The sequence below is a fragment of the Clostridium sp. MCC344 genome, from assembly GCF_018785365.1.
Lineage (GTDB): Bacteria > Bacillota > Clostridia > Lachnospirales > Lachnospiraceae > Pilosibacter.
This window is the reverse complement of sequence record NZ_WQPQ01000078.1, coordinates 57,672-106,577: the sequence shown is the minus strand read 5'-3', so window position 1 is coordinate 106,577 and position 48,906 is coordinate 57,672. Positions and strand designations below refer to the sequence as shown.

General features: G+C 49.1%; 41 protein-coding genes, 1 pseudogene and 1 other annotated feature (1 of these 43 cut by a window edge). Of the genes and pseudogenes, 17 read left to right on the top strand and 25 right to left on the bottom strand.

The window, feature by feature from the left end; genetic code table 11:
- Nucleotides 1-283, top strand: a 283-nt coding sequence (locus GPK90_RS16460) for a transposase (protein ID WP_215703473.1), incomplete at its 5' end; no start/stop codon positions are given.
- Nucleotides 284-520: 237 nt separating this feature from the next.
- Here GPK90_RS16460 and GPK90_RS16455 read toward each other — a convergent pair.
- The 6 genes and pseudogenes from GPK90_RS16455 to GPK90_RS16430 all read right to left on the bottom strand — a co-directional run bounded on the left by GPK90_RS16455 (nt 521) and on the right by GPK90_RS16430 (nt 7,300).
- A complete protein-coding gene (locus tag GPK90_RS16455) occupies nt 521-1,237 on the bottom strand; it encodes a class C sortase (protein ID WP_215703472.1) in 717 nt (238 codons plus the stop codon).
- Nucleotides 1,218-3,872 (bottom strand): hypothetical protein, encoded by a 2,655-nt coding sequence (locus GPK90_RS16450; protein WP_215703471.1) that lies wholly within the window; start codon nt 3,870-3,872, stop codon nt 1,218-1,220. The genes GPK90_RS16455 and GPK90_RS16450 overlap by 20 nt, the downstream gene beginning before the upstream one ends.
- Nucleotides 3,873-4,122: 250 nt before the next feature.
- Nucleotides 4,123-4,824 (bottom strand): AP2/ERF family transcription factor, encoded by a 702-nt coding sequence (locus GPK90_RS16445; protein WP_215703470.1) that lies wholly within the window; start codon nt 4,822-4,824, stop codon nt 4,123-4,125.
- Nucleotides 4,825-5,129: 305 nt separating this feature from the next.
- Complete coding sequence (locus GPK90_RS16440; RefSeq protein WP_215703469.1) at nt 5,130-6,029, bottom strand: tyrosine-type recombinase/integrase; 900 nt, start codon at nt 6,027-6,029, stop codon at nt 5,130-5,132.
- Nucleotides 6,030-6,204: 175 nt separating this feature from the next.
- Nucleotides 6,205-6,588: pseudogene (locus tag GPK90_RS16435) on the bottom strand (LysR family transcriptional regulator substrate-binding protein); the annotation flags it as partial.
- 103 nt (nt 6,589-6,691) lie between these two features.
- A complete protein-coding gene (locus tag GPK90_RS16430; RefSeq protein ID WP_215703468.1) occupies nt 6,692-7,300 on the bottom strand; it encodes a sortase in 609 nt (202 codons plus the stop codon).
- Nucleotides 7,301-7,548: 248 nt separating this feature from the next.
- On the opposite strand from GPK90_RS16430, the gene GPK90_RS16425 reads away from it, so the two are divergent.
- The 5 genes from GPK90_RS16425 (at nt 7,549) to GPK90_RS16405 (ending at nt 13,937) form a co-directional block, all read left to right on the top strand.
- Nucleotides 7,549-8,718, top strand: coding sequence for a BMP family ABC transporter substrate-binding protein (locus GPK90_RS16425; protein ID WP_178592376.1), 1,170 nt, complete (start codon nt 7,549-7,551; stop codon nt 8,716-8,718).
- Between the two features lie 225 nt (nt 8,719-8,943).
- Complete coding sequence (locus GPK90_RS16420) at nt 8,944-10,479, top strand: ABC transporter ATP-binding protein (RefSeq protein ID WP_215703467.1); 1,536 nt, start codon at nt 8,944-8,946, stop codon at nt 10,477-10,479.
- The gene (locus GPK90_RS16415) at nt 10,476-11,564 is read left to right on the top strand and encodes an ABC transporter permease (RefSeq protein WP_215703466.1); all 1,089 of its coding nucleotides are present in this window, start codon (nt 10,476-10,478) and stop codon (nt 11,562-11,564) included. The genes GPK90_RS16420 and GPK90_RS16415 overlap by 4 nt, the downstream gene beginning before the upstream one ends.
- Nucleotides 11,561-12,475 carry an ABC transporter permease gene (locus tag GPK90_RS16410; RefSeq protein ID WP_252197549.1) on the top strand — a complete coding sequence of 305 codons (915 nt, stop codon included), beginning with the start codon at nt 11,561-11,563 and terminating at the stop codon, nt 12,473-12,475. The genes GPK90_RS16415 and GPK90_RS16410 overlap by 4 nt, the downstream gene beginning before the upstream one ends.
- Nucleotides 12,476-12,536: 61 nt before the next feature.
- On the top strand, nt 12,537-13,937 hold the full coding sequence (locus GPK90_RS16405; protein ID WP_215703465.1) for an ADP-ribosylglycohydrolase family protein: 1,401 nt from the start codon (nt 12,537-12,539) through the stop codon (nt 13,935-13,937).
- A gap of 279 nt (nt 13,938-14,216) precedes the next feature.
- Here the strand turns inward: GPK90_RS16405 and GPK90_RS16400 are convergent, their stop codons facing one another.
- Both GPK90_RS16400 and GPK90_RS16395 read right to left on the bottom strand, forming a co-directional pair.
- Complete coding sequence (locus tag GPK90_RS16400) at nt 14,217-15,032, bottom strand: Cof-type HAD-IIB family hydrolase (protein ID WP_215703464.1); 816 nt, start codon at nt 15,030-15,032, stop codon at nt 14,217-14,219.
- Between the two features lie 94 nt (nt 15,033-15,126).
- Nucleotides 15,127-16,452 carry a glycosyltransferase gene (locus GPK90_RS16395; protein ID WP_015553026.1) on the bottom strand — a complete coding sequence of 442 codons (1,326 nt, stop codon included), beginning with the start codon at nt 16,450-16,452 and terminating at the stop codon, nt 15,127-15,129.
- Between the two features lie 163 nt (nt 16,453-16,615).
- Nucleotides 16,616-16,876 (top strand) — a binding site (T-box leader).
- A gap of 98 nt (nt 16,877-16,974) precedes the next feature.
- Between GPK90_RS16395 and GPK90_RS16390 the strand changes: the two genes are divergently transcribed.
- From GPK90_RS16390 to GPK90_RS16380, 3 genes are all read left to right on the top strand, one after another.
- The gene (locus GPK90_RS16390; protein WP_215703463.1) at nt 16,975-18,054 is read left to right on the top strand and encodes a TRAP transporter substrate-binding protein; all 1,080 of its coding nucleotides are present in this window, start codon (nt 16,975-16,977) and stop codon (nt 18,052-18,054) included.
- A 265-nt stretch (nt 18,055-18,319) separates the two neighbouring features.
- Entirely contained in the window at nt 18,320-18,808 is a 489-nt protein-coding gene (locus GPK90_RS16385; protein ID WP_118651365.1) for a TRAP transporter small permease, read from the top strand.
- Nucleotide 18,809: 1 nt separating this feature from the next.
- Nucleotides 18,810-20,069: a TRAP transporter large permease gene (locus GPK90_RS16380; protein ID WP_118531140.1), complete on the top strand. Its 1,260-nt coding sequence runs from the start codon at nt 18,810-18,812 to the stop codon at nt 20,067-20,069.
- Between the two features lie 151 nt (nt 20,070-20,220).
- On the opposite strand, the gene spoVG is transcribed toward GPK90_RS16380, so the two are convergent.
- The 3 genes from spoVG to GPK90_RS16365 form a co-directional block, all read right to left on the bottom strand.
- Nucleotides 20,221-20,496, bottom strand: a complete 276-nt coding sequence (spoVG, locus tag GPK90_RS16375; protein WP_015553023.1) for a septation regulator SpoVG — start codon at nt 20,494-20,496, stop codon at nt 20,221-20,223.
- Nucleotides 20,497-20,624: 128 nt separating this feature from the next.
- Complete coding sequence (gene glgD / locus GPK90_RS16370; protein ID WP_215703462.1) at nt 20,625-21,746, bottom strand: glucose-1-phosphate adenylyltransferase subunit GlgD; 1,122 nt, start codon at nt 21,744-21,746, stop codon at nt 20,625-20,627.
- Entirely contained in the window at nt 21,743-23,017 is a 1,275-nt protein-coding gene (locus tag GPK90_RS16365; protein WP_021905186.1) for a glucose-1-phosphate adenylyltransferase, read from the bottom strand. The genes glgD and GPK90_RS16365 overlap by 4 nt, the downstream gene beginning before the upstream one ends.
- A gap of 348 nt (nt 23,018-23,365) precedes the next feature.
- On the opposite strand from GPK90_RS16365, the gene yfcC reads away from it, so the two are divergent.
- From yfcC to fucO, 3 genes are all read left to right on the top strand, one after another.
- Nucleotides 23,366-24,877, top strand: coding sequence for a putative basic amino acid antiporter YfcC (gene yfcC, locus GPK90_RS16360; protein ID WP_015553020.1), 1,512 nt, complete (start codon nt 23,366-23,368; stop codon nt 24,875-24,877).
- Between the two features lie 274 nt (nt 24,878-25,151).
- Nucleotides 25,152-25,733, top strand: coding sequence for a TetR/AcrR family transcriptional regulator (locus GPK90_RS16355; RefSeq protein ID WP_215703461.1), 582 nt, complete (start codon nt 25,152-25,154; stop codon nt 25,731-25,733).
- 177 nt (nt 25,734-25,910) lie between these two features.
- Entirely contained in the window at nt 25,911-27,059 is a 1,149-nt protein-coding gene (fucO, locus tag GPK90_RS16350; RefSeq protein ID WP_215703460.1) for a lactaldehyde reductase, read from the top strand.
- A 90-nt stretch (nt 27,060-27,149) separates the two neighbouring features.
- On the opposite strand, the gene GPK90_RS16345 is transcribed toward fucO, so the two are convergent.
- Both GPK90_RS16345 and GPK90_RS16340 read right to left on the bottom strand, forming a co-directional pair.
- Nucleotides 27,150-28,460: an amidohydrolase gene (locus GPK90_RS16345; RefSeq protein ID WP_021905182.1), complete on the bottom strand. Its 1,311-nt coding sequence runs from the start codon at nt 28,458-28,460 to the stop codon at nt 27,150-27,152.
- A 97-nt stretch (nt 28,461-28,557) separates the two neighbouring features.
- Complete coding sequence (locus GPK90_RS16340) at nt 28,558-29,466, bottom strand: LysR family transcriptional regulator (protein ID WP_215703459.1); 909 nt, start codon at nt 29,464-29,466, stop codon at nt 28,558-28,560.
- A gap of 241 nt (nt 29,467-29,707) precedes the next feature.
- Here GPK90_RS16340 and GPK90_RS16335 point away from each other — a divergent pair, with 241 nt between their 5' ends.
- From GPK90_RS16335 to GPK90_RS16315, 5 genes are all read left to right on the top strand, one after another.
- On the top strand, nt 29,708-31,012 hold the full coding sequence (locus GPK90_RS16335) for an SLC13 family permease (RefSeq protein ID WP_215703458.1): 1,305 nt from the start codon (nt 29,708-29,710) through the stop codon (nt 31,010-31,012).
- A gap of 28 nt (nt 31,013-31,040) precedes the next feature.
- Entirely contained in the window at nt 31,041-31,880 is an 840-nt protein-coding gene (locus GPK90_RS16330; protein WP_215703457.1) for an MBL fold metallo-hydrolase, read from the top strand.
- A gap of 319 nt (nt 31,881-32,199) precedes the next feature.
- Complete coding sequence (gene asnS / locus GPK90_RS16325) at nt 32,200-33,591, top strand: asparagine--tRNA ligase (protein WP_118321889.1); 1,392 nt, start codon at nt 32,200-32,202, stop codon at nt 33,589-33,591.
- A 114-nt stretch (nt 33,592-33,705) separates the two neighbouring features.
- On the top strand, nt 33,706-34,782 hold the full coding sequence (locus tag GPK90_RS16320; protein ID WP_215703456.1) for a DNA repair exonuclease: 1,077 nt from the start codon (nt 33,706-33,708) through the stop codon (nt 34,780-34,782).
- A complete protein-coding gene (locus GPK90_RS16315) occupies nt 34,779-36,623 on the top strand; it encodes an ATP-binding protein (protein ID WP_215703455.1) in 1,845 nt (614 codons plus the stop codon). The genes GPK90_RS16320 and GPK90_RS16315 overlap by 4 nt, the downstream gene beginning before the upstream one ends.
- 149 nt (nt 36,624-36,772) lie before the next feature.
- Here the strand turns inward: GPK90_RS16315 and GPK90_RS16310 are convergent, their stop codons facing one another.
- The 12 genes from GPK90_RS16310 to GPK90_RS16255 form a co-directional block, all read right to left on the bottom strand.
- Nucleotides 36,773-38,311 carry a nitrite/sulfite reductase gene (locus GPK90_RS16310; protein WP_215703454.1) on the bottom strand — a complete coding sequence of 513 codons (1,539 nt, stop codon included), beginning with the start codon at nt 38,309-38,311 and terminating at the stop codon, nt 36,773-36,775.
- Nucleotides 38,312-38,397: 86 nt separating this feature from the next.
- Entirely contained in the window at nt 38,398-38,892 is a 495-nt protein-coding gene (trmL, locus tag GPK90_RS16305; protein ID WP_118297287.1) for a tRNA (uridine(34)/cytosine(34)/5-carboxymethylaminomethyluridine(34)-2'-O)-methyltransferase TrmL, read from the bottom strand.
- Nucleotides 38,893-39,041: 149 nt separating this feature from the next.
- Nucleotides 39,042-40,214, bottom strand: coding sequence for an aminotransferase class I/II-fold pyridoxal phosphate-dependent enzyme (locus tag GPK90_RS16300; RefSeq protein WP_118533421.1), 1,173 nt, complete (start codon nt 40,212-40,214; stop codon nt 39,042-39,044).
- A complete protein-coding gene (locus tag GPK90_RS16295) occupies nt 40,211-40,693 on the bottom strand; it encodes an Lrp/AsnC family transcriptional regulator (protein WP_118533419.1) in 483 nt (160 codons plus the stop codon). The genes GPK90_RS16300 and GPK90_RS16295 overlap by 4 nt, the downstream gene beginning before the upstream one ends.
- A gap of 169 nt (nt 40,694-40,862) precedes the next feature.
- Complete coding sequence (locus tag GPK90_RS16290) at nt 40,863-41,444, bottom strand: AIR synthase-related protein (RefSeq protein WP_118297290.1); 582 nt, start codon at nt 41,442-41,444, stop codon at nt 40,863-40,865.
- Nucleotides 41,445-41,469: 25 nt separating this feature from the next.
- Nucleotides 41,470-42,990, bottom strand: coding sequence for a VanW family protein (locus GPK90_RS16285; RefSeq protein ID WP_215703453.1), 1,521 nt, complete (start codon nt 42,988-42,990; stop codon nt 41,470-41,472).
- A gap of 276 nt (nt 42,991-43,266) precedes the next feature.
- Complete coding sequence (locus GPK90_RS16280; protein ID WP_346011284.1) at nt 43,267-44,010, bottom strand: exonuclease domain-containing protein; 744 nt, start codon at nt 44,008-44,010, stop codon at nt 43,267-43,269.
- Nucleotides 43,995-45,908, bottom strand: a complete 1,914-nt coding sequence (locus GPK90_RS16275; protein ID WP_215703452.1) for a B12-binding domain-containing radical SAM protein — start codon at nt 45,906-45,908, stop codon at nt 43,995-43,997. Before GPK90_RS16275 ends, GPK90_RS16280 begins: the two co-directional genes overlap by 16 nt.
- An 11-nt stretch (nt 45,909-45,919) precedes the next feature.
- On the bottom strand, nt 45,920-46,408 hold the full coding sequence (locus tag GPK90_RS16270; RefSeq protein WP_118297292.1) for a deoxycytidylate deaminase: 489 nt from the start codon (nt 46,406-46,408) through the stop codon (nt 45,920-45,922).
- Between the two features lie 63 nt (nt 46,409-46,471).
- On the bottom strand, nt 46,472-47,542 hold the full coding sequence (locus tag GPK90_RS16265) for an L-threonylcarbamoyladenylate synthase (RefSeq protein ID WP_118533413.1): 1,071 nt from the start codon (nt 47,540-47,542) through the stop codon (nt 46,472-46,474).
- Between the two features lie 369 nt (nt 47,543-47,911).
- Nucleotides 47,912-48,721: a creatininase family protein gene (locus GPK90_RS16260; protein ID WP_118321883.1), complete on the bottom strand. Its 810-nt coding sequence runs from the start codon at nt 48,719-48,721 to the stop codon at nt 47,912-47,914.
- Between the two features lie 67 nt (nt 48,722-48,788).
- Nucleotides 48,789-48,906 carry the end of an ECF transporter S component gene (locus tag GPK90_RS16255; RefSeq protein ID WP_118533411.1) on the bottom strand. It continues 518 nt past the right edge of the window, so the window shows 118 of its 636 coding nt (coding positions 519-636); its start codon lies beyond the right edge, outside the window — the gene reads right to left on this strand; it ends in the stop codon at nt 48,789-48,791.

Sequence of the window (48,906 nt, the reverse complement as noted above, 5' to 3'; positions counted from 1 at the left end):
GTACCATGCAGACAGGGACAGCTACATCTGCCTCAACGGAAGGGAACTAACTGTCACAAATGAACGCAGAAGTAAAACAATTAGCGGATATGTCAGTGTAAAAACTTATTACAGAAGCCCAGACTGCACTGGTTGTCCTTATAAAACGGAATGTATCAAGGGAAACAACTGCAAAACACCTATGGAAAAGCGCAATAAAGTGCTGATGGTTTCAAAAACAATGAGCCAGAAACTTCAGACCGGAAGAACGGGAAGTTATCTTTTTCCATTAAAAAGGGCATAGATTTTGATAGTTGAAAACAAAACAGCCTGAAATAAGGCATGCCGAAAGGGATGCCTGGGAATGAACTGCGTTTATAAAGAATGGCATCGAAAACGTGACCGATTTCGATGCCATTTGGGCATAAAGCAGGGCTACCGCCCAGCAAAAAATATTTGCTAATGCGACAGCCCCAATGTTTTATACGTTATACCCAAAGTTCAGAAAGAACCTTTTTTGTGAACCGGCGCATTTTTTCCATCATTCTTCCGGTTCTGTTACCCGGTGTCCGCGGACAAGGAGCCTGTGGGTATTTACCCCATACGGAGTACAGGTATAAAGCGTCACAAGGTCTTTTCCGTTCTGGATATAAAGTTCTTCCGTCTCTTCCGGGAGTGTTACGAGGATCTGATCCACCTCATACGTGAATGTCTCGTTTAAGACATCCAGAGTGAACCGATCTCCCACTTCCAGTTTGTCCAGGTCGGTGAACAGTTTCGCCTTCACAAGACCGTTATGGGCAGCCAGCACACAATGGGTATTTTCACCGCCCACCGGCAGGCTTGTCCCATACCAGAAACCGGCGCCCGACTGAAGCGCCCGCTCTTCCGTTCCGTGATAAATGGGAATGTGGACCCTGATCTTCGGAATGTCCACATATCCCATCATACCTGTTCCCCATGGATCCAGAAGGTGGTCAAGCTCCTCCCGTTCCTCTGCGGGAACCAGAAACTGTTCCTCTTTCTTTGCAAGTCTTTCATTGTACTCTCGGGCCGCCTGGATCATTTCTTCGCAGTCGATCCCCTGAAACCGGTCATACGCCTCAATCGCCTTGTTAAACTGATACTGATAGTACCAGTCGCAGATATGCGGGTACAGGAAAATTCCCAGTCCCAGAAGAAATATGACTGCTATGAGGATCCCGCGCCCGGTGAGCCATGAAGGTTTCCTGCCGGAATTACCGGATCCATGCTCCATTTGCGTCTACCTGATACCCATCCGGTGTTGTGGTATTCGCAAGCATTGCGCCAAGTGTTCCCTTGTCGGATGCTGTGTTGAAGTAATACCACTTGCCGTCGATCTCATGCCAGCCGGTGTACATATGTCCTCTTGTGTTGTCGTACTGAGTATGGAGATAATACCAGTTGTTGTTCCGGTATAACCAGCCGTCTTCCATCCAGCCGTCTACGTCAAAGTAGTACCAGTCGGAGCGGCCGTTCCATGTGAGGTATACCCACTCATCATGCGGGAATGTACCGTCATCATAGCAGAACCACCAGCCGTTTAATCTCCAGGTTCCTGTCGCGTCGCGGTAGCCGCCCTTTGCCTGAATTGCCGCATCTGTGTAGTATTCCGGACGGTCAAAGTCGATGGCAAATCCGTAGGTGTAGAAACCGTAGATCGTATCACCGATCTTTAAGTACTCGTTGGACGGAAGTCTTCCGTTGTCCTCTGTGAACTCGCCGCCCTCTAAGATCCAGCGACCGGACTTACCGGCTGCGTTTGTGGCTTTGCCTCTTGTGGAGGTGCCATAGTCATAATCGCTGTCATCACTGTCACTGCCGCTTGATCTCCACTTGTAAGTGATCGTGAAGGTCGTTCCATCTTTTCCTACAACATATCCAACCGGGAACTTATCCCAGGTCTGATCGCTGTAACTGCTGCTCTTTCCCTTGGATGCTGGAATATCCGCAAGCGTGAGCTTCGTTCCAACCTCAAAGGTCTTTGTGAGTTCTGTCTGACCGTTCTCTGTAAATGTTCCGTTTACAACAACGAACTTGATATCAGTATACTGCTTCTCAGGTGTCTCCGGTGTTTTATCCGTACACTTAACTGTAAATGTTACTGGAAGTTTACCTTTCTCAATAAACCATCCATTCTCATCATGTGCAAGGATCAGTGTTACAGATGTCCTTCCCAGCACTGTATGTGGTCCATTCTCCTGATTATAAGCATCTTTATATTCTGTCGCTTTCACGGTAACGATTGCTTTTGCGTTGCTTGCACTGGCGATGTTATAGCTTCCCTTAATCAGTTCGTACTCTGCATCCTGATGTTCTGCATTGCTTCCGGTATGAACAAGCACAACCTCTCCGATAAGGTCTTCCAATTCGTCCTTCGTCGGAAGTTCCGGATCCAGCGGTTCTTCCTCATCCGCACACGCTACTTCGATCGGTGCAATCTTTTCTGGTGCTTTCCATGCCTTATCCTCTGAATCCCAGATCATTTTGAAAGTCAGTCCATCAACATTTACTGGATGCTCTACTCCGCATTCCTCATTAAACATATCCACATAATATTGACTTTCAACGGTTACTTCACTCACCAAGGTTCCGTCTTCTTCAGTAACATTACCGATATTATAACCGCCTGAAATCGGATATGTTTTTGAGATTGGATTATGCTCTGCGTTCGAATTTGTGCATTTTACGATTACATCTACATCTGAAAAATCCTCTTCTGTCGGAGCAACGACAGTTTCTGTTTCACTCTTTACCCAGCGACAGTATTTGCATTTTGCTGTTACTGTACGTGTGTAGGAACCATCTGCCTGCGCAGTCCAGTCTCCATTAGTGATATTATATGCATTTTCTTTGTATCCGTCGGTGTATTTGTCATTTTCGGTATCGATCTCATGGGCGACCATCTTTCCGTCTTTCCACACCGGTTTTCCATCGATCTGTATCACCGAATTTCCCTTGTTATTACTATAATGTTTCCAAAAACCTCCATATGCAAAAAGTTTTGAACATGTATAGCTATCTGTTCCCAGCCCGCTCACTGTATTATCACCGGAAATATTTACATAATACTTATAATTTCCCATATTACTGTCATTGATATTCAGTGCACTTTTATCTTGACTGGTTGACTTTACAGTACAATCGTTATAATTTACGGTAATATCATGTTTGCCTGCACTGGCGTCCGTATATACATTGATAACTTTTCCAGATGCATTAAATGTACAATGATCAAATGTCATTACCGGGGATGAGTATGTCCAAAGCGCATAGTCTCCTTTGGGGCAGTTAAAAATCGTATTCTTAAATTCTGCCATCTTATATCCCCAGTAAAACGTCTTTCCATTAATTGTACAATCCTCAACAATGGTATTATCTGCACGGATGATTCCCAGATAATTAGCGTTTCCGCTCTGGAGTGTCATATTCTTAAATGTGACAGTTCCAGCTCCATCAAAACTGTAATCACCATTATACTCTGTACCAAAATTGGCTGGATCCGGCACTTCTGCTCCGATATTCCACCCTGTCTTATCAGCACCATTTCCGATAAAAGTCAGATCTTTTCCTCTTGTCGTATCTGTGCTATTGATTTTATACAGAGTGTATTTTCCATCTCCAAGCTTGATCTTAGCTCCACTCTCAGCAGTTTCAGCCGCTTTTTTTACAGTCTGGAATGCATTCATTTCACTCTTTCCATCATTACTGTCATTTCCGGTTTTTGCATCGACGTAATAGTCATATGTAGCTGCCGCTTCTCGCTTGATATCCTGCATGTCTGCAAGAGCGCTCCCCGGCACAGACCCAACGACCATACAGGCCGTCATGAGTGCTGCCAGAATACGTTTTTTTATTCCGCGCTTCTTCATCTCTCTTTTTCTCCTTTTTTTCGAATCGTGGATCGTAACTGTATCTCTGTCGAACAGTTACTGTGAGTCAATATTTCAATTGCTGCACACAGGATTCTTCTGCCTCTGTATGCTCACAAAACTCCTCCTTTCCCCCTTGTTCCTTAAAATTTATAAAAATCACTCCCTAAACTGCATTCTATGCAGCAGAGCTGCCCGGTATTCCTGCATTTGGAAGTGTTTTTATCAGTATTGTGATTCCCCTGCGTCCTCAGGAATTTTCTTTGCGGTATTGCGCTAAAAATGGATCATATAACCGCTTTTCCGCATCCAGACGCGCCTGAACTGCCTCCTCATAGGTTGCGAAGCTGCCAAGATTGTAGGACTTTCCCTGAAAGCCAATGGATGCTCTCCATCGGTTGTTTTCTCTTCTGTACACTCCGCGATGACCGGAAGTATTATTGGAAAATGGCTTTCTGCACGCGATCCTCTCCACACAGGTTCCGTCCATAAAATGGATGGCTTTCTTCATATTTACCTTTCTCTGTGCTTCCTGAAGACAGCCACAGCTTCTTGTGACCCCGGAACGGAGATTCTCTTTGCGGCAGATGCATTGTTTTCCACAGTCACACTGACAAAGCCAGTAGTCACTCATCCTGTCCGGACGATCCGTGCGATCACCTTCGGACGATCTGCTTTGCTCCACTGCGCCATCACGTTTTTCTGTCAGCTCCGCTGCCGGTCCCAGAACGACAAGCCTGCCGTACCGCTGTCCGGTGAGATCGAGGCGTTTTTCCTGGAGTCGGATCCGTCTTCTGCATCCACAGCTCTTCGTGTGTCCGTTTTTCAGGTGTGAATCTTGCACGGTGCATGTATTCCCGCAGTCACACCGACACCGCCAATAGGTTTTCGGTTTCCCCGGAATCTTCACTTTTTCAATTACCACGAGACTTCCGTATCGTTCTCCGATCATACATTTTTTCATTCAAAAAAGCCGTTCATGACATAATGTGTATTATGTCATGAACGGCTTGTCTGAAAAGAATTAGCATCGTTTTTACGTAGAATTTACATGGTTTTTACACTTTCTAAAGCCAATCTGAAAGAGTGTCCAGTCTGCGAATCTGCTTCCCGGACTGTATGTTTTTTGAAAATTATGTTAAAAAAACGCAAAAAAACAAAAAACCCGGAATATCCATTGAAAACAAAGGTTTTTCGTGATATTATTTTTATGTATATATATGAAAACAAGGGGGATTCGTTATGACATAATACACATTATGTAACAGACGGATCCTTTATTTTTCCTATTTGTTCCGCGTTGCCTTTCTTTCCTTCCGATATCCCCTCTTCCCTTTGGATCAGTCCCAGCTCTAAATCCTTTGCGCAGGCCTCCTCGCTTGTGATCATCGTATACCGTCTTGTTGTCTCAATGCTGCTGTGCCCAAGATAATCTGCCAGCCGCGCGAGGTCATGTTCCTTTTCGTAAAAGCATCTCGCGAAGAGATGTCTCAGATTATGCGGGAACACTTTGCTTGCTGCCACCTTTGCCTTCTCGCAGAGACTTTTCATCTCCGTCCATATATTTCTCCGGTCCAGCGGTCTCCCGTTCCTTGAGCGGAAAATACTTCCCTCCTTGATCTTCTGTTTTCGACAGTAGTTTTTCAAAAGGATCAGAAGGGACCTTGGGATCAGGATGATCCGAACTTTGCCCTTAAAGTCGATCCGTATCCTTCGCTCCTTTAGAGTCTCCGCTGTCAGATATTTCAATTCTCCGATCCGCATCCCCGTTCCCGCGATGGTCTGAAGGATGCAGAACAGGCGCTCGCGATTCTCCCGTCTCGCGGTCATAAGAAGCCTCTGGTACTCTTCGCGCGTCAGTTCCCTCTCCTCCTCGCGAAAGATCCGTCTCTGCGTTCTGCACACACGTACCCGGAGATCGTCCCGGCCGATCCAGCTCAGATATCCATTTACCGCGATCAGCATGGAATTTACGCTGGACGTCCGGTATTTTTCTACGAGGAGCTTTTTATAGTCTAAGATGATCTCCTTGCTCAGCTCCCGTTCTCCTGAAAATATCAGGAAAGTCCGCACATCCCTCAGATACTTTTCGATCGTATTTTTACTTTTCTCGCATTCTGTTAAATATTTCCCATAATGTTCCAAATCATACTTCATGAACGATTCTTCTCCTGTTCTGTCAGACTCTCTTTACCTGACATGTTTCATAATATGAAGTTTTTCATTATTTCTCATTATGGCATACTTTTCAGAAAATTACTCGTATAATCTGCCTGCAAAAGCTGATTGCAAGATTATTTTTCAAGATTCATGCATTCCACGAATACATTTCTTAATTCCAAAATTCCAGAAATTCCTGTATTTCCGACGAAATTCGACTTTTTCTCCAGGCAAGAAGGACCTCTGTTGTAAAATCGGCATCACAGACCTCACATGCTTTCAGCTTATCAGAAAGTTCCAGCATCGAAGGCGGCAGGATCGCGATCCCCATTCCCCGTTCCGCCATCGTGATCGCGGTCCTTGCATCTTCACAGGCAAGGTAGATATCGCAGACAAGTCCCGCCTCCTCAAACTTCGAGGCGATATATTTCTGAAACCGGTGGGACAGGATCAGGGGCTGTTCCGAGAGCTCCTGCAGATGCAGCGATGTGCGTCCTTTTAAAAGAGGGAACTCCGGAACTGCCATGGCGAGAAGGCGTTCCTCGGCCAGAGTTCTCGTCTCACAGCCCCTTTATACCCGTATACTCTATTTTCTTGATACAATCTCACTGAAAATCCATACTTTCTGCACTATTCGGATTCCCATCGGTCTACATGTTCTATTCCTCAATCTCCCTGCATCTCACCGCAGCCCGCGCCTTCCCCTTATTCGTGCAGGTAAACAGTGTCAGATCCCAGTCCCCGGCTTCCATCTTTTCGATGTCATAGCCGCCAACCGTCTCGATCTCCGCCACTTCATAGGAAAATACATTTCCGTCCGCATCTGTGAATACTACGGAATCGCCTGGATTCAGGCGTTTGATGCCGGAAAAGTGAGTGCGGTAATTATGTCCGGCAATGATCATGTTCTTTAAATACGCGGAGCCACTGTACCGGCAGGGGGCTTTCTTGAGCTTCGCGTCGCTCCACTCGCTGATGACCGGAAGCTTGAGCCCCAGCGCCGGAATCTCGATCATCCCCACACATTCCTGTCCGTTTACCTCCACAGTCGGCATTTCCATCTCCGGATTCTTCTTATATTCCGGCACAAGTTCCTTTTTCTCCGTCTCCAGCCGCTCCGGCAGATCTGCTGTCAGTGACTCCAGCCGGACCACCATCTCCTCTGACTCTGCTCCGGCCCGGTCTGATTCTCTTATATTATAAACAGTAAGAAGAAGAGCCGCCGCGATCAGCAGCAGCCCCGCGCCTGTTAAAATCTTCCCTTTCATAGCCTTACCATCCTGTCTTCCATATTGCATATGCTGTCTGTGTTCCTTTTCACACATTTTCATTATATCATCGGCCATTGTGAGGCACAACTGTCGTCATTGTTATTTTCTTAACGATCTTTCGCTTTTTTTACTATATTCATTGTCTAATTTGCACAAATTTGGTATAGTATACCCATGAAAAAAATCAAATCTGTTCTCCGGTGATCATATTCCCCGGAGAACAAGCCGAAAAACAGGAGGAAAACATGAAAAAGACCATGAAAGCTACCGCATTATTCTTAGCAGCTGGACTGCTGCTCACCGCGTGCGGAGGAAAAACTGATACTGCAGCTACAACTGCTGCCGCTGAAAGCGCAAAAGCTGATGCCGAGACAACTGCTGCCGCTGCTGAGACAGACGCAAAGAAGCCGTCCTTTGTATTCGTATGTACAGGACAGTTAGGTGATAAATCCTTCAACGATTCTGCAAACGCAGGTATGGAAAAGATTGCTTCCGATCTTGGCTGCGAGATAAAGGTTATCGAGATCGGCCGTGACCAGACAAAGTGGGAGCCGACATTCCAGGATCTCGCTGAGGAAGGAAAATACGATGTTATCATTTCCAACGGATCTTCCTCCGCTGAGGTCATCGAGCAGGTTGCGGAAGAATTCCCGGATCAGAAATTCGTTATGTTCGACTCTGATATGGAAGAGGGCAAGTGGCCGAACCTTTACGCGATCAGCTACAAACAGAACGAGGGCAGCTACCTTGCCGGCGTTCTCGCAGCACTTGTAACAGAATCCAAAGACATGCCAAACGCAAATGAAGACAAGAAGATCGGTTTCGTCGGCGGTTCCGAGCACCCGATCATCACTGACTTCCTTGTTGGATACATCGCAGGCGCAAAATCTGTTGACCCGGATATCAAGGTATACGTTTCCTACATCGGTTCCTGGGATGATACCGCAAAGGGTAAAGAGACAGCTATCGCCCAGTACAATCAGGGCGTTGATATTATCTTCCCGGCTGCTGAGCAGGCCGGACTTGGCTGCGTAGAGGCTGCTGCTGAGATGGGCAAATACATCATCGGCGTTGACTCTGATCAGGCAATGCTGTTCTCCGGTTCCGATGAGGCAAAGGCAAACGTGATCCTTTCTTCTGTATTAAAGAATGTCGGCGATTCCCTCGTGAGAATGGCTGAAATGGAAGAAGAGGGAACGGTTCCTTACGGCAAATGTGAATTCCTTGGTTTAAAGGAAAACGGTGCAGGTCTTGCTGACAACGAGTACTTCCAGAAGAACGTTCCGGACGAGATCAAAAAGACGATCGAGGAGAAGAAACAGGAAGTTCTCGACGGAAAGATCGAGATCCCGACAGCGCTCGGCGATGCTGACCAGAACGAAGTTCAGGCTCTTATTGATTCTGTAGCTCCGTAACTTCACCAGTACCTATTATTCAGCCACGACAGATAAAGTTTTGCTCACTGCCGGAAAATGCCGAATGTTCAACCATATCCGGCAGATCCACTCAAAACCTGCTGTGATATTTTATGTAAACCATCTGGGGAATCTTTCCAAGGCCATTGATCTTCCCAGAATATCGAGTACATCAGGGGACTTGTCAACAAGTCCCCTTGGCTTTTATAAGAAAGGAGGATCCGTATGGGCAAAGAGATCCTGAAAATGGAACATATCACAAAGATCTACCCCAACGGTGTCATGGCCAACAGGAATGTCAGCTTTTCTGTCCGGGAAGGTGAGATCCATGCCCTGATGGGTGAGAACGGTGCCGGAAAAAGTACCCTGATGAAGATCCTGTTCGGCGACGAGGACGCCACTGAGGGCGATATCATCTTCGAGGGAAACAAGATCCAGCCAAAAAGTGCCGCTGACACGATCCGTCTCGGAATCGGAATGGTGCATCAGCACTTCATGCTCGTGGATTCTCTGCGGGTATATGAGAACGTGATCCTCGGCATGGAACCGAAAAACGGGATCATGATCGACAAGGAAAAAGCGATCCGGGCGGTGGAGGAAACCGCCAAAAAGTACAACTTAAAGATCGATCCGATGGCTGTCGTCGGAGAACTCTCCGTCAGCCAGAAACAGAAGGTCGAGATCTTAAAAGTCCTGCTCCGCGGGGCGAAGCTCCTGATCTTAGATGAGCCGACCGCAGTTTTGACGCCACAGGAAACAGACGAACTCTTTGAACAGCTTCTTTTACTAAAGAAAAATGATCACACGATCATCTTCATCTCCCACAAGATCCGCGAAGTCATGCAGATCTGCGACAATATCACAGTCCTCCGTGCCGGACGGACAGTGGGATCGATCCCGGTCGCCAACGCGACAGAAGAAGACATCTCCCGCTTCATGGTGGGCCGCGATGTCATCCTGAAAATGAATAAAAAGCAGGCAGAATTCGGTGACACGCTCTTAAAAGTCACTGATCTGACCTATGAAAATAAAGAAGGACGAAAGCTCCTGGACCATGTCTCTTTTTCACTGAAAAAGGGCCAAATCTTAGGTATCGCGGGAGTTGAGGGAAACGGACAGAATGAACTCGCCGAGGCGATCTTCGGTTTCTACTCCGGTGTCAAAGGCAGTATCCTCTTTGACGGGAAAGAAATCCTTGGAAAATCCATCCGCGCGATCCGCGATGACGGAATTTCCTATATCCCCGAGGACCGTATCAAAACCGGAGCGGCCGGGAACATCAGCCTCTGGGGCAACATGATCGCAGACATCATCGACAGCCCGCTGTTAAAAAAACATGGACTTCTCAATTATAAAAATATCCATGAACGGGCAGATAAACTTATCAGCGACTTCGGCGTCCTCTGCCAGAATGACGATCAGCCGATCGGTATGCTGTCCGGCGGAAATATGCAGAAGGTCGTAGTCGCAAGGGAATTTTCCTCTGACCCGAAGCTTCTGATCGCCAACCAGCCGACCCGGGGCATCGATGTGGGTGCCAACGAGTTTATCTGGAAAAAGATCATTGAACAGCGCGATGCCGGAAAGGGCGTTATCCTGATCTCCGCGGACTTAAACGAGATCATGGAGCTCTCCGACAGCATTCTCGTCATGTGCGGCGGACAGGCTGCCGCCTACTTCGAGGACGCGAAAAAAGTAGATGAGTTCGAGCTCGGAAACTACATGCTCGGGCTGAAACATCAGGAGGTATCGGAATCATGAAACAGAAAAAACCTCTATCATCTTATGTAGAAATGCTGCGGACCATGATTGCCATCCTGATCTCCCTGATCATCGTCTTCGCGATCATTCTCCTGATCAGCAGCCAGCCCCTCTCCGCTCTCGGAGACTTTATTTTCGGACCGCTGACCTCCGTCCGCCGTTTCGGAAACGTCATCGAAGGTATGACACCGTTAATGTTTACAGGACTTGCGGTCATCATCCTCTTCAAACCGGGGCTTTTCAATCTGTCCATGGAAGGCGCGTTCTTTATCGGCGCCGTTGCTGCCTGTGCGGCTTCCCTGGGACTCGGACTTTCCGGAAAAACGGCACTGATCGTAGCCATGGCGGCTGCGGCGGTCGCAGGCGGATTTATCTGCTTTATCCCGGGCATCATGAAAGTAAAGACCGGCTCCAATGAGCTTGTAACTTCCCTGATGCTCAATTACACCTGCCTGTACGTCGGGCTCTGGATCATCACCACCTTCTTCTATGATCCGACCCAGAACTCCAACTATTCCTACAAATTTCCGGAAGGATGCGCTTTAAGCAAGATCATCACCGGCACGCGTATCAACTCCGGTACGATCATCGCCCTTGTGACTGTCCTTGTGATCTGGGTCATCGTAAACCGGACACCCTTCGGCTTTAAGGCAAACCTTGTGGGCGAAAACTTCAATATGGCAAACTACGCGGGCATCAACTCCGGCCTCATAATCATCCTGACCCAGATTCTGGGTGGTATGCTGGCGGGACTCGGCGGCGCTGCGGAGCTTTTCGGCATGTACCAGCGCTTCCAGTATTCCGCACTCCCGGGCTATGGCTGGGACGGTGTTCTGATCGCCATCGTCGCCAGACGGAAGGTACAGTATGTCCCGTTCGCAGCACTGTTTTTATCTTACCTGCGGATCGGCGCGGATATCATGTCCAGAAATTCCGATATCCCGTTTGAGATCGTAAACATCATTCAGGCAGTCATGGTCCTTCTGATCTCCGCCACCGCGATCCTCAGCGGATATAAGAAGAAACTCATCATCAAAGAGACAAAAGAATTCGAAGCTGCAGCGAAAAAGGAGGTACAGGCATGAATATCTGGAGTGTGATTCTTTCCCCTGACTTCCTCTTTACCTCGGTCCGTGTGATGACTCCGATCCTGTTCGCGGCCATGGCCTGCATGGTCTTCGTGAAAGGCGGCATCGATCCCATCGGAACTGAGGGAATCATGTTAAGCTGTGCCCTTGCTGGACCTGTCGGCGGTTACTTTACCCACAGCGCTCTGGGCGGCGTGATATTCGCAATGGCAGTCGGCGTGGTGCTGGCTTTCGTGTTTGGTTACTTTACACTGATCCTGAATACAAACCCGGTGCTCGCCGGAATTGCGTTAAATACTTTGTCCGGCGGTCTCACAGTCTTTACGACCTATTATCTGACCGGAAATAAAGGTTCCACCCAGAGTTTAAAGAGTCCGGTGATGCCGGAGATCAAGATTCCGCTTATCAAAGACATCCCGGTTCTCGGTGCCATTATCTCCGGACATAATGTCCTGACTTATCTCGGGCTGATCCTCGTGGTCGTCCTCACAGTCTTTTTCTGGAAGACTACCGTCGGGCTGCGGATCCGCGCTGTCGGTGAGAATGAGAGTGCCGCAAAATCCGTAGGCTTAAACGTCATGAAATATAAGTACATCGCCCTTCTCATCGCCGGCTGTCTCGCCGGGATCGGCGGAGCATACATGTCCATGGGTTATGTTTCCTTCTTCTCAAGAGACATGATCGCCGGACGTGGATGGATCGGAATGGCGGCGGAATCCATGGGTCTCGGTATTCCATGGAAGATCGCCTGCTCGGTACTGATCTTCGGTATGGCAGATTCACTGGCCGTACGGCTTCAGATGTTAAATCTGCCGTCCCAGCTTATTCAGACGATTCCTTACGTGGTTACGATGATCGCGATCGGAATTTATTCGAAGAGAAGTATGTCGAGGAAAAAGAAAAGTTGATGGTCTTATCTGCGACAGAACCGGGAAGGAACATTTACAGTTGAAATGAAGGAGATTCTTTATGAAAGCATGGGAATTTGAACATAAGTTGACGGCGGACGCCGTTCCGCCGGAGCTTCACGACGACAATGAGGCGGACTGGATGGCCTACACGGAAGCCGGCCGCGCCTCCGACAAACAGCTTTTCCACGACTGGGACAATAAGGTTCCGGGATCCAAAGCGCCCTGCGACGTGGTGATCGCCGCGGTGCAGAGCATGCACAACCGTGGATATGATGTGACGGAAGCTGAGAAATTCATGGAGGAAGGCCTGAAGGCGTCCGAGGAAAAGGACGGAGCAGCGATTCAGGTGGCTACCGCGAAGATCTTCCACGCACTGAATGAAGCGCCGAAGGATCCCGCCTCCCCTTACTGGAGCTACAACACCTACCGCACCTTCGCGGATGTAGAAAAAGAGGCTGATTTCGGCCCTGCAGCGCCCTATGACGTCTTTTCCGATGACTTTGCAAAGAAAGTCACCGCAGGATGGATGGGACAGCTCATCGGCGGCTGCCTTGGAACCCAGATCGAAGGTTATACCACGGAACAGATCCGCAAACGCTTCGGCGAGGTCTACGGATATCTCCGCCGTCCGGAGACATACAATGATGATATCACCTACGAGATCGCCTATCTCGACGGATTCATCGAAAAAGGCTATGACATCACGCCTGCCGACGTTGCCTACAAATGGCTGGAGCTGATCTCCGACGGATATTCCGCCGAGAAGACGGCCATCGAAAATCTCCGCCGCGGGCTTCTTCCGCCGGAGAGCGGCACAACAAACAACTACTTTTATGACTGGATCGGAGCGCAGATGCGCACCCCGCTTCACGGAATGTTAGCACCCGGAAACCCGAAACTCGCAGCGAGACTCGCCGCGGACGATTCGATCGTCTCCCACTCCAACAATGGCATGCTGGGCGGGATCTTCAACGCCCTGCTCACCTCCCTCGCTTTCACGGAGGACCATATCCGGACCGTTGTTGAGAAAGCGGTGGACATGATCCCGCATAAGAGCGAATACTACGCAGTCGTAAAGCATGCGCTGGATCTCTGCAAGGAAAATTCTTCCTGGGAGCCGGTATGGACGGCCTGCGAGGAGCGCTACAAAGAGTACAACTGGATCCACGCCTATCCGAACGCAGCCGCCGAAGTTATTGCCCTCTGGTTCGGAAATATGGACTTTAAGGAGACCTGCCACATCATCGCCATGGAAGGTCAGGATGCGGACTGTACTGCAGCCCCGGTACTGAACGCACTGGCGATCATGATCGGTCTGGAGGTCATCGATGACAGCTATATCAAGCCCATCGGGGACAGGATCCTCACGACTATGAGACGGTATCAGGATTTCAAGATCGCTGAGCTTTGTCAGTGGACAACGGAGGCGGTGAGAAATGCGGTGAAGAAACAGAAGTAATACGGTTGAGTTTTTGAAACATCTTCTGTCGCTCGGATATTGGTAAGTCAAGCGGATATTCGCAATCCGCTTCGCTACTTGCTCATAACCGAATAACTGCTCCGCAGTTTATCAGAAGGAGCTTGCACTCCTCCTGATACAAGCAAGTCCCCACCCACTGCTTATTGCTTTTCGCAATTGAAGCAGGGGACTTACTTGATTCGGTTAAAAAACAGGCTCATTTGATTTCTGGATTTATATCAAATGGGTCTGTTTTTTTAATTATTTCTTCAATTTTTCTCAGTCCTTAAATATCTCCTTCAGCCTCTTCAGCAGCCCTTCCTCATCATTCTTCCCGATCACCATCGGTGCCCGTCTCCGCACATTCTCCGGCGCATTTCCCATCGCCGCGCCAAATCCTGCCGCACGCATCATGGAAAGATCACTCTCGCCGTCACCGAAGGCCGCTGCCTCTTCCGGGGAAATTCCGAGTTTTCCACAGAGCGTCTTCAAACCTTCCGACTTTTCCACGCCCGCTGCCGTGATCTCCAGATATTCCGGGTTGGATGCCGCGGACTGAAGATCAGAGAAATCTCTTGCCAGAACCGCCGCCAGCTTTGTCATCACGTCCGGATCTCCCATGAGGAGAAATTTATGAATTCCGCCTTCTGTTTCAAATGTATCTTTAATAGATCCAATTTCAGCCGGAAATCCCACGATTTTCTCTTCCCGCTGCTCTCTCCAATCGTCCCGGTCATCCACGATCCACTTCTCGCCGCCGAAAGTATTGCAGGCAACAGCCGGAAAATCCTTATCCAGCATCGCCTTCAGTTCCAGTGCCCGTTTTAACGGAATCATCTTACTGTAGATCTCATTTCCGTCATCATCAAGGATCAGCCCGCCGCAGAACGCAATGATCGGTGCATGATTCCCCAGCATTCTCTTAATGACCCGCACGCCTTCCGGTGACCGCGCGGAAGTCAGGATAAACGGGATTCCCTTCTTCTCAAGATTCAGGATCATCTCCTTCGTCCCCTCCGTGATCTGTCCGTCCGACGTCAGCAGCGTGCCGTCGATGTCACTGAATACGATTTTGCAAGTTTTTTCTTTTTCCATCTTTATCTCCATATTTTTGATGTTTATCCGTTGTATTTCCACACCAATACGACCGCCTGACGCAGTCCGCAGCTTCTCGCGAATGCGCCTTCTCCTATCCCCGCTGCAAAATACTCCTCTCGTTCTCCCGCACTTTCCGTGCCAGCAGCGTATACTGTCTGATCTCTTCCTCTGTAAAATTTCCAAACTTCGCCTGATAGTAATCGTTCTCCGCCGCCTCAAGATCCGGGATCACAACTTCTGATGCCGGAAGAAGTTCCAGTCGGATCTTTCGTTCTGTTCCCCGCCTTCTCGGAAGCTCCGTTACCTCCACCATCTTTTTCGCGGACAACCGCTGGACCGCCACCGCGAGGTCTCCGCGGCTAAGATCCATAAGATCCGCAAGATTCTTTCTGCTCAGTTCATGGCTTGCATCCTTCAGATATAAAAGCAGGGAAAGTTCCTCCATTGTCATATCATGCTTCAATGCCGCCGACTCCAGATATCTCTCCAGAAGTTTCCGGTCCCGGTATTTATCCACAATGATCCCATCATCGGAGATCACCTCCTGCAGCGCACTGCTCCGCTCCTCTCCGAGCTTCCGGTTTCCGGGGATCGATGCCGGAAAAACAAAGCCGTCCTTCGCTGCGTCCACCAGAAAATGGTACACCTGAAGCCGGTTTTTCTCATAATCCTCTTCGTCCAGCACATGCTTATAAAAGTTGTTGTAGTACTCAAACATCATAAGCTTCATCTTCACAGTCTTCGTGATGCTGATCTTCTGGTTCACCAGCGAACCTTTTGTCTTTACATAATAATACACCGGTGTCCTCAGCGCATAGAATGTCTCTGCATAGCGGACATATTCCAGATTGAACATGAAATCCTCACACCAGCTGATCTCCGCATCCATCCGGATCCCGAAGCGGTTTACGAGATCGCGCCGGTACAGCTTATTCCACAGCACTCCATAGTAATAATCCGCCGGATTCTCCATCATAAACGACGCGAATTCCTCCCGGTCGATCACGCAGTCTGACTCGATGTCCCCTTTTCTGGATACCATATCCCCAACGACACGGTAAAAATCGGAGATCACCATATCACAGCCATGTTCCTCTGCCGCCCGGACCATAAGCTTTGTCGCATCCGGCGTCAGCCAGTCATCACTGTCCACAAACTGGAGATATGTTCCCTTTGCCCTTTCAATTCCCTGATTTCTCGTGTCTGAAACCCCGGAATTTTCTTTGTGGATCACCACCACACGCTCATCCGTCTTCGCATACGCATCACAGATCGAGCCTGACATATCTCTGCTCCCATCATCTACGAGAATCAGTTCAAAATCTCTATATTCCTGTCCGAGAATACTGTCCACACAGCGGTTCAGGAATTTTTCCGCATTGTAGACAGGAACAATTATACTGACGGTCGGTTTCATTCTCCTCCTCCATTCTCTATAATAACCTGTTGGAATATCTCCTATGAAATAAATTTACTATACGATCTATCATATCATATTTTTCTCACAATACGCGATTTATTTTTTTTAATTCTCTTGACTTTTGAAAATCTGTGACTATAATAAAGGTCAGTTTCAAATATTTCCTGCGATGATGGGAACGCTCTTAACGAAGGCCTTTCAGAGAGCAGCTGGCTGGTGAAAAGCTGCAGACACCGCGTTACAGACAATCCTCCCGGAGCTAACCACTGAAAGTGTTCCAAGTAGGCTGGTTCGGTTTACACCCGTTAACGTGTTGCCTGTTTACTTTTCCGCACTAAATGAGCCGGAAAACGACGGGATCGAGAGGCTGTTTTTACAGCAAAAAGAGTGGTACCGCAGAAGTTTCGCTTCTGTCTCTTTAACAGAGACAGGAGCTTTTTTATTCTTCAGATTCTTACTGCGAGGGGCAGTTAAGATATATTGTAAACAACATATTTTTAAATGATTCAGGAGGTCATTATGAAAAAAAGTGCAAAATTATTATCTGCTGTAATGGCAGGCGCTATGGTACTTTCCATGGCTGGATGCGGTTCTTCCAGCAATTCTGCAGAGACAACTGCTGCTGCCGCTGAGACAACAGCCGCTGCTGCTGATTCTTCCGCTGCTGAAAGCAAGGAAGCGACTTCAAACACAGACGCAACCGTAATAAAGCTTGGTACGACCGTAAACGAGCAGGACAGTTTCCAGGTATGTGCTGAGAAATTCGCTGAGCTCGTAAAAGAGCGCACAAACGGCGCCTACGAGATCGAGATCCATCCGAACGGAGCTCTCGGCGACGAGCGTACCATGCTTGAGAGCATGCAGATGGGTACTCTTGATATGGGTATCATCACAAGCGGTCCGTTCGTAAACTTCTCCAGCGCTATGGGTGTTCTCGATATGCCGTTCCTGTTTGCAAACAACGAGGAAGCTTACAAAGTCCTCGACGGTGAGATCGGTAAAGAGCTCCTTGGAACACTTGAGGATGCTGACTTAAAGGGACTTGCTTACGCAGAGCGTGGTTTCCGTAACATCACAAACAGCAAGAAACCGATCACAAACGCAGCAGACGTTGCAGGCTTAAAGCTCCGTGTCATGGAGAACGATGTTTACACAGCAACATTCAAAGCTCTTGGTGTAAACGCAGTTCCGATGGCATGGTCCGACGCTTTAACAGCTCTTCAGCAGGGCACCATCGACGGCGAGGAGAACCCGATCAACGTTATCTACTCCTACAAACTCTGGGAGTCCCAGAAATATGTAACACTTGACCGTCATTCCTACTCCACAGCGATCATCACAATGAGCAATGACCTCTTCAAATCCTTACCGGAAGATGTTCAGACGATCTTCGAGGAATCCGCTCAGGAAGCTGCTGAGTACGAACGTCAGTGGGTTGCTGATCAGGAAGCTGACCAGCTCCAGGAGATCAAGGATCATGGTATGGAAGTCGTAGAAAACCCGGATGTTGACAGCTTCCGTGCTGCTGTTCAGAGCGTATACGATGCATATCCGGATTACGCTGACTACATCACAAGAATCCAGGATGCTTTAAAGTAATCCCGGTTTCTGGATCGTAACTTTTTGTGCTGATATCCGCTGGCACTGCTTTCGCAGTCGGAATTTCAGCATGTGATCTGACCCGGCTGCCCAGGATCTCCTGTGCAGCCGGTCCCATCTTAAACACATTTCATGGTTACTGTTCACGATAAGCATTTTCCACACCTGCAGGACCTGCCGCCGGCGTCCCCTTACAGACGCATGGCTGCGGAAAACGCCTGTCGTGAGCAGTAACCGCTCAGGATTTAAAAAGGAGGAAACACCATTGGCTTTCGTTAAAGGTTTTCATAAACTCAGCGATGTCCTGGACACCTTATGTTCCTACATCATCGTTGTCATGCTCGGCGCCATGGTCATCATCACCGGCGCCCAGATCGTCTGCCGTATGGCATTTACCGCTCTCTCCTGGAGTGAGGAAGCAACCCGTTATCTTTTAGTCTGGTCCTCATTCTTAGGTGCAAGCTGTGTATACAAACACAGCGGCCATATCTCCATCACCTTCATCCAGGATATGGTTCCGGCCGCATTCAGTAAGATCTTAAAACTTCTCGTCCATGTGATCTGCTGCATCCTCTTCGTTGTTGTGATCATCTATGGAATGAAATACTTCGGAAAACAGGGAAATCAGCTGTCCGCAGCGATGCGTCTTCCCATGAAATACATTTACCTCTGCATCCCGGTCGGATGCGGCCTCATGTTCGTCCATGCAGTAGATGCAGTTCTCGGACTCTTATTCGGAAAGGAGGAGGCATAAAATGGCAGCATTATTATTTATTTCCTTTATCGTTCTGCTCCTGATCGGTGTTCCGGTCGCATTCGCGATCGCAGCCGCAGCTCTCCTCGTTCTCTTAAAAGGCGATGTAAAGCTCCTGATCCTCGTGCAGCGTATGTTCGCCAGCACCGATTCCTTCTCCCTGATCGCGGTTCCGTTCTTCATCTTTGCCGGTGATCTTCTCGCAAAAGGTAAGGTTTCCAAGGTGCTCGTTGAGTTTGCTGAGTCTCTGCTCGGTATGTTAAAGGGCGGTCTTTCCATCGTATCCGTCCTTGCAGGTATGTTCTTCGCAGCGATCTCCGGTTCCGGTGCCGCTACAACAGCAGCTGTCGGCGCGACTCTGATCCCGGAGTTAAAGAAACGTGGTTATCGTGAAGACTCCGCGGCTGCCCTGATCGCAGCTGCCGGAACGATTGGTGTCGTTATCCCGCCGTCCGTTCCGATGGTCCTTTACGCCGTTATCTCTGAGGACAGTGTCAACACCCTGTTCCGCAACGGTTTCATCCCGGGTGCTTTGATGGGTGTGATCCTCGTTGCGATCTCCCTCTACCAGGCACGCAAGTTTAACTACCCGAAGGGAAAGCCTTTCTCCGTAGGAAATGTGCTCCGCACCTTCAAGGAAGCGATCTGGGGAATCTTAATGCCGCTCATCATTCTCGGCGGAATCTTCTCCGGTTACTTCACACCGTCTGAGGCGGCTGCCGTAGCGGTTATCTACGCGATCTTCGTCTCCTTCTTTATCTACCGCGACCTTGATTTCAAGGGTCTCGTTGAGATCATGAAGGGAAGTGCAAAGACATCTGCCGTTATCATGATCATCATCGCATGCAGCGGTCCGTTCGGCTGGGTTCTCGCAAACTACAAGATCCCGGAAGCCATCGCAAGCGGAGTATTGGGAATCTCCACAAACAAGTATGTGATCATGTTCCTGATCTCCCTGATCATCCTGCTCGCCGGAGTCTTCATGGAGACCTCCTCCGCGATCATTATTCTTTCCCCGGTGTTCCTGCCGCTTGTCAAGGCCATGGGAATCAGCACCGTACATTTTGGAATCCTGTTCGTAGTTGGTATCGCCATCGGTATGATCACACCGCCGGTTGCCATCAACCTCTTCGTTGCTTCCGGTATCACGGGACTTCCGATCGAACGGATCTCCAAATCTGTTATCCCGTACCTGATCGGACTGATCATCGTATTCTTCATGATCGTATATGTTCCGCTTCTGATCCCGGGACTTATGTAATCGTATAAGAAATCATAATACGCAAAAAAAGTCCGCCAAACCTTTCGATTTGGCGGACTTTCTATTTCCCCATTCACAAGCCGCTCTCTGCAGCTATATCTTTTTGCAGGACCTGCGCCAGGCTGTCACTCCGGACAAGTTTCCCGGAAAACTAAACTGCCTGCGCTTCCTCCAGTGTGGTTGTCTCGTACTTGTCGAGGATCACTCTCTGGATCATGTCCCGTGTTCCGGAATTGATCGGATGGGCGATATCGCGGTATTCGCCGTCAGCAGCTTTTCTGCTCGGCATCGCGATAAACAGGCCTTTCTCCCCTTCAATGACCTTAATATCGTGGATCACAAACTCGTTGTCCAGTGTAATGGACACGATCGCCTTCATCTTTCCCTCTTTCTCAATTCTTCTCACACGTACATCTGTTACCTGCATAATAACCTCCCCCATCTGCGCTCCCCGCAGATTTTATGTAATCACCGGCCAGTCAATATTTGAATGCCTGTCTTTCTGCCTTTGCCGCACCGTCCGGAATATCCCGTCTCCGAACTGCGGCACCCTTTTTACAGGGTATATCTCTCGTTCTTCTCGATGACGATCTTCACATCGTCCGGTTTGCCGATATACGTTGTGTTAGCACGGATCGTGTCGCGGCTCTCAACGATGCAGTTCTCAATAACGGTATTATCCCCAATATACACGTCATTTAAGATCACCGAGTTCTTGATGATACAGTTGTTTCCGATATAGACCTTCTTAAACAGAACTGAATTCTCTACCGTTCCGTTTAAGATACAGCCGCTGGATACTAGGCTGTTCTTCACGGACGCGCCCGGATTGTATTTTGCCGGCGGAAGATCATCCACCTTGGAATAGATATCCGGATACTCCTTAAAGAAGTAGCTGCGCACTTCCGGTTTTAAGAAGTCCATATTGGTCTGATAGTAAGCATCGACGGATGCGATGTTGTTCCAGTATGTATTCAGCTTGTACGCATAGATCCGCTTGAGGCCCTTGTAGCGTACCAGAATGTCCTGTACGAAGTCATATCTGTCCTCGTTCGCGCAGCGCTCGATAAGCTCGATCAGCTGACGGCGGCGGACAACATAGATACCGCAGGAGATCGTATGGGAATCAGCCACCATCGGCTTCTCCTCAAACTCAACGATCCGTCCGTCCGCGTTCGTCTTCACCATACCGAAGCGGGTCACATCCACATCGCCCGGCATGTCCTTGCAGACAACCGTGATATCGGCTTTCTTTTCGATATGATATTCCAGGACCTTATTATAGTCCAGCTTATAGATACCGTCTCCGGCAGCGATCACTACATATGGTTCGTGGCTTCTCTTTAAAAAGTCCAGATTCTGGTAGAGCGCGTCTGCTGTTCCGCGGTACCAGTCGCTGTGCTCCGCCGTGATCGTCGGAGTGAATACATACATTCCGCCCTGTTTTCTTCCGAAATCCCACCATTTGGAAGAGCTTAAATGTTCATTTAAGGAGCGGGAATTATACTGTGTCAGTACGGCAACGCTCTGGATATGAGAGTTGCTCATATTGCTTAACGCAAAATCCACGCTTCGGAAACTGCCCGCGATCGGCATCGCCGCGATCGCTCTCTTATTGGAAAGTTCGCGCATCCGCTTGCTGTTTCCGCCTGCTAAAACAATACCGATTGCTCTCATACGATTCCACCTGCCTTTATAATGTAGCCGCCACTCTCAAGCTCGCCGTTCGGATAATCTTCCGCAGCCGTCGCGCCTGAAATTGCTGTATTCTTGCCGATCTTTACGTTTTCCGGAATTACGGAATGTTCGCCGACCGTAACAAGATCAAACTGGTAAACCTTCTGGTCGTATTTGCTCGGTGCGTATTCGCCGACGCCAAGGTGTGCCCCAGCTCCGACCTTTACGTCCTCGGCAATAATGGACTTTTCGACCACAGCACCTTTTCCGATCACGCTGTCCTGCATGATGATCGAATCCTTGACCACGGCACCCTCCTCGATCACAACTCCGGAACCGATAACGGAATTCGTCACCTCACCGTAGATCTCAGAACCCTCTCCGATGATACATTTTGTGATCTTTGCGTCAGAAGAGATATACTGCGGCGGGATACGGTCGCTCTTTGTGTAGATCTTCCAGTATTCCTCATACAGGTTGAACTCCGGAATAATATCGATGAGCTCCATATTTGCTTCCCAGTAGGAACCGAGGGTTCCGACATCTTTCCAGTAGCCATTGTACTCATATGCAAAGATCCGTTTGCCCTGCTCGAAGCAGTACGGGATCACATGCTTTCCAAAGTCACAGCCCGGCTCTTCCGAAAGCTTGATAAGAGCTTCCTTTAATGCCTTCCAGCTGAAGATATAAATACCCATGGAAGCGAGGTTGCTTCTCGGATTCTTCGGTTTTTCCTCAAATTCCGTGATCCGGTTGTTGTCATCCGTGATCAGGATTCCGAAACGGCTTGCTTCCTCGATCGGTACCGGCATAGCGGCAATCGTGACATCCGCATTATTCGCTTTGTGATATTCCAGCATGACCTCATAATCCATTTTGTAGATGTGGTCACCGGAAAGGATCAGAACGTATTCCGGATTGTAGGACTCCATGTACTCCAGATTCTGGTAGATCGCATTTGCGGTTCCAGTATACCAGTCGCTGCCTTTGCTTCTCTCGTAAGGCGGAAGAACCGTAACGCCGCCGACGTTGCGGTCTAAGTCCCACGGAATACCAATTCCAATGTGCGCGTTTAAACGTAAGGGCTGGTACTGGGTCAATACTCCCACAGTATCAACACCAGAGTTGATGCAGTTGCTGAGCGGGAAATCAATAATTCTGTACTTTCCGCCGAAGGAGACGGCCGGTTTTGCCACTTTCTGTGTTAACACACCGAGACGGCTTCCCTGTCCTCCTGCCAACAGCATCGCTATCATCTCTTTTTTTACCATGATATCACCTCTTGCTGCTCTTTTTGTCCCATACACTAGTTTCTTAGATGGTGACTCTATTATAACATACTTTTTAGAAGATGTGAACAAACTTTTCATCCTTTCAATCCCAATTTTATGTATATTCTGACATTTTTTTCTTTTTGTACGATAAGCAATACAATACCTATGTTTCTGCTTGGTTACATAAGTACCAAAAATGCTGATTCAAAATTGTATAAACCTATTAATATGCAGAATTAAAGGAAAAGAGTAATGACGTATCACAGAATCTATGTTAATATAGTAGATACACTACCTGTGCGGGGGATTTCACAGGCAGAGAATATAATTATGGGGGAATAAGCCATGGAGAAAAAAAAGGGCTTCCAGATGCCGCACACTTACATCATCATTTTTGGTGTCATTCTGTTCGCGGCTCTGCTCACCGTATTTATTCCGTTGGGTAAATACGACACAAAAGAAATCACGTATATGCAGAACGGCGTGGAAAAAACAAGAACCGTTCTGGATCCAGAAAGCTTCCAGTATATTCTGGATGAAAACGGAAATAAGGTGACCAAAGCAGCTCCGATCTTCGGGACCGAAGACTTTGGCGGTCAGGGAATTTTAAACTATGTATTCGAGGGTATGACCGTCGGCGATAAGAATGGTACCGCTGTCGGGATCATCGCCTTCATTCTGGTCGTAGGCGGTGCCTTCGGTATCGTTCTCCGGACAGGAGCGATAGAAAGCGGCATTATGCGGGTCATCGCTTTGACAAACGGACGAGAGATCCTTCTGATCCCGATCCTCGTAGTCCTGTTCTCCCTCGGAGGCGCAGTCTTCGGTATGGGTGAGGAGGCGATCCCGTTCGTTATGATCCTCGTACCGATGTTTATCGCAATGGGATATGACGCAGTTGTCGGAATTATGTGCTCCTACGTATCTACACAGATCGGCTTCGGTTCTTCCTGGCAAAATCCGTTCGGACTGGCTGTTGCCCAGGGTGTTGCCGGTATTCCGGTCATGTCCGGTGCATGGTTCCGTATCCCATTATGGATCTTCTTCACAGGACTTACGATCGTCTTCACAATGCGCTACGCAGTAAAGATCAAGAAAGATCCGCAGCTCTCCGTTGCGTATGAATCTGACGAAGAATACAGAAAAGAATTCGCAAAGAACGGCAAAGAGATGCCGCCGTTCACTCTCGGCCACAAGCTTGTTCTCCTCACGGTCGCTGCCTGCATGGTATGGACGATCTGGGGCGTTGTAAGCGAGGGCTACTATATCCCGGAGATCGCTTCCCAGTTCTTCGTGATGGGTCTTGTTTCCGGTATCATCGGCGTTGTATTCAAGCTGAATGACATGAAAGTAAATGATATCGCAAAATCCTTCGACCACGGTGCTGCCGATCTTTTAGGCGCTGCAATGTGTGTCGGAATGGCACAGGGTATCATCATCATCCTTGGCGGCACAAGCGCAACCGATGGTACAGTCTTAAATACGATCCTTCACAGCATCAGTGACGGAATGCAGAATTTCCCGCCGGTAATCTCCGCATGGTTTATGTATATCTTCCAGTCCGTGTTCAACTTCTTCGTTGTATCCGGTTCCGGACAGGCTGCCCTTACCATGCCGATCATGGCTCCTCTCGCCGATCTTGTCGGTGTCGAGAGACAGGTTGCTGTTGTTGCGTACCAGCTTGGTGATGCCTTCACAAACTTCATCGTTCCGACCTCCGGCTGCCTCTTAGGCGCGCTGGCTGCGGCAAAGCTCGACTGGGGCAAATGGGCAAAATTCCAGATCAAATTCCAGGCTGTCCTGTTTGCATTCGGATCCATCGCTGTGATCCTTGCCGTTGTGATCGGTCTCTCATAAAAACCGGTCTGCCCTCGGTATCAGCCATCTAAAGCTCATTCAGACGTAACACAAACTCCGTATCATCCGCGTGACTCGATCGCGGATAATACGGAGTTTTTTTGAACGCTTCCCGATGAGATCAGATGAAGGACCTAACCGCCTCAAAAAGACTTTCTTCATTGGAAAAATTATGATAAAATTTACTGAATAAAAAAAGAATGTGCCTTTTTATGTAACGGGGAATTTCCTGTTACATAAGAACCGGCCGCGATACCGGAGAAAGGAGCTTTTAATGATCGAATCCAGTACGCCTGCCATGAAGGGGGAAAAAACAAAATACCGTCTCGCCGCAGCCATGAAGGAATGCATGAAGACAACTCCGGTCGATGCGATCACTGTCCGCCAGATCACAGAGCGCTGCGGCGTCACCCGCCAGACCTTTTACCGGAATTTTCTTGATAAATCTGACCTGATCAACTGGTATTTCGACAAGCTCCTCGCCCGCTCCTTTGAACATATGGGGCGCGGGACCACGGTCCTTGACAGTCTGGAGAAAAAATTTACATATATTCAGGAGGAAAAGACGTTTTTTGCCGCCGCCTTCCGCTATGACAGGCAGAATTCCCTGCGGGAGCATGATTTTAAGCTGATCCTCGCCTTTTATGAAAATCTGATCCGGGAAAAAAGCGGCAGACCGGCCAGCCCTGAGATCCATTTTCTTCTGGAAATGTACTGTCAGGGCTCGATCACCATGACCGTAAAGTGGGTTCTCGGCGGCATGGACCTGACCCCGTCCCAGTTTGCCGGGCTTCTCGTCCACGCGATGCCGGCAGCATTGCGGGATCTGTTTCTTGAGCTTCATCTGCTGTCCTGATCTATTGTTATTTTGCACAATTTTTCTATGTCTTTCTTTTGCAATATGTCGATTTTCCTTAAAGTGTTACACTTTGCCTTTTCTGTAACTTTCTTTTTGCTCTTCAAATTTGTTAATATAATAACAAAGGCACAGAAAGCTTTTGAGAGCAAGTATTCATGGAAGGAGTTTTTTATCATGGCAAATCGTATTATGTTAAATCAGACATCTTATCACGGAGCAGGCGCGATTCAGAAGATCGCGAACGAGGCAAAAGCCCACGGCTTTAAAAAGGCGTTCGTATGTTCCGACCCGGATCTCGTAAAATTCAAGGTTACCGCCAAAGTAACCGACATTCTGACCGCAAACGGTCTTGACTACGAGCTCTACTCCGATATTAAAGCAAACCCGACGATCCAGAATGTCCAGCACGGTGTTGAAGCCCTTAAGGCATCCGGCGCTGACTACCTGATCGCCATCGGCGGCGGCTCCTCCATGGATACCTCCAAAGCGATCGGCGTCATCATCGCAAACCCGGAATTTGAGGATGTAAGAAGTCTTGAGGGTGTTGCACCGACGAAAAAACCGTGTGTTCCGATCATCGCCGTTCCGACAACAGCCGGTACTGCTGCCGAGGTTACGATCAACTATGTTATCACCGATATCGAAAGAAAACGTAAATTTGTATGCGTTGACCCACACGACATGCCGATCATTGCGATCGTTGACCCGGATATGATGTCCTCCATGCCGAAGGGACTTACCGCTTCCACAGGTATGGATGCCCTGACCCATGCCATCGAAGGCTACACAACAAAAGCTGCCTGGGAAATGACCGATATGTTCCATCTGAAAGCCATCGAGATCATCTCAAAATCTCTGCGCGGTGCTGTAGCAAACACAAAGGAAGGCCGCGAGGGAATGGCTCTCGGTCAGTATATTGCCGGTATGGGCTTCTCCAACGTTGGTCTTGGTATCGCCCACTCCATGGCACACACACTCGGTGCTGTCTATGATACCCCGCACGGTGTTGCCTGCGCGATGATGCTTCCGATCGTTATGGAATATAATCAGGAATGTACCGGCGAGAAATACCGTGAGATCGCACGTGCAATGGGCGTTGCAAATGTTGATTCCATGTCTCAGGACGAATACCGGAAAGCTGCGGTTGACGCTGTCAAGAAGCTTTCCGCGGATGTCGGAATTCCGTCTACCCTTGAGGCGATCAAAGAGGAAGACCTTCCGTTCCTTGCAGAGTCCGCTCACGCAGATGCCTGCGCGCCGGGCAACCCGAAGGATGCCAGCGTAGAGGACCTGAAAGACCTGTTCCGCAAGATCATGGCGTAAAACGTCTTCTCTCATTTATGAAAAGAGCTCCGGCAAATTGGCCGGAGCTCTTTTTATCTGTCGCTTTTTATCGCATGCACTTCTCACCCATTAGTGCATAATGTCATAAACCACACCGCAGAAGATCTTCACCGCATTCGGAAGAACCTGCTCGTCGATATCGAAGATACGGCTGTGACCCGGACCGGCTTCGTGGGTGAGGACTCGCATGAAGGTCGCCTGTCCGCCCTGTTCCTGGACGCGGTTCATCATGTAGGAGACATCCTCGCTGCCGCCATTTTTGCTGCTCATTTCCTTCGCAACCGGCAGATGGAGATCTTCCTCGCAGACTCTCTTCACCCGCTCCATCAGCGCTTCACTGCTCGTCAGGGAGTTTGCCGCGCCCATAAGCTTCATCTCGCAGGTGCATCCGTGCATTTTTGCCGCGCTCTCAATAATGTTCACTGCGTAATTTTTCATGTACTCGTTGATCTCGGTGGTCTCACCGCGGACCTCGATCTCCATCTTCGCCTCGTCCGCGATAACATTCCGTCCGCTTCCGGCGACAACGGTTCCCACATTTACTCTGGACACGCCGCCGGAGTGACGCGGGATCGCATAAAGGTTTAAGATCGCCGTTCCGACTGCCAGCATGACATTCCGTCCAACCTCCGGTGATCCGCCCGCATGGGCAGATTTTCCGTGGAAGATCACATCATATTTTGTCGTTGCGAGAGAGCCATAGCTTCCCGGAATTACCACTGCCGGATCGTCCTCTTTCTTATTTGTCACATGAGAGCCGATCAGGTAATCCACACCGTCAAGATGCCCGTTATCAACGATGGATTTCGCACCGCGGACACCCTCTTCTGCCGGCTGGAAGATCAGTTTCACGGTTCCATGGAGCTGATCCTTAATAGACATCAGGACTTTCGCCACACCAAGACCGATGGTGGCATGTCCATCATGTCCGCAGGCATGCATGAAGCCTTCATTTACGGAGTTAAATCCCTCTTTCGCCGGTCTGTGGCTCGGATCATGCTCCTCGAATACGCCGAGGGCATCGATATCAAACCGCATGGCAACCGTCGGGCCCTCGCCGCAGCGCAGGATTCCGATCACACCGGTCATTCCTCCCTTTGTGTACTTAACAAACTCCGGATCCGCTCCCTGGGCAACGGCACGCTCATACTGTTCCTCTAACTTTTCCTCAGACGGAACGCCCATTCTGGAATCCTTTTTGCAGACCTGATCTCCGACAAGAACTTCATATCCGAGCTCTGTCAGTTTCCGTGCAATAATGGACGATGTCCTCATCTCAAACCAGCCCGGCTCCGCGTACTTATGAAAGTCACGTCTCTGCGCCGTAAGGTCACCTGCCATCTCGTCGCTCATGGTCTTGATCCGATCGTAAATATTCATTCATTTGCCCTCCCGTGTGATGTTTTTCTCTATTATAATGGGCTCGCAGCCAAAATTCCACAAAAACATTTTATTTTATGGGCGATTGATGTACTTTTTATTTATCTTTCTCCATTTTTCTGTTCTTTTGAACCATATTAAAGTATGTGCGGAAGATGCGAAGAAGCTCTTCCACCATCAGAGTTTTTTTCTTGTAAACAAAATTTATTTCCACATTCTCCAGATTTTCTGCTTCCGGAAGATGATACTGTACAATGTCTGGATCCTTCTCAATAATTTCCGGAGGCAAAAATCCGACTGCAAGCCCCTCTCGCACAAAAGAAGTTATTGTTGTAAGCTGATTCGCATAAAAAATCACATTTGGGATTACATGATATCCAGCGAAGTATTCCAGGATAAAAGTATTCAGCTGAGAGGATTTAAATTGAAAGACCATCGGAATCCCTTCCAGTTTCTTCGGTGATATAATTTGACTATCCAGTTTGAAAAATGTCGATGATGCACATAACGCCAATGAAAGTTTTCCAACAGGGATATATGTGAGAGCCGGATCCCTCATCTTCTCCCGGCAGGAAAAACAGGCCGCATCCAACAGATTATTTTTCAGAAGCTGTGTCATATTTACGATAAAATTTTCCTGCATATTGATCGTCACACCCGGAAGCTGCTCCTGCATATAGGGAAACAATTTCGACAAATGAATGGCTGCAACATTCGGAGCGATTGCAAGGGAAACAGCCTTGTCCATCTGCAGCTTCTCAATACTTGTCCGAAACTCTTCATAATGCTCCACCAGACGTTTCGCCTGTTGATAAGCAATATTTCCTGTTGATGTCAGGAACAGATCATTGTGATGTCTTTCAAAGAGCGAAACGCGGAATTCTTTTTCCAGATCCCGGATTGCCGATGAAACTGCCGGTTGGGACACATGAAACTGCTCTGCGATTCTCGTAATATTCAGTTCTTCCGCAACTGCAACAAAATATACAAGTTGTGTCATCGTCATTGTTTTTATTCTCTCCTGATTTTTTGTTTTCAAATTTTCAGTTTGCGTTTCTCTTTTTATTGTATCATAAGTTTTTTCTTATAGTATAAGAAAATATATTCTTTTATTTATTTTGTTTTGATGCTACGATATTTCCATGATCATTCTGTGCACAATGACGAACCAAAGACCTTATCTCTGGCTGCAGACAGGATCAAGGCGAAAAACAAATGTTTCTACTTTTCATACAGGAGGGAATTGTATGACAACGCAAATTGCTATTGTATTGGGGATCATTGCCCTTATGAGTATTTCATTCTTTTTTGAATTGCTGCCACTTGGCTTCACAGCTTTAATGGTACCTGTTCTTCTTCAGGGAACCGGCATCCTCGACGCGAAGACTGCATGGTCCGGCATGTCCAACACAACAGTTATCACATGGATTGGTCTTTTCATTATCGGCGCTGTTTTTGCAAAAACAAGTTTCACCTACCGCATCCGCGTATTTATTCAGAAAAACACAAAAGGAAGTCCGTTAAAGGTCTTTCTTATGATCATTGCAGGAATCACCGTTATGGGACTTGCAACAACCGCTACTGCTACGATTGCAGCATTAACTCCGATCATCATGGAACTCTGCAAAGATTCCGGACTCAGCGAAAAACGTGTATTCAAATCCGCTGCTGATCTCTGCACCTGGGTCTGTGTACAATGTTTTCCGATCGGAAGTTCCATTACCTACCTGCTTCTTTTTAATCAGTACATTACAGACGCAGGTTCTGAAGTCCAGTACGGTCTTATGGATTTTACATGGATCAAGCTTCCAATGTTCTTCTTCCTGCTTGTTTACTATATCGTCATCTGTAAGAAGTTTGTCGTTGATAAAGAGGCCTCTGCTCGTGCTCAGGAAGCGCTTACAGAAGAAATTGATTACTCGACCAAAACTCCATATACCCCTCTTCAAGAAAAACTGGCTACATTCATTTTCCTTGCAAACGTTGTCCTGATGGTCATTGCCACTGCAACAAAGATCGTTCCGGTATATCTCGTATCCACAACATTCGCAGCTCTGGCTGTCGGCCTAAAATTAATTTCTCAGAAAGACGCATTTAATTCTGTAAGCTGGGGGGTAATCTTTCTTGTTGCCGGAACACTTCCGCTCTCCAACGCAATCACTGCTTCAGGTACCGGTGAATGGATCTCCAATCTGTTCAGCAACGCATTCCCGAACCTAACAAACCCGATCATCCTCGCGACAATCTTCTGCTTTGTTTCTATGTTTATTACACAATTCATGAGCAATGCTGCTGTTATCGCGATCTTCTCCCCGATCGCAGCAACCATGGCGATCAATCTGGGGATTGATCCCCGTCTCCTTGTTGCCGGCGTTGCCTGTGGCTCCATTATCTGCTTTGGAACACCGATGGCTGGAACTGCAGAGGGATATGTATACGGTGTCTGCGATTTTAACATGAAAGATTTTATCAAGATTGGCTGGATTCCTTGTGTAATCATGACAATTGCATTTGCCGTATGGGCACCATTTGTTCTCAATATGATCTACTAAAAAAAATTACTTGAAAGGACTTTAAATTATGATTGAATCTACTGCTGAACGCGCTGCTCGCATGAAGGCGCTCGCTGAAAAAGCTGCTTATTTTACAAGCAATCCATGGATCCTCTACCATGAGCCATTTCAGGTTACTGACAATATTTATTTTGTCGGAAACACCTATGTCTCCACCTATCTGATCGACACCGGCGATGGTCTGATCCTGATCGATCCGGCCTTCAAAGAAAGTGTCTATCTTGTTTTTGACGGAATTCGAAAACTGGGATTTCATCCGGAAGATATCAAACATATTTTTCTTTCCCATGGCCATTTCGATCATGTGGCTGCTACCAGATTTCTTCAGGAATACACGAAAGCAAAGGTGTGGATCAGCGAAAACGATGCATTCTTCTTTACCGAACGTCCCGACCTCATCTGTGGAGAGATCCCGCCGTTTACGATCAGCGAATATTATGATTATTCCAAACCATTTGAAATGGGAAATGTAAAGATCGAGTTTAAGCTTTGTGCAGGACACACCCCTGGAACAACGACTTTTGTGATCCATACCTCCCACCATGGAAAACCAGTGATCGCTGCAATGCACGGAGGACTCGGATTAAATGGCCTTACTTATGAAGAATTGGAAGAAAACCGGCTTCCTGCTCATCTCCAGGCTGATTATGTAAATCAGCTTCGTGAAATGATGAAGCTTCATGTCGATATCGTCATCCCTTCTCATAACCATAATTACGATCTGCTATCCCGCTATAAAAATGATGACGGTAGCGGTGACATTTATCTGGATCCAACAGGATGGCAAACGATGTTGCAGGAAATGTTGGAAAAAGCAAAAAGTGTAATTCCAGATCAATTCTCGTAAATAATCCGGATTTCCTTACACAAATATCATATTGAACGCCAAAGATACTGTATGACCATGTTTTTCCTGTCATGCAGTATCTTTTCGTTTCATTTGATCCAATTCCAGCAGTACCCATCATTCTGATGATGTCTTGTCACAAATTTCCACTCCAAAATTCTTCCCCTACCAGACAATAAAAGCGATAAAAAACCGTCTTATGCCCATTTTTCCTTGAATCCACACACAAAATACGCTATACTAGTAGCAGATTGCATTTAAAAAGAAGAGACTATGTAACACACCGTTACAGGAGATGTATTTAGAAGGAGAAACAATCATGCAGTTGACAACAGTCAAAGAGCTCTTTAAAGAGCGTGAGAAATATTTAGACAAGGAGATCACCGTCGGTGGCTGGATCCGCAGCATCCGTGACTCCAAGGCATTCGGCTTTATCGTATTAAACGATGGTACAAGCTTCGATACCTTACAGATCGTTTACCATGATACAATGGCAAACTTCGCTGAAGTTTCCAAGTTAAACGTCGGCGCTTCCATCATCGTAAAAGGTACTCTCGTTGCAACACCGGAGGCAAAGCAGCCGTTCGAGATCCAGGCGACAGAGGTTGTTGTTGAAGGCGCTTCCAGCGCGGATTACCCGCTCCAGAAAAAGCGTCACACCTTCGAATACCTTCGTACGATCCCGCACCTTCGTGCGCGTACCAACACCTTCCAGGCTGTATTCCGTGTGCGTTCCCTGATCGCCTACGCGATCCACCAGTACTTCCAGGAGCAGGGCTTCGTCTATGTCCACACACCTCTGATCACATCCAGTGACTGTGAAGGCGCAGGCGAGATGTTCCAGGTAACAACTCTCGATCTCGATAACGTCCCGAAGACTGAGGACGGCGCAGTTGATTACAGCGAGGACTTTTTTGGAAAGCATACAAGCCTTACCGTAAGCGGACAGTTAAACGCTGAGACCTACGCAATGGCATTCCGCAATGTTTATACCTTCGGACCGACCTTCCGTGCTGAGAATTCCAACACGACCCGTCATGCTGCCGAGTTCTGGATGATCGAGCCGGAGATGGCATTCGCTGATCTTGATGACAATATGACTGTGGCAGAGGGCATGTTAAAATATGTCATCCGCTACGTTCTTGAGAACGCTCCGTCTGAGATGAACTTCTTCAACCAGTTCGTCGACAAGGGACTTCTCGACCGTTTAAACAACGTATTAAATTCCGAATTCGGCCGTGTTACCTACACAGAGGCTGTCAAGCTCCTCGAAGAGCACAACGACGAGTTCGATTACAAGGTATTCTGGGGCTGCGATCTCCAGACGGAGCATGAGCGCTATCTGACTGAGAAGATCTTCAAGAAACCGGTATTCGTTACCGACTACCCGAAGGAGATCAAGGCGTTCTACATGAAGTTAAATCCGGATGGAAAGACAGTTGCCGCTGTGGACTGCCTCGTTCCGGGTATCGGCGAGATCATCGGCGGAAGCCAGCGTGAGGACGATTACGACAAGCTTCTCGCCCGCATGAATGAGCTCGGATTAAAACCGGAAGACTACGGCTTCTATCTCGACCTCAGAAAATACGGCAGTGTCCGCCACTCCGGTTTCGGTCTCGGCTTCGAGCGCTGCGTGATGTACCTCACAGGAATGGGCAATATCCGTGACGTGATCCCGTTCCCGCGTACCGTTAATAACTGCGAGTTATAAGGAAAAACAGCAGCCCGCCGCGTCCTTTCGATGCATGGCAGCCGCAGGGAGCGCACAGACGATCTGTTGCGCTCCTTTTCGATTTTTCCTGATCTTTTACACTGGGAGGAACCTATGAAATTTATCCACACCGCCGATATCCACTGGGGCATGATCCCGGACAGTGATAAGCCCTGGGGCAAAAAGCGGGAACAGGCGATCCGACTGACATTCCAGGGAATCATTGAGGACGCGAGAGACTCCCGCGCCGATCTCCTTCTGATCTCCGGCGATCTGTTCCACCGCCAGCCGCTGGCCCGCGACTTAAAGGAAGTCAACTATCTGTTCTCTACGATCCCCGGGACCAGAGTTGTCATCATTGCCGGAAACCATGACCGGATCCGGAAGAGTTCCGCACTCCTCAGCTTTACCTGGGCGCCGAACGTGACATTTCTGATGGACGAGGACCTCTCTTCCGTCTATTTTGAGGAGCTGAACACAGAAGTTTACGGATTCAGCTATCACACTGCCGAGATTACCGAGGCAAAGGCCGACAACATCTCTCTTCCGGCATCCCGACGTACCCGGATCCTCATGCTCCATGGCGGTGATGCAAAGCATGTTCCTTTTGACCGGAATGCACTGGCTGCATCCCCGTTCTCCTATATCGCCCTTGGGCATATCCACAAGCCGGAGGTTCTCCTGGAAAACCGCATGGCCTACGCAGGTTCCCCGGAACCGCTCGACATGACGGAGACCGGACCGCACGGATATTTTGTCGGGGAAATCGACACCGCGAGCGGTCATGTGACCTCCCTGCAGTTTAAGGAAGTCTGCCAGGCCCAGTATATCCCGTTAGTGGTCAATGTAACTCCTCAGACGACCAACACCGAGCTCTCCCAGATCATCGCCGACGAGATCCGCAAGCGCGGCGCGGGCAATATCTATCGTTTCCGCATCCGCGGCATGCGGGATCCTGATATCAGTTTTGACCTGGATCTTCTCTCCGGTCAGTGGAATATCATCGAGATCCTGGATGAATCGGAACCGCAGTATGATTTCCACGCATTGTTCGCGGAACATCCGAGCGACATGATCGGCTTTTATATCCAGGCGCTCATGAAGGAAGATATGAGTCCTGTGGAGAAAAAAGCGCTTTATTACGGGATCCACGCCCTGCTTATGACAAAAGACGAAAGGAGTCAGCCATGAGATTACTCGAATTACATATCAACGGGTTCGGAAAATTTCATGACCGGACCATCTCCTTCAACGACGGGATCAACATTATCTACGGAAAGAACGAAGCCGGAAAATCCACGCTCCACACCTTTATCCGCGGCATACTCTTCGGGATCGAGCGCGGGCGGGGACGGGCGGCAAAGAATGACCTGTATACAAAGTACGAACCGTGGGAAAACAGCGGGACCTACGAAGGCTGGCTGAGACTGGAAAAAGATGGGACCATCTACCGCATCGAGCGGCGGTTCCGGAAAGAAAATAAGTCTTTAAAGATCATCAATGAGACGAAAGGTCTTGAAGAAAACGCAAGTCCGGAGTTTATCTCCAGGCTCTTAAACGGGCTCACTGAGACCATGTACAATAACACGATCAGCATCGGCCAGCTGAAGAGCGCCACCGAGGACGGAATGGTGACGGAACTTAAGAATTATATTGCCAACATGAACACCACCGGCAATATTTCCTTAAATATCACAAAAGCCACCGCATTCCTGCGCAACCAGAAACGTTCGCTCGAAGCCGGGCTGATCCCGGAGGCAAGCCGGGAATTCACCTCTCTTCTCGCTGAGATCCGGAATATTGAATCTGAGATCGCCGGCCCGGAATACGAGAACCAGCTCGCCTCCTACCAGAATATGCGGACCCAGGTCAATGGACTGATCGAAAATACCCAGACACAGAAAAAGGATCTGGACGAGAAACTCGCAAACGGAAAGAAAGTCCTCGCAGACAATGGTTTTACAGACCAGGCTTCCGTGGATGCGATGTCCTCCAATGCAGAAAAATTATACAATGAATACAATATGCTGAATATGGAGTGCAGCAAGAAGTCCAGAAAAGTCCTGTCCGCGCTTACGGCCGTTCTCGGGATCGCAGGACTCGGGGCAGCGGCGGCTCTTGGATATTTCAATCTCACCGCATATCTCCCTGTCTGCGGAGCTTCTGTGGCGGCGGCTGTGATCTTTTTTATCATCTCCTTGATCTTCCGTCAGAAAGATAAAGAATATCACAAAATGTGCGACAGCACCTCGGCGGAACTTGGCGCTCTTCTTGCGAGACATCTCGGAGATTCCGCAGTGTCCGAAGATGCCATGAACGCATTCCGCGCGCGGATGGGCGAATTTTCGAAGCTCTGTGATATGGTCTCCCAGTCCGAGACGGCGATCCGGAAATTTCTGGAAGATCTGAGTAATCTCCAGACAAAACAGGCCGGCTGCAGCGAGATGATCGAGAAACAGCAGCGGACCCAGTGGGAGTTGGAAAAAAAGCTGGAACACTTGAGCAACTGCAAAAATAAAGCGAAAGCGTTAAAGCGGACTCTCGCGGAGAATGACCGCATCCACGATGAGATCGTCGCCATCGACCTCGCCCAGGAGACCATGGCAGACCTCTCCTCCACGATTCGGGATTCTTTCGGACTCTATCTGAACAAAGAGGCGTCCCAGTATATCACCGGCATCACCGGCGGGATCTACGACAGCATGAGCATCGACGAGAATCTGAACGTCTTCCTGAACACGAAGACAAAGCTCGTCCCGCTCGAAAACGTCAGCAGCGGAACCATGGACCAGGTCTATCTCGCCCTGCGCCTTGCCGCCGCAAAGCTTCTCACGGGGTCCGGCTCCGAATCCGGAGGTTTTCCGCTGATCTTCGACGACAGCTTTACCCAGTACGATGATGATCGCCTGAAAACAGCTCTCGAATGGCTCGCCTCCGCCTACGGCGGTCAGATCATCATCTTCACCTGCCACCGCCGCGAAGCGCAGATGCTGCGCGCAAGACAGGTGCCGTTTCAGTTGATCGAGATGTAGGATCCTGTCCTGGCCGATCCGTAATTGTTCAGCACCTTCCCGGCTGCGAACAAAAATCCACGTTTTCTGCAAAAAATGTCGGCAGTAGATTAAAACTGCCGACATTTTTATATTTATAGGGATTCCGTCTTTCCACAGCACGCAGTCTTTTACGCGTACTTTTCCACAATCGCCCGGAATTCATCCCCATGACCAGCGATCCAGGTCTCCCAGTTCATGTTAGATGCTGCCGCTGCTTTTCCAAGCTCCACGAGAAGCTTCGGAAGATCACGCTCCAGGATCACGGCTCCGGCCTCGCCGAATTTTGCCGCACCGAGTTTATCACTTCCACCGACGAACATCTTAAACGCAGACTCCGGCTTTCCGTCTACGGTCTTTGCTGCGCCCTGGAAACCGAGCGCCGCCGCCTGATGCGCGGAACAGCTGGACGGACATCCGGAAATACAGATCTTCGGAAGAGCGCCGTCCGGGATTCCTGCCTCTCTGACAGCCGCTACAGCCGCTCTGAGCGCCGCCTGGCTGTCTCTGACGCCCTGCTGGCAGATCGATGCGCCGATACATGCAACACTGTTCTCAAAGGCTGTCTGGGCTCCGTCAGCCGTTGCTGCGAGAACCTTCTTTGCCTCGTCTGCAGTCAGGTTGATGATATAGATCGTCTCATGCGGTGCGATCCGGCACTCTGCATCCGGGATCTCCTTTAAAAGTGCGAGAAGCTCTGCCGGTTTTCCAGTCGGGAGGCATCCTCCGATCGGATGATAAGCGACTGCGTAGAGTCCCGGCTGTTTCTGGGCAATGACGCGCTTATCAGAGATTTCTCCGGAACCTTTTTTCGTAACCGTTTTTTCTTCCACATGGAAGTCCAGACCGCCTTTTTCTTTCATTTTCTGCACGTTCTCAAGAAACGCCGTCTTTAATCCGTCAACTCCCAGTGTCTCCTGCATGAAACGGGTGCGGGCTTTCGCGCGGTTCTCATAATTGCCGTGCTGGCAGAATGTCTCGATCATGGCGCGGATATAGTAAAGGATCTCTGTCGCCTGGACATGTTCATCTACGAGGACTCCCATCTTATAGCCGCCGCCGAGTCCGCCGGCGATCCGGAGTGTAAATGTTCCGTCCGGATTTGCCATGAATCCCATATCACGGAATGCACTGTGTACAGAATCGTCAGCGCCGTTGCAGAACGCCACTTTCAGCTTTCTCGGCATATGGATCTCACCAGCGATGGAGAGCAGATACTCTGCCGCTGCCTCCGCATACGGCTTTACATCGAAAGCTTCCCCTTTCTGTACTCCGGAGAGCGGGCTCATCATGATATTTCTCGGATTGTCTCCGCCGCCGCCCCGGCTGTAGATCTCGGCATCAATTGCTTTTTCCATGAGGACCGGAACCTGCTCCGCCTTTAAATTGTGAAGCTGGACAGTCTCACATGTCGTAAGCTTCATGAGCTCCACACCGTAATCCTTTACCGCCTCTGTAAGGAATTCCAGGCGCTTTTCCGTCAGGTTTCCGCCTGCCATTCTGAGACGCAGCATATGTTTGGAAGGATCCCGCTGCGCATAGCTTCCGAATCCTCCGGAGATTCCCTTGTATGCCTTCCGGTCGATCTCGCCTTTGTCAAATTTTTCAATTGTCTCCACGAAATCATGGATCTGTTCGCGAAACTGTTCTTCCCATTTTTCATTCATCATGATTGTTTTCCTCTTTCCCCTTTTTCCTTTTCCAGGCTGTACGGATCCTTCCGGTGTCTCACCTTCCGGCGGAATCCGCAGAATTTCTACTCTTTCCAGTGCAGATGATGCAGATGTCCTTCCATCGTCATCTTCTCAAACCCGTTCTGTCTGAGCGCCTCATAGAGCACGATCGCCACGGAATTTGAAAGATTTAAGGACCTGATATCTCCCCACATCGGGATCCGGATACAGTTTTCACGGTTCTCCACAAGGATCTCCTCCGGGATCCCGCGGCTCTCCGGTCCGAACATGATATAGGCGTCCGGATCATACGGAACATCCGTGTATACATGTTCGCCTTTGGTGGTCGCCATGTAGATCTTTGCTCCCGGATTCTTCTTTAAGAAATCCTGATAATCACTGTACACCGTCACATCCAGCTTGTCCCAGTAGTCCAGTCCGGCACGGACCAGATGTTTTTCGCTGAGCTTAAATCCCAGCGGCTCGATCAGGTGCAGCTTCGTGTTCGTTGCCACGCAGGTTCGCCCGATATTTCCTGTGTTGGCCGGCATTTCCGGCTCGTATAATACGATGTTCATGTTGTGGTCTCTCCTGTCATATAAAAAGAATGTGCTTCGGCTCATTATTCGCGTAAACAAGAAATTTCCCGGCCCGACCACCTTCATGATCAAGCCGGGGAAGCTCCGTTTTCCATGACTGTCCGGTATCCGCACAGTCACAATTCTTTTTATTTCTCTTCGTTCAGGTGTCTCTTCACGAAACGCTCCATTCTCTCAAGCGCACGTTTCAGATCATTTAAGGAGTACGCATAGGAGATTCTCAGATATCCCTCTCCGCAGTCGCCGAACGCAGTACCCGGAACAACGGCAACCTTCTCCTCCTCAAGAAGCTTTAAAGCAAACTCATCGGAAGTCATACCGAATTTCTTGATGCTCGGGAATACATAGAACGCGCCCTGCGGCTCATAGCAGTCAAATCCCATATCGCGAAGTGCCTTTACAAGGTAACGTCTTCTCTGGTCATATGCCTCACGCATCTCGATCACATCATGGTCACCGTTTCTCAGCGCCTCAACCGCAGCATACTGGCTTGTTGTCGGCGCACACATGATCGCAAACTGGTGGATCTTTAACATCTGTTTCAGGATGATCTCCGGCGCACATGCATAGCCGAGACGCCATCCGGTCATCGCGAAGGATTTCGAGAAACCGTTGATCAGAACGGTACGCTCCTTCATTCCCGGGAATGCGGCGATCGTGCAGTGCTGTCCCTTGTAGGTAAGCTCGGAGTAGATCTCATCGGAGATAACAAACAGGTCTTTCTCCACGCAGACCTTCGCGATCTCCGCCAGATCTTCCGCCTCCATAATGGAACCGGTCGGGTTGTTCGGGAACGGAAGCACCAGGACTTTCGTCTTCGGTGTGATCTTTTCCAGGAGTTTTTCTTTTGTCAGGCGGAACTTGTCCTTCTCCTCAAGCTGGATCGTAACCGGAACACCGTCCGCCAGGATCGTACACGGAGTGTAGGACACATAGCTCGGCTGCGGGATCAGAACTTCGTCTCCCGGATTTAACATCGCGCGAAGCGCGATATCGATCGCTTCACTTCCGCCGACGGTTACCATGACCTCTTTGTTATAGTCATATTCTACGTCAAAACGTCTCTTTAAATAGTTGCAGATCTCGATCTTCAGATCTTTTAAGCCTGCGTTGGATGTATAGAAGGTACGTCCTTTTTCCAGAGAATAAATGCCCTCTTCACGGATATGCCACGGAGTATCAAAATCCGGCTCGCCGACGCCTAAGGAGATTGCATCTTTCATCTCACTTACAATATCAAAGAATTTACGGATCCCGGACGGCGGGATCGTTACGATTTTATCAGATAACGGGTTTCTCACGGTGTAATCATCATCCTTTCATCCCCCGGCTTCTCATACATGATCGTGCCGTGGTCCTTATATTTCTTGAGTACAAAATGGGTCGCTGTGCTGAGGACGGAATCCATCGGGGACAGTTTTTCAGATACAAACTGAGCGACCTCACGCATGGTCTTTCCTTCGATGATCACGGTGAAATCAAACGCACCGGACATCAGATATACGGAATTCACTTCGCTGTACTGGTAAATACGCTCCGCGATCTTGTCAAATCCCATTCCTCTCTGCGGAGTTACTTTCACTTCGATCAATGCGATCACTTTCTCGTTTCCGGTGTTATCCCAGTTGATCATGGTGTGATATCCACAGATAATATTTTCTTTTTCCATGTCCGCGATCTCATTCGCGACGGCTGCTTCACTCTCGCCCAAAAGGGCGGCCAGATCTTTCAGATCAATTCGGCTGTTCTTTTCAATGATCGCCAAAATTTTTTCACGCATGATAAATCCTCCTTGTTACATATCTGTTCAGTACTTTCACCTGAGAAATCTGCCGCCGGCATTCTCTTATGGGCAGCAGTTTCTTACAAAGTCATAGCAGCGATTACAGGTAAATCCATATTCCGACCGGCTGTCCAGGCAGGAAAGCTTTCTCCCAGTCAGATCACTGTCATACACATTCTCCTGTGATCTTATAGATTTCATCCTGTGCCGGGCGTTCCAGAAATCCTGTTGTTCCGATCCCGGTCATCTTTCTCGCGATACCTTTTTCCACTTTTCCGATCACTGCGGACGGGATCCCCGCCTCGCTTAAGATCCTCACGGCATCCCCACCGTTTTCCACCGCCATCAGAAGGCATTCTCCCGATGCGAGCCGGTATGGATTCAGGTCAAAAAGTTCACAGATCTCGATTGTTTCCTGTGCGACCGGGATTTTCCTCAGTTCAAAGGAAATTCCCTGCTCATACGCTCCTGAGATAGTCCAAAGGGCGGCCAGTATGCCGCCCTCCGAAATTTCTTCCCATTCTCCTGCGCCGCAGGCATCGAACATCTCCGGAGTCAGTTCTAACTTTTTATCTGCCTGCTCCCGGATCCGCTTGACAAACCATTCCGGGAATCGGGCCGATATCTCTTTTTCTTTTGCCGACAGAGCCGCCTTCACACCGTTTTTTCCGATCGTCCCTGCGACTACCAGATCCTGTCCCGGTCTGAAGATCCCCGCTCCGTTGGGTTCGCGCTCAATTTTTCTCATGATTCCGGTCTCTCTTCTATGCGGCCTAAGCCGCGTTCTCACCCATTCCAGGGCCATAATTTTCGCCCGGCTGCAGTCCGGCAGTTTCAGCAGGTGCCTGTGTTTCCGGCGCCTCTGTCTCAACCGGTGCCGGCGCCTCTGTCTCGGTCGGCGCTGCCGTCTCAGTTGGCGCTGCCGTCTCGGTCGGTGCCGGTGCTGCTGTCTCAGCAGCTCCCGTTCCTACACGGTAAACTGTTTTTGACGCATTGTATGTGTCAGAGTTCAACAGGGTACGTTCCTGCAGCTGTCCATCCACATATACGCACTTATATAATTTCGACTTTAATCCCGTATGCCCGGATTCCACTTTCACGCGCTTTCCGGCCGGAAGGCTCGGATCCTGGATCTCCTGGGTTGGTGACGGCACAGTCTGAAGTGTCTCTGACTCAAATGCCAGAGTGCGGTTCGACGGTCTCGTCTCTTTTCCGTAGATCGTGAACGTCAGTGTCTTTCCCTGTGTGTATCCCTCGATATAGATCGGGGTATCATAAGGATTCTTCACCTTCAGATCTTTGTAAGTTCCGGCAATCGCCGCATCCATAGACGGTTTTACATAGCTGACCGACATGGAATGATTCTGGCGCTGAACGATCTCCAGCTCCGCGTATAAAGCCGCGTTGTAGAGAGTTGTAGAGATCTGGCAGACACCGCCGCCGATACTGTCAACAGACCGGCCATTCTCATAAGCAGTCGCCGTCTTATATCCGTTTTCCAGTGTGAACGGATGCATACACTCATACCCGGAAAGAACCTCTCCCGGCATCAGCACATGTCCGTTGATCTTTCCCGAACCTACTGCAAGGTTTGTGGATCGGGAAGCACCGCTGGTCGCAAAGCTCGTGGAAAAAGTTCCGAGAACATCCTTGATCGTCGCGAGATCTTCCTCCGTCACCTTCGGCTTATCCACAGTAACGGACGCCTCCACACGGATCGCGCCTGTGTCCTCACTGTTCAGCGCCTCATTAAGGGCCGCTTTCGTTGCGTCCATATCTACTGTCACACCTTCTTTTGAAGGTGTGATCTCAAACTTTCCGTTCTTTCTCGTGATCGTTGCGTCGACAGCATCCGCCACCGCAGAATCACAGTTCGCGGATACGAAAGAAGAGATCTTATCCTGATCCACAGAGAGATCCAGCTCGATCTTCAGCGGATTTACCTCAAGATCTTTCTTTTTCATATACCTTTTTACAAGATTTCCCTTCAGCTCTGTCCCCTGGACCGCTTTCGCCACCTCATCCTGATTATCCCAGGCAACACCAAGCGTCTTCGCATCGGATTTCGCCTCCGCGCCATTTACCACAAGTGTGATATCCTGATTTAGTTTTTCATTTACATAACTTTCGATCTGCTTTTCGGCTTCCGCTTCCGTAAGTCCGGAAAGGCTGACGGCTCCAACGGAGACCCCATCCGGGATCCGCTCATCTGCCAGTGTGGAAACCGGGGCGATCCAGACAAGTCCGGCGCTCAGTAACGCCGTCACACCTGCGATCCACACATTTTTTTTCATTCTTTTTTCCTCGCTGATATCTTTCTGCTGCCTGATATATCCCAGGTCTTTTCTCATCATATTAAAAGATAGAAAGAAGGGAACCGAGAATCATCGGCACTACCATTGCAAGTACGACCAGCACGATCACGATGGTAGAGAAAATCTTTCTTGTTTTTTTGTTATTCATGTTAAACAAACCATTCACCTCTTCTTGCTTTCCATTCCGGTCCGCATCTCACAGCTCTCATCAGCTGTCATGCCGTTTAATAGTCATTCTTCCAGCGTTCCCGAAATCTATCCCTGTTTTTTCGCATTTTCCGGTATTCTTCCATACTGGAAAATGATCTTGTCGATCATCCGGGAGATTTCATTTCCGGACATGTGATCGATCTCGACAGTTATGTCTATTCTATGATATTTTAGTAAATCCTGCAAGTGTTCTTTTTGCCTTTTAGACGCCGTCCGTTCCTTTTTTGCCTTATATTGCAGCATTTTTGCGGTGAAGAGTTCCGGGCGCTCTTTTCCGAACCTTCTTTTTAATTCCTGGTAGAGATCATGGGCGGCATAAGCGTCGGAAAGCGCGCGGTGTGCCGTGTCCTGATGAACGCCAAAATATGCGCAGGCAGCACCCAGATTTTTCTTTTCCGCTCCCGGCATCAGATAGCGGCAGAGCTTCAGCGTATCAACCCCATATTTCTCGAATTTCCGCTTCTGGTTTACCGCAGCCTGAACAAGGAAACCGTAGTCGAAAATGATCTGATGTCCAAGGAGCGGGAGATCTTCCGTGAAGTTTAAGACCTCATCCAGGATCTCATCGATCCCCGGTGCATCCTTCACCATATCATCCGTGATCCCCGTCAGCTCCACGATCCTCTCCGGGATCTCCCGGTGCGGGTTTACCATCGTATGATAGGTGTCCACTGCCTCGCCATCTATCACCTTCACCATACCGATCTCCGTGATCTTTTCATGGCGTGCACCGATCCCTGTCGTCTCAAGATCCAGTGCGACATAAGAATTTATCATTTCATCTGCCATGTCTCTTCTCCATCCTTGTATACAAAACGCACCGCTCCCGCATTCCCAGACAGCGGATCCCGCTTTTTATAATCAAACAGTACAAACGTCCCATCTTCCATATGTTCCAGATGAGCCATTTTCGCCATCTGCCTCGAATCAAAGCCAGCGTAATCCGTGAGCCATTTTGGATTTTCTTCCTCCGCCATGAAGAATTCGCGGACTTCCTTTTTGTACGGAGACTGGTCGCTGGCAAAGGACGGACGGCTCTTGATGTTTTCGCGGACATAGAGGTCATACATTAAACTGTCACGGAAGTCCGCTAAGGACGGCTGTCCGGTTTCCGGAACCTTTGCAGCCGTAACATGATCCCGCTCTTCTTCCCTCATATCCTCTTCCAGGAACCGGTACAGGATCTCATACCTGGCCAGTCTGCTGTGGCTGATCCCGGTAAGGCCGTTCTTCTCATAGTATTCCGCCAGATTCACAAAAATCTCCGATGGTCTCTGGAATCTTTTCTCCAGCAGCTTCATCGTCGCCGGGAACTGGCCGCTGTTATAGTAGACCTCGACCATGTCCTCCACGCCTTTCAGACGGATCACATCGCTGTAAGGAAGCCACTTTGTGGAAAGCACTTCATATGGCGGGATTCCCCGGTATTTCAGATCATATGCCGCAACCTGCTCCTCCATGTAGGATCCTTTTAACACCTTTAAGAACCCCATCTGGAGCTGATCCGGACGCATCCGGTAAACGTCATCAAATGAGCGCATAAATGATTCATAGTTCTCATAGGGAAGTCCCGCGATCAGATCAAGGTGCTGGTGGGTATTCCGGTAATCGTAAACACGGTCCACCGCCCGTTTCAGTTTTACCAGATCCATGTGCCTGTGGATCTCCCGGATCGTGTCCGGATTTGTAGACTGGACACCGATCTCCAGCTGGATCAGACCCGGGCGCATCTTTCCGATCAGTTCCAGCTCCTCCTCGTCAAAGATATCCGCGGAAACCTCGAAGTGGAAGTTCGTGATCCCGTTATCATGCTCCACAAGGTACCGCCAGATCCCCAGTGTGTGTTCTCTTTTGCAGTTGAAGGTGCGGTCCACAAATTTGACCTGTGGGACCTTGTGGTCCAGGAAAAACTGCAGTTCCGGGAGTACCAGATCGAGACTCCGGAAGCGCACCGTCTTATCGATGGAAGAAAGACAGTAACTGCAGGAAAACGGACACCCGCGGCTGCTCTCATAGTAGACGATCCTGTTCTCGAATCCTGCCATATCATCATAGTAGAATGGGATCTCATCGAGACTGAGAAGACGCTGCGGACCATGTTCCTCGATCTCGCCGTTTGCTGCGCGATAAGTAATTCCCGGAATCTGACTTAAGTCCAGACGATCTGAATGCGCATTTTCTCCTTCGGCATTCTCCGGCATCCGGGTATTTTCCGCACAGCCGGAAGTTTCCTCCTTTGCCTGTCCCCTAAAGCTTTCACCTGTATATCCGTCCGGTACGGACGTTTTTTCTCTCTGAAGATAAGCACGCACAAGCTCTGTGAACGTCAGCTCGCCTTCCCCGCGCATGATACCGCGAACATCCGGCTCACGCGTCAGCACTTTTTTCGCATCATAGGACACCTCCGGACCGCCAAGCCAGATCTCCGCCTCCGGCAGCACTTTCTTTACGTCCCGGACGATCTCCATGATATAGGAAATGTTCCATATATAGCAGGAAAAGCCGATAAAATCCGGCTTTTTCCTGTAGATATCCTGTAAAATTAAATCCATCTGATGGTTGATGGTATATTCTCCGATCTCGATATCCGCTCCCGGGATCTTTGTCCGCGCAAACGCGCGCAGACTGTATACACCAGGATTTGAGTGGATATATTTGGCGTTGATCGCCGCCAGCAAAAATTTCATTGATTCCTCCGTTATACCCGGTACTCAATCTTGCGTCCTGTCGGGTTATACTGATAATACCGCACGCCAGCCGCATTTAACATTCTCTTGGACGCCCGTGTGGACGCATCGTTCGCGTACTTGTCGCTCTCGTAAACGATCGTCTGGATACCGGCCTGGATGATCGCTTTCGCACACTCATTGCACGGGAACAGGGTCACATAGAGTTTGCTTCCTTCCAGACTGCCGCCGCGGTAATTTAAGATCGCGTTCAGCTCACTGTGTGTCACATAGAAATACTTTCTGTTGTACGGGTCCTCATCCATCTTATCCCACGGGAATTCATCATCGGAACAGCCTTTCGGAAATCCGTTGTAGCCCATGGACAGGATCTTATTGTCCTGACTCACGATGCAGGCACCTACCTGCGTATTCGGATCTTTGGATCGCATTGCGGAAAGCTTCGCAACTCCCATGAAATATTCGTCCCAGGTAATATATCCGTCTCTCTTCTCTGACATGGTTTCTCCTCCATCTCTGTGATGATCTATTATTGTATCACGATGTAACTGCTCCATGGATTTTTACACATTTATAATATGATATCCCGCTGCCTTGCACAGGCGGTTCATGATCGCCTGGCCAAGCTGGTCCTTGGAAAAGCTCTCTGAGAAGATGCAGTCTACCTTGCGCGCATCAAAGTCACGCAGCACCGCAAACAGGTTGTGGGCAACTGTCTCCTCATGTTCTCTGCTTCCGATCACCTCAAGATTTCCATCCGGATACAGATCCCGGCTCTCCTCGGTGCAGATGATGCCGACTTTCTTTCCCTCGGCCTCCGCCTTCTTTGTCTGCTCATTGATATAAGCCACGACCTTGTCCATATCGCCCTCGACCAGCGTCATGTCCGCCTTCGGGGCATAATGGCGATACTTCATTCCCGGCGCTTTCGGCTTAATATCTCCGCTCACCGGTCCCAGGATCACCGGATCGATATCAACCTGCCCCAGTGTCTCACGGAGCATCTCGATCGTGATCGCCCCCGGTCTTAAAAGTGTCGGAACCTCACTCGACACATCCACGATCGTGGACTCCACGCCGATCCCAACGGCACCGCCGTCGATCACCATCTCGATCTTTCCGTCCATATCTTCGATGACATGTTCCGCCTTTGTCGGGCTCGGTCTTCCGGATGTATTGGCACTCGGCGCCGCGACCGGAACTCCCGCCAGATGGATCAGGCAGTTTGCCACCGGGTCAGACGGCATGCGGACCGCAACGGTGTCAAGACCACCGGTCGTTCCGTAAGGCACAATGTCTTTTTTCGGAAAGATCATGGTCAGCGGGCCCGGCCAGTATTTTTCCGCCAGTTTCCGCCCGGCTTCCGGAATTTCCTTTACGATCGCCGGGAGTTCCTCCATACAGGAAATATGGGCGATCAGCGGATTGTCGGATGGACGTCCTTTTGCCGCATAGATTTTCTTTGCCGCTTCCTCATTTAACGCATTCGCGCCGAGACCGTAAACAGTCTCGGTCGGAAATGCCACAAGGCCGCCGTTTCTTAAGATCTCTGCCGCCTCCAGAAGCCCCGGATTTTTTTCCAGTGCTTCTCTTGTCTTTTCTTCTTCTCTGATGCGAACTACTTTTGTATTCATATTATGCACTCTCGATTCTCTTATCAATAATGTTTGGAGCCGGAGTCTCTTTCCCCACGCTCTCAGAACTGCCCTGCGCCTTGAAATTCGCAGTATTTCTGCATGATCCCAGTTTTTTCTAATGATAAAGGTGCTGCACAAAACGCAGCACCTTACTTTGTTTAATTGCGTATTCAGTTTAGCACATGGATGTTATGGTTGCAACAGATTTCCGGCGGATTTACTGGCTCTCCGTCAATCTTTCCGTTACAGTACACGGGCACTCCATGCCCGCGCACTGTAACAGGATTTTGCCGATGCTTCGCATTCCAAATCGGCAAAATCCGCGACCATAACGGTATCATACGGAATTTTCAGTTCAGAAAATTCCTATCCGTGAAAAGTAACATCCTTCCATCTTCTTATCTCTTTCAGTCCGGAAAGGATCGACTCCACAAAACTGTCGTAGATCTGATTGCCTTTCTCTGCCGTTGCCCCGCTCGGGTCTCCGCCGATCCCGATCGGCTTTCCATCCTCGGTTTCCCACTCTTCCGATACCCAGCCGAGTGTGATCGGTCCGTAAACAGTGAACGTCTTGTTTCCCATAAATTTCTTCGGGATCCCCGCCTCAGAGGTCTCCAGTTTTACCGTCTCCGGCCGTTCCGCGAGGACCATCGATGTCTCCATCTCTCCTCCATGGAAATCCCAGACATTTCCAGGTGTCACAGTATCTTTCACCGCCTGATTGCCAAAAAATGCACCGCAGTTGATGATAAATACGGCAATTCCAAGCTCACTTCGAAGTTCTCTGCTCAGCACCTGGATGATCGGAGAATTTCCGCCGTGGCAGTTTAAGATCGCGATCTTTTTAAAACCATGATGAGCCAGCCCTTTGCAGATGTCATACAAAACGTGGTAGAATGTGTCCGGTTTCAATGTCACGGAGCCGCAGAAATTGATGTGTTCCGTGCTGAGTCCCACCGGAATCAGCGGGAAAATGAGCATCGGATAGTCCGGGATCTCCCGGTCCAGCGCTTCCTTGATCCGTCTCGCTGTTCCCTCTGCAATGATCTCGTCCGTGCCAAGCGGACACTGGTTTCCATGCTGCTCCAATGCCCCTACCGGGATCATGACTACCGTCTCATCTTTATCGACCTGTTCCATTTCCAGTCTTGTCAGTTCATTATAGTACCTTACCATTGTTTTTTCTCCATTCAGTGCCTTCAAACCAATGTTTTCTTACAGTCAGCGCAGTAAATGCGCAGACCTACTGAATCGTTTCAGTTTTCTTCTCTCTGTGGATCCCGGAATGAATGATCGCACTGACATGCTTGTATACAAGCGCCGTCACGATCGCATTCAGTCCGCATTTTACAATGTTAAAC

What these genes read in the sequence shown, in the direction of transcription:
- GPK90_RS16285 (WP_215703453.1), bottom strand. Translation starts at nt 42,990, where the DNA reads ATGAAAAAAAATGTGTGGATCGCAGGTGTGACGGCGTTACTGAGCGCC.
- yfcC (WP_015553020.1), top strand. Translation starts at nt 23,366, where the DNA reads ATGGAGAAAAAAAAGGGCTTCCAGATGCCGCACACTTACATCATCATT.
- GPK90_RS16340 (WP_215703459.1), bottom strand. Translation starts at nt 29,466, where the DNA reads ATGACGATGACACAACTTGTATATTTTGTTGCAGTTGCGGAAGAACTG.
- GPK90_RS16420 (WP_215703467.1), top strand. Translation starts at nt 8,944, where the DNA reads ATGGGCAAAGAGATCCTGAAAATGGAACATATCACAAAGATCTACCCC.
- GPK90_RS16445 (WP_215703470.1), bottom strand. Translation starts at nt 4,824, where the DNA reads ATGATCGGAGAACGATACGGAAGTCTCGTGGTAATTGAAAAAGTGAAG.
- GPK90_RS16310 (WP_215703454.1), bottom strand. Translation starts at nt 38,311, where the DNA reads ATGATGAATGAAAAATGGGAAGAACAGTTTCGCGAACAGATCCATGAT.
- GPK90_RS16335 (WP_215703458.1), top strand. Translation starts at nt 29,708, where the DNA reads ATGACAACGCAAATTGCTATTGTATTGGGGATCATTGCCCTTATGAGT.
- GPK90_RS16410 (WP_252197549.1), top strand. Translation starts at nt 11,561, where the DNA reads ATGAATATCTGGAGTGTGATTCTTTCCCCTGACTTCCTCTTTACCTCG.
- GPK90_RS16415 (WP_215703466.1), top strand. Translation starts at nt 10,476, where the DNA reads ATGAAACAGAAAAAACCTCTATCATCTTATGTAGAAATGCTGCGGACC.
- GPK90_RS16395 (WP_015553026.1), bottom strand. Translation starts at nt 16,452, where the DNA reads ATGAAACCGACCGTCAGTATAATTGTTCCTGTCTACAATGCGGAAAAA.
- GPK90_RS16400 (WP_215703464.1), bottom strand. Translation starts at nt 15,032, where the DNA reads ATGGAAAAAGAAAAAACTTGCAAAATCGTATTCAGTGACATCGACGGC.
- GPK90_RS16455 (WP_215703472.1), bottom strand. Translation starts at nt 1,237, where the DNA reads ATGGAGCATGGATCCGGTAATTCCGGCAGGAAACCTTCATGGCTCACC.
- trmL (WP_118297287.1), bottom strand. Translation starts at nt 38,892, where the DNA reads ATGAACATCGTATTATACGAGCCGGAAATGCCGGCCAACACAGGAAAT.
- GPK90_RS16315 (WP_215703455.1), top strand. Translation starts at nt 34,779, where the DNA reads ATGAGATTACTCGAATTACATATCAACGGGTTCGGAAAATTTCATGAC.
- GPK90_RS16405 (WP_215703465.1), top strand. Translation starts at nt 12,537, where the DNA reads ATGAAAGCATGGGAATTTGAACATAAGTTGACGGCGGACGCCGTTCCG.
- glgD (WP_215703462.1), bottom strand. Translation starts at nt 21,746, where the DNA reads ATGAGAGCAATCGGTATTGTTTTAGCAGGCGGAAACAGCAAGCGGATG.
- GPK90_RS16265 (WP_118533413.1), bottom strand. Translation starts at nt 47,542, where the DNA reads ATGAATACAAAAGTAGTTCGCATCAGAGAAGAAGAAAAGACAAGAGAA.
- spoVG (WP_015553023.1), bottom strand. Translation starts at nt 20,496, where the DNA reads ATGCAGGTAACAGATGTACGTGTGAGAAGAATTGAGAAAGAGGGAAAG.
- GPK90_RS16430 (WP_215703468.1), bottom strand. Translation starts at nt 7,300, where the DNA reads ATGAAAGGGAAGATTTTAACAGGCGCGGGGCTGCTGCTGATCGCGGCG.
- GPK90_RS16280 (WP_346011284.1), bottom strand. Translation starts at nt 44,010, where the DNA reads ATGGCAGATGAAATGATAAATTCTTATGTCGCACTGGATCTTGAGACG.
- GPK90_RS16425 (WP_178592376.1), top strand. Translation starts at nt 7,549, where the DNA reads ATGAAAAAGACCATGAAAGCTACCGCATTATTCTTAGCAGCTGGACTG.
- GPK90_RS16330 (WP_215703457.1), top strand. Translation starts at nt 31,041, where the DNA reads ATGATTGAATCTACTGCTGAACGCGCTGCTCGCATGAAGGCGCTCGCT.
- GPK90_RS16275 (WP_215703452.1), bottom strand. Translation starts at nt 45,908, where the DNA reads ATGAAATTTTTGCTGGCGGCGATCAACGCCAAATATATCCACTCAAAT.
- asnS (WP_118321889.1), top strand. Translation starts at nt 32,200, where the DNA reads ATGCAGTTGACAACAGTCAAAGAGCTCTTTAAAGAGCGTGAGAAATAT.
- GPK90_RS16380 (WP_118531140.1), top strand. Translation starts at nt 18,810, where the DNA reads ATGGCAGCATTATTATTTATTTCCTTTATCGTTCTGCTCCTGATCGGT.
- fucO (WP_215703460.1), top strand. Translation starts at nt 25,911, where the DNA reads ATGGCAAATCGTATTATGTTAAATCAGACATCTTATCACGGAGCAGGC.
- GPK90_RS16260 (WP_118321883.1), bottom strand. Translation starts at nt 48,721, where the DNA reads ATGGTAAGGTACTATAATGAACTGACAAGACTGGAAATGGAACAGGTC.
- GPK90_RS16440 (WP_215703469.1), bottom strand. Translation starts at nt 6,029, where the DNA reads ATGAAGTATGATTTGGAACATTATGGGAAATATTTAACAGAATGCGAG.
- GPK90_RS16345 (WP_021905182.1), bottom strand. Translation starts at nt 28,460, where the DNA reads ATGAATATTTACGATCGGATCAAGACCATGAGCGACGAGATGGCAGGT.
- GPK90_RS16450 (WP_215703471.1), bottom strand. Translation starts at nt 3,872, where the DNA reads ATGAAGAAGCGCGGAATAAAAAAACGTATTCTGGCAGCACTCATGACG.
- GPK90_RS16390 (WP_215703463.1), top strand. Translation starts at nt 16,975, where the DNA reads ATGAAAAAAAGTGCAAAATTATTATCTGCTGTAATGGCAGGCGCTATG.
- GPK90_RS16355 (WP_215703461.1), top strand. Translation starts at nt 25,152, where the DNA reads ATGATCGAATCCAGTACGCCTGCCATGAAGGGGGAAAAAACAAAATAC.
- GPK90_RS16365 (WP_021905186.1), bottom strand. Translation starts at nt 23,017, where the DNA reads ATGGTAAAAAAAGAGATGATAGCGATGCTGTTGGCAGGAGGACAGGGA.
- GPK90_RS16270 (WP_118297292.1), bottom strand. Translation starts at nt 46,408, where the DNA reads ATGTCAGAGAAGAGAGACGGATATATTACCTGGGACGAATATTTCATG.
- GPK90_RS16295 (WP_118533419.1), bottom strand. Translation starts at nt 40,693, where the DNA reads ATGCGTGAAAAAATTTTGGCGATCATTGAAAAGAACAGCCGAATTGAT.
- GPK90_RS16320 (WP_215703456.1), top strand. Translation starts at nt 33,706, where the DNA reads ATGAAATTTATCCACACCGCCGATATCCACTGGGGCATGATCCCGGAC.
- GPK90_RS16290 (WP_118297290.1), bottom strand. Translation starts at nt 41,444, where the DNA reads ATGAGAAAAATTGAGCGCGAACCCAACGGAGCGGGGATCTTCAGACCG.